A 57,671-nucleotide genomic window follows, 5' to 3' on the forward strand; every position below is an offset into this window, starting at 1 on the left:
GTCGGAAGAGCTGGAGACGGACTGTGAATACCATCAGGACGGAAACCTGCGTCTCGGGAAGACGGAAAAGCACAGAGAGATACTGGAGGGCCTTGCGGACCGGGCCAGAGCCTGCGGCCTGGATGTGCGCATGATTGACGGCGACGAGGTGCGCCGTATCAATCCCCATCTTTCCCATGAAGTAACCGTGGCAAGCTGGTGTCCCACGGACGGCCACGCCAATCCTCTGACCACGACACTTGGCTTCTACAAGATGGCCCGCAGGCTGGGCGCGCGGTTTATCACCGGGGAGCCTGTGACGGAGCTTCGGACAGTAAAAGGAAAAATCAGAAGGGTGATTACGCCGAATAACGTATATGAGGGAGAACAGGTGCTGGTGGCTGCCGGCCTTCACAGCCGGGAGATTCTCGGAACGGTGGGCATCGACGTGCCTATGGATGGCTCTCTTCTGGAGGCCCTTGTGACTGAGGCAGAAGCCCCCATGTTCGATCAGATGCTTGGCACGGCGGACGCGGACTTTTACGGCCACCAGACGAAGCACGGCTCCTTTGTGTTCGGCGGTTCCTCCGGGCTGGAGCCCTTTTATAAGGACAACGGGACGCCGGTCACCAGCAGCAGGACGGCCCCCTGCATCTGCCGTGGCATTATGAAATATTTTCCTGAACTGGCGGACGCCAAGATCGTCCGGACCTGGGCGGGCTGGAGCGACCGGAGCGCGGACGGGGTGCCGGTGCTGGGCGCCGTGGATGAGATTCCCGGCCTTTACGCAGCCTGCGCTTTTACCGGCCATGGCTTTGGCATCTCGCCGGCGGTGGGCGATCAGCTGGCGAAGCTGATCCGGACCGGCAGCACAGATGTGGATTTAAGTCCTCTGCAGTACGACCGGTTTCACGCGAAGATATAGAAGAATACAGGGCTCCGGCCGCGAAAATAAGAGAAAAAGGAGCGGTTTTCATGAATAATTTCAGATTTTATGCTCCCACGGATATCCGCTTTGGAAAGGGGCAGGCAGACTGCCTGCCGGAGGAGCTTGGGAAATACGGAAAAAGAATTCTGATGGTGTACGGAGGAGGAAGCGTCAAAAGGTCCGGCCTCTATGACAGGCTGCAGGAGCTTCTGAAGGAGTTTGAGATCTTTGAGCTTCCGGGCATCGAGCCGAATCCGAAGGTTACTTCTGTGCGGAAGGGCGTGGAGATCTGCAAAAAAGAGCAGATCGATGTCATACTGGCGGTGGGCGGAGGCAGCTGCATCGACGCCTCCAAAAACATTGCCTGCGGAGCGTATTATGAGGGCGATCCCTGGGATCTGGTGCTGGACCGGACCAAAATCACGAAGGCGCTGCCGCTGGCCGTGGTGCTGACGATCTGTGCCACAGGTTCCGAGATGAATAACTGCGCCGTCATCAGCAATGAGGAGACGAATGAGAAGCTGGAGATGGGAGCCGATGTGCTCTATCCAAAGATTTCTATCTGCGATCCCACATATCTTTACACCCTTCCGCCTGCGCAGACGGCAGCTGGAACTGCCGATATCATGTCCCATGTGCTGGAACAGTATTTCCAGCCCTGCGATACAGCCTGGCTGACGGACCGGCTCAGCGAAGAGGTTCTAAAGACCTGCATCCGCTACTGTCCTGTGGCGCTGGAGGAGCCGGAGAATTACGAGGCCAGGGCGAACCTGATGTGGGCCAGCACTCTGGGGCTTAACCATATTCTGACAGCAGGGAAGGGCGGGGCTTGGTCCTGTCATCCCATGGAGCATCAGCTCAGCGCCTTTTATGATATCACTCACGGAGCAGGACTGGCGATTCTGACGCCCGCCTGGATGCGGTACGTGCTCTGTGACCGGACCGCAGGCCGTTTCGCGCTCTATGCGAGACAGGTCTGGGATGTGGAGGCTGAGGACGATTACCAGGCGGCGGAAGAGGGAATCTGCTGCACGGAAAGCTTTTTCCGTAAGATCGGCCTTCCGTCCACCCTGTCTGAAGTGGGAATCGGCCCAGAGCATTTCCGGGAGATGGCAGAGAAGGCTGTGGAGGTCAGCGGAATCGCTGCGCGCTCCTATTATCATCTTGGCGCGGAGGATATTGTAAAAATCTTTGAGAGCTGTCTGGGCTGAAAAGCCGGGCAGCGCCCGAAATATCCGGGCGCTGCCCGGAATGCCCGGACAGGGACAAAGACCAGGAGGAAACAATATGAGAAAGGTGACGGCGGCAGTGACCCAGATGGGCTGTTCCCAAGACCGGGAAGAGAATCTGCAGAAAGCGGAAGACCTGGTCCGGCAGGCGGCGGAGCAGGGAGCTCAGATCATTCTTCTGCAGGAGCTGTTTGAGACGCAGTATTTCTGTCAGACGCAGAACTTTGCATATATGGATCTGGCCCGGCCGCTCTCCGAGAACCCGGCCGTGAAGCGGCTTTCCGTCCTCGCAAAGGAGACGGAGACTGTGATTCCGGTCAGTTTTTTTGAACGCTACGGAAATACAGCGTTCAACAGTGTGGCTGTCCTGGACGCCGACGGAAGCGTCCTGGGCGTTTACCGAAAGACCCATATACCGGACGGCCTGCCCTATGCGGAAAAATTTTATTTTACGCCCGGGGATACGGGTTTTCGTGTCTGGAATACCAGATACGGGCGGATCGGTGTGGGAATCTGCTGGGACCAGTGGTTTCCGGAGGCAGCCCGGAGCATGGCCCTTCTTGGAGCGGAACTGCTCTGCTATCCCACGGCCATCGGCTCGGAGCCCACACTGGGAATTGACTCAAAGGCTCACTGGCAGCGCTGCATGCAGGGACAGGCGGCAGCCAATCTGGTTCCCGTGCTTGCGTCCAACCGGATCGGCACGGAGACAGAGGGAGAAAGCTCCATGACCTTTTACGGCTCTTCCTTTATAGCAGATGAGACAGGAGGGATTGTGGAAGAGGCGGACAGAACTACAGAGGCGGTGCTCGTCCATACCTTTGACCTGGATCAGGCTGCCCTGCGGCGCAGGGAATGGGGCGTATTCCGGGACAGAAGGCCGGAACTGTACGGAATTCTCATGACCCACGGAGAAGGCTGAGCCGGAAAATAGGAATGGTCAATGACAGATAACAGATAACAGATAACAGGGGCGTCCCGGGCACAGGAACTGTGTTCCGGGACGCTTGCGTCAGAGAAAGAGAGGAAGAAAAAATGGCAAATAGAATCTGGAATTCCACACCGAAAAAGGACGGCTACCGGATGCCGGGGGAATACGAGGATCAGGAACGAATCTGGATGATCTGGCCGGAGAGAGGGGACGTCTGGAGAAACGGAGCCCTGCCTGCCCAGAGAGCCTTTGCGGAGGTGGCAGAGGCCATTTCCCGCTTTGAACCGGTCACCATGCTGGCTTCGGACGGGCAGTATGAGAACTGCCGGGCCATGTGCCCGCCGGAGATCACAGTGCTGGAGCTTTCCTCAGACGACGCATGGGCCAGAGACGTCGGCCCGTCTTTTTTAGTTGACGGAAAAGGCGGCCTCAGGGCCTGCGACTGGACCTTCAATGCCTGGGGAGGCCTGGTGGACGGTCTCTATTTCCCCTGGGATAAGGACGACCGGACGGCAGAGAAGATCTGTGAACTGGCAGGGGCAGACTCCTACCGGACGGAAGGCTTTGTGCTGGAGGGCGGCTCCTTTCATGTGGACGGGGAGGGAACGGCGCTGACGACGGAGATGTGCCTTTTAAGCCCCGGACGCAATCCGTCCCTGACGAAAACGGAGATCGAAGAGAAGCTGAAGGAATATCTGAATCTGGAAAAAGTGCTCTGGCTGCCGGACGGGATTGATCCGGAGGAGACGAACGGCCATGTGGATGACGTGGCCTGCTTCGCGCGGCCCGGCGAGGTGGTCTGCATCTGGACGGAGAATCCTTATCATCCCTTTTATGAAGCGGCGCATAAGGCGTACCGGGCTCTGGAAACCATGACAGACGCCAGGGGACGCAGGCTGAAGGTGCATAAGCTCTGCTGTCCGAAGCGGCCGGTACGCATCGGAGAGAATTTTCAGCTCCAGGTATCCGGAACCGCAAAACCCCGGAAGGCTGGCGAACTCTGCATCGCCTCCTACGCCAATTTCCTTCTGGTAAACGGAGGGGTTATCGTGCCTCAGTATGGGGATGAAAATGACGCGCTGGCTCTTTCCCAGCTTCAGGCCATCTTCCCGGAGCGGAAGGTGGTGGGGGTAGATACCCGGGAAATCGTCTATGGAGGCGGCAATATCCATTGCATCACCCAGCAGCAGCCCAGGCGCGCAGGCGGAACGGCCGCGGAAGCTGCAGCCAGTCCGGAAAGCAGTATATAAAACACAGAAAGCTCATAATCCGGACACAGAAAAATCACAGCTTCAACAAAAAACGAACACAATATTTTTTTATAATTAATTTTAACAATAAATGGAAGGACAAAGCCTGGTCCAAGCCGCAACCCGGCATGGATCAGGCTAAAACCTGTAAAAATAAGGGAATTAAGAGGAGCTGTTTGTGAAACTGTGGGAATCCAGGAAAAAGAACCAGGAAGGTGAGGAACTGAAAGAACTGTTTCAGAAAGAAACGCTGCAGGAAGAAGAGAGTTCGGAGGAACCGTATTCAGACAACGGTGCGCCCAAAAAAGAAAATCCCGTTCTCCGGTTTCTGAAAGCTGTAGGAAGAGGGATAAAGGGTGCGGGAAGACGCATCGGGCGTTTTGCGAAAAAGCACAAAATTCTGACCGTGCTGATTGTCCTGATTCTGATAGCGGCCATCGTGGCGCTGGCTGTCTGGCAGAGCAGGAGCCGCAGGCCTCAGATGCAGCAGACCATGACAGTGGAGACAGACACTGTCGAGAGGATGGATTTGACAAATTCCATCGGTGTGACGGGCACGCTTGCCACGGCAGAAGGAAAGTCAGGAACTATGACACTGGAAAATATTGAAGTGACGGCAGTTTATGTAGAGGTGGGAGACGAGGTACAGGAAGGCGATATCATCTGCACCTTTGATTCCTCGGATATCGAGAGCGCCCTTGCAGACGCGCAGAATAATTACGCAGTCAACCAGCAGATAGATGCGCTCGATAATTATGAGACACAGTATACGGAAACCGTGGAAGAAGCGGAGGAATCTCTGCAGGATGCCAGAGATACAAGAGATGCCTACAGAAACGCTTATGAAGACGCAGTAGAAGCGGAGGAAGCCGCCCTGAGCGCGCTGAACGAGGTACAGAGCCAGTACGACACGGAAGCATTGAAAAGCGCGTATGATAACGCGGCGGCCGCGTTGACGGACGCTCTGGAAGAGGCTATGGCTGCGGAATCCTCAGATACAGGGGCAGACAGTTCTACTGGCTCTGAAGAACAGGGAGAGTCAGGAAATTCAGCTTCCTCAGAAGGAAGTCAGATCATTGATCTGGAAGGCTATCTGAATTCCCTTACCACGATTCCGGAAAGCTGCTCGGATGAGAAGGAGGCTTATGATTCCGCGAAATCTGCCTATGAGACAGCGGAGAAAGCCATAAGCGACGCCCAGACGGCCTATGAGCAGGCCCAGGCGAATTCTTCATCCGCTTACAGCGCTTATGAACAGGCGCAGTCTCAGAAAGAGAGCGTGCAGGAGCAGTATGATACGACGGTAGAGCAGGCCCAGGAGACTTATGAGCGGGCTCAGCTGGAAGAGCAGCTTATCACCGAAGATGACGGGCTGAATCAGATAGAGAGCTATGAGGAGCAGCTGGAAGACTGTACGGTATACGCGTCCATGACCGGCACCATTACAGCGCTGAATGTGGAGGAAGGCGGCGTCTTTACCGGCGGCACTATTTACGAAATTCAGGACGTTCACAACTTTATTGTGGAAGCTACGGTAGATGAATATGATGTGGTGGATATCGAGGAAGGACAGACAGCTTACATTGTGACAGATTCCATCGGAGACGAGGAGCTGGAAGGTGAAGTCACCTATGTGTCTCCGGTGGGAACAAGCGGGCAGACGATGGGTTCTGCCAGCGGCACAGCCTCTTACGAGATCCAGATCACCATAAACGAGCCTCAGGATAAGCTGCGCTCCGGCATGACGGCTTCTGTCAGCATAGCGCTGGAGGAAAGCAGGGATACGCTGGCAGTGCCCTATGACTGCGTGCAGACCAATGAAGCGGGAGAGAGCGTCATCTATGTGGATGACAATGGAGAACGGAAGGAAGTCGTGGTGGAGACCGGCATCGAGACGGATTATTACATCGAAGTCAGCAGCGATGAAATTTCGGAAGGAATGACGGTTTATCTGAGCACGCCTCTTGTACAGAGCGGAACGGGCGCGGGTACAGAAGGCGGAACAGAGGAGGAAGGAATGGGAACCTTTGAAGCCGGCGGCGATATGGGCGGCGGAATGCCTTCCGGAGGCGGCGGAGGCATGGGCGGCGGAATGCCTTCCGGAGGCGGCGGTATGGGCGGCTTTTAGGAGGTGAGGGCATGGCAGGCAGAAATATTATTGAACTGAAAGGAATCGTCAAGCGCTTTTACATCGGGCAGCCCAATGAACTGGAAATCCTCCACGGCATAGACTTAAGCGTAAAGGAAGGGGAATTTGTGTCGATTGTGGGAGCCTCCGGATCCGGGAAAACGACGCTGATGAATATCATCGGCGTCCTGGACCGGCCCACAGAAGGAGAATATATTCTGGACGGCGTGGACGTCGCCAAGGCAAAGGATAAGGAGCTCTCCGGCATCCGGAACCAGAAAATCGGCTTCGTGTTTCAGACCTACAACCTGATCAGCCGGACCAGCGCCCTGCGGAACGTGGAGCTTCCGATGATGTATGCGGGAGTGGGAAAGAAGGAGCGGCAGGAGCGGGCAAAGCATTATCTGGAAATGGTAGGGATGCAGGACCGTATGACTCACAAGCCCGACGAGCTCTCCGGCGGCCAGAAGCAGAGAGTCTCCATCGCCCGCGCCATGACCAACAACCCGTCCATCATCCTGGCGGATGAGCCTACAGGAGCCCTGGACTCCAGAACAGGACGGAAGATCATGGATATCTTCCATCAGCTGAACCAGCAGGAGGGAAAGACAATCGTTCTGATTACCCACTCCAATGAGCTGGCGGAAGAGACCCAGCGCATTATTACGCTGAAGGATGGAGAAATCATCGGAGAAAGGAAGGGCAGCGCCGTATGCTGATTGGTGAAAATATTCTTCTGGCTTTAAGCGGCCTTCTGGCAAATAAGATGCGGGCGCTCCTGACAATGCTGGGAATCATCATCGGCATCGCGTCCGTGATCGCGATCATGAGCGTAGGCAATTCCATCAGCACCTCCGTGACCAGCTCTATGGAGGACATGGGGGTCAACAACATTACGCTGGGAGTTTCCCAGAAAAGTACGGAAGATACGGTGACCTCTGATGGGCGTGTATTTGCAGGCGTATCCAGGGGCAGCGAAATGTCGGACGATGATTATATTACAGATGAAATGCTGGATGCCATGCAGGAAGAGTTCTCGGATTCTGCCGCCAGCATTCTGTTAAGCGAATCCGCCGGAAGCGGAACGGCAGAGGATGGCGATCTCACGGCGAATGTAACCATTACCGGCGTAAATTCCGATTATCTGGAGTACGAGGAGCTGACGCTGCTTGCAGGAAGAACGCTGACAGACCGGGATCAGGAAAACGCGAAAAAGGTAGTGCTGGTGTCCGACAGGGTGGCGGATAATCTTTTCGGCGGTGATTATAACGCGGCGATTGGCAGTGAAATCAATATCTATGTCAGCAACCGCTATTATACCTATGCGGTCGTCGGCGTCTATGAGTATGACGATTCCGGTTTTTCCACAGAATCGGAAGAGGATGTGACTACGACCGTATATCTTCCCCTGGAGGCAGCCAGGGAGCAGAATCACTCCAGCACAGGCTATTCCCAGCTTACGATCGTGACTGCTACCGGTGTGGATTCCACAGCACTGTGTGATGAGCTGGAGACCTGGTTTAATAATAACTATTACCGGTCCAACGACAGCTTTGAAGTGACGGCCAGCAGTATGGAAAGCATGGTATCCTCCATGACGGATATGCTTTCCACCGTGTCCATCGCGATCTCGGTAATTGCGGGAATCTCCCTTCTGGTGGGGGGAATCGGCGTCATGAATATCATGCTGGTATCCATTACCGAACGTACCCGGGAGATTGGAACGCGGAAGGCGCTGGGAGCGACGAATGGCTCTATCCGCCTGCAGTTTATCATGGAGTCTATTGTGATCTGTCTGACTGGGGGCTTTATTGGAATCGCCATGGGACTGCTTCTTGCGGCGGCGGCTACAAACCTGTTGGGCTATGCAGCCAGTCCTTCAGTGGGAGGCATTATCTTTTCTGTAACCTTCTCGATTCTGATTGGCGTATTTTTCGGATATTATCCAGCCAACAAGGCGGCAAAGATGAATCCCATAGAAGCGCTGCGGTATGAGTAAAAATATGCGGACAGCCGGCCGGGGAGGCAGGGCGTCCCGGTGAATATTTAAGAAAAGCAGAGGAGTTCCGCTTGTGTGCGGGGCTCCTTTTCGCTATAATAAAAAGAAAACGGCAAAGGAGAATCATTTCTATGCAGGGCTTTGAGTATTACACACCGACAAAGGTGGTTTTTGGAAAAGACACGGAGAACAGGGCAGGAGAGCTCGTGAAGGAGCAGAAGGGAACCAAGGTGCTCGTCCATTACGGAACCGGCAGCGTAAAGCGCAGCGGCCTTCTGGACCGGGTGCTGGCTTCTCTGGACAAGGAGGGAATCCCTCATGTGGAGCTGGGCGGCGCAGTGCCGAATCCCCGTCTCTCTCTTGTGTATCAGGGGATTGAGCTTTGCAAAAAAGAGGGCGTAGACTTCATTCTGGCAGTGGGAGGCGGCAGCGCCATCGACTCTGCGAAGGCGATTGCCTATGGCGTCAGGGATGACGGGGACGTCTGGGACTTCTACGCGAAAATACGGGTTCCGCAGGACGCGCTTCCGGTGGGAGTCGTGCTGACCCTGGCAGCCACGGGAAGCGAGATGAGCAATTCTTCCGTAATTACAAATGAGGATGGCTGGCTGAAGCGGGGCTGCAACTGTGATCTCTCACGTCCGCGCTTTGCCATTATGAATCCGGAGCTGACCTATACGCTTCCGGAGTATCAGACCATGAGCGGCTGTGTGGATATCATGATGCACACGCTGGAGAGGTGGTTCTCCCATGAGAAGGACACGGAGCTGACGGACTATCTGGCAGAGGGCGTGCTGAAGACCGTGATGCACCAGGCTAAGGTCCTTCTGACGGATCCGGAGAACTACGAGGCGCGTTCTGAGGTGTTCTGGGCGGGCAGCCTTTCCCACAACGGCCTGACCGGCTGCGGACGTGCAGGCGACTGGGCCTGCCATCAGCTGGAGCATGAGCTGGGCGGCATGTTTGATGTGACCCACGGAGCCGGACTGGCAGCCGTATGGGGAAGCTGGGCCCGCTATGTCTATAAGTCCGATGTGGCCCGCTTTGCCAAGCTGGCGGTGGACGTGCTGGGCGTTCCCTATGACTATGCAGATCCGGAAAGGACTGTGCTGGAGGGGATCGAAGCTATGGAAGCCTTTTTCCGTTCCATCCATATGCCGGTGAGCATTTCGGAGCTGGGCGTGGAGCTTACAGATGACCAGATCGAAGAGCTGGCTTACAAGTGCAGCCATATGGACAAGCGCACCATCGGCGGCGTACAGCAGCTGGACAGAAACGACATGGCCGAAATCTACCGGATGGCGAGATAAACGAGAGAGAGCTGGCTATTTCAAAAGCCTTAAAGGCTCTAAGTACTCGAAGTTTGAAAATGAGAATGAAGAGACAGACTGCTTTTCAAATAGAAGAGCGGTCTGTTTTTTTGAGGTATTTTTTTGCACAGGGGCAGTGAAATCGAAGATTTGCAGTGAAAAAGGCTATTTTTTATAATGGGATTATCAAAAATAGATCTGTGAAAAATGAAAGGAGAAGGACAATGAAAAATATACTTCTGGCCTGTGGAGCCGGAGCTTCCAGCGGCTTTATTGCTCAGAAAATGAGAAAGGCCGCACAAAAGCAGGGACTGGATATTTCCATAAAGGCAGTAAGCGATACGGAAATTATGGAGAATATCGAGGACGTAGGTGTATTACTGATTGGGCCGCATCTAAAGCATAAGTTTGAAGAGATCCTGAATGAGGTGGAGCCCTATGGGGTGAAGGCATCTATTATAGACCGTAAATATTATGCGACCCTGGATGGAGAGTCTGTATTGAAGCAGGCACTGGAGCTGGTAAACGAGTGAGTTATAATGAGGGAGAATACAAATGGAAAAATTCATGAACTGGATGAGCGATGTGGTCGCTCCGAAAATGGAAAATCTGACAAATAATGCATGGCTGTCTGCCATGCAGAAAGCAATTATCAAAACTCTGCCTATGGTATTGGTGGGCTCTCTGATTACAGTCTATAACGTAATCCGGAATTTTATTCCGTCCCTTCCGGTGCTTAGCAGCATCAGCAGCTATACCTTCGGCCTGATTTCACTGTTTATGGTGTTTCTGATTCCATACTATGTATTGGAACTGAAAAAGAACAATAAGATGAAAATTATTGCGGGATTTACAGGTATTGCGTTATTTATGATCCTTGTAAATCCGGAGATTACAGACGCGGGGTATATTTATCAGTTTTCCGCCTTTGGAGCAGGTGGGATGTTTGTAGCTATCGTAGCTGGTCTTTTTACGGCTTTTATTATGAATTTATATCAGAAATTTACATTCTTTAAAGAAGATTCTGTTATGCCGGATTTCGTAAAAGAATGGTTTGATTCGATGCTGCCGATAGCCACTGTGGTACTGATTGGATGGCTGCTGGTAATTCAGCTTGGCTTCGACATGTATACGGCTATTGTAAATTTCTTCTCACCGCTGAATGCGATTGCTCAGTCTCCAGTGGGAATGATTCTTCTTTATCTGATTCCAACTATTCTGTATTCCATGGGAATCAGCGGCTGGGTATTTCAGCCTATTATTAATCCGATCGTGCTGGTGGCTATTACAGCGAATGCCGAAGCCGTAGCCAGTGGTCTGGCAGCTACGCAGCCTTTTACGAACGAAGCTACTTATGCATGGCTGAGCCTTGGAGGAAGAGGTGCGACCCTTCCGCTTTCTATTATGCTTCTGTTTGCTGCATCTAAGAGATTGAAAGCACTGGGAAAAGCTGCGATTGTGCCAAGTGTTTTAAATATTAATGAGCCAATTGTATTTGGATGCGTTGCGTGGAATCCGATTCTAATGATTCCTATGTGGATTACCGCCATAGTACTGCCGCTGATTACTTATCTGGCTCAGGTTACCGGCCTTGTAGTTATCCCAACAGAAGTGTTTAATATGTGGTATTGTCCGGTATTTATCAGTTCCTGGCTTGTAAATCATAGCGTATCTGGTCTTGTGCTGACGGCCATTAATCTCGCTGTGGCAGCATTAATCTACTTCCCGTTCTTTAAGGCATATGACAAACAGCAGCTCAAGCTGGAAATGGCGGAAAACGAATAAAAAAGCAATATAGATAAAACAACATAACAGAGTGAATAGAGGTGCATGAGAAAATATGGCTGAGACAAACATAGATTATGAAGAGCAAAGAGAGCAGGTCGCGGAGGTGGCCATGCAGATGATTCTCCATGCGGGGGATGCGCGCGAACTGATTATGAAAGCGCTGGATGCAGTTGGGCAAGGGAGGTATGAAGAGGCCCAGAAAGAATTGATTGAGGCTAAGGAGGAGCTCAGGCAGGCTCATGTGTTTCAGACAAGCGTAATACAGTCAGAAGCGGCAGGAACAAAATATGAGTATTCTCTTTTGTTTACGCATGCGCAGGATACAGTTATGACTATCTTTTCAGAAATGAATCTGGCAAAAAAGATCATTGCATTGTATCAGGATATGGACAGGAGAATGCAGGTACTTGAACAGAGAACAGAGGAGAAGCAGAATGTATCATATACGGCATGAATATCCGGAGGATTTTCTGTGGGGAGGCGCTATTGCTGCCAGCCAGGCCGATGGGGGCTTTGGTGAGGGTGGAAAAGGGATGTCTATCGCAGATTTTCATCCTTATCGGAAAGTGCATAACCGTGATGACAGGAAAGAGGATGCAGCGATTCGAAATGATGAGGATGTACTGAGGCTTGACTCTGAACTGTATTATCCAAAACAGAAAGGGATTGATTTTTACCACAGATATGAAGAAGATTTGGCTATGATGGAAGAAATGGGCCTGAAGGCTTTTCGAACCTCTTTCGACTGGAGCCGCATCTATCCAAACGGAGACGATGACGAGCCTAACGAAGAGGGACTGCAGTACTACGATCGTTTGCTGGCTTCTGTCAAAGCTCATGGGATGGAGCCTTTTATGACAATCTCCCATTATGAGATGCCCATTCACTTGGTAAAAAAATACGGGGGATGGATGAACCGAGACCTGACAGTGTTTTTTGAGAGATACTGCAGAACGCTTTTTAAGCGTTACCATAAAATAGTGAAATATTGGATTGTCTTCAATCAGATTAATTTGTTGACATTTAATTCACTGGGCATACTTGGAAATAAGGCCTCCAATTTTGACGAAGCGGTGTATCAGGGAGTTCATCATCAATTTTTGGCCTGTGCTATGGCAAAAAGAGCATCCGAAGAATATGAAGGGCTTCAGGTGGGAACCATGCTCAGTGATAAATTGGCTTATCCGGCTACATGCAGACCTGAGGATATGCTTTTTAATCATTTGAAAAACCAGATGCAGTATTTCTTTCCGGATGTGCAGCTAAGAGGATTCTATCCACCCTATGCATTCAGGTATTTTGAAGAAAATCAGATTCACCTGACTTTTGGACCGGAAGATGAGGAATTGCTTCGGAAGTATCCGATGGATTTTCTGTCAATGAGCTATTATTATACAAAAATCAATGATGCTTCAAAAAACACCTTTGCACCGATGGATAAAAGCAGAAATCCCTATTTAAAGGTGTCTGAATGGGGATGGGAAATTGATCCGGTGGGACTCCGGATTAACTTAAATAAATATGCAGAACGTTATCCGGGAGTGCCGATATACATTACGGAAAATGGATATGGAGCAGTGGATGTACCGGAACAGGATGGGAGTATACATGACGGATATCGGATTGATTATCTGAGAGAGCATATAATTCAGATGAAAAAAGCGATACAGGACGGAGTTCCATTAAAGGGCTATATGCTTTGGACACCAATTGATATTGTGAGCTGTTCGTCGGCTGAGATGAAAAAGCGTTATGGATTGATTTATGTGGATCAGGATGATGAGGGGCAGGGCAGCGGAGCTCGTTCCAGAAAGGACAGCTTTTATTGGTATCAAAAGGTTATAGCTTCAAACGGCAGAGAACTGAACTAGACAGGTAGAGCCAGGGCGCCGCTGTTTAAAAGCGGCGCCCTGGTCCAGTGGCATGGCCTGCTTTAAACAGATCATGCCACTGGACCAGGAATTGTTTTACGGGGGAGCGTAAAAGGTGAGTATGGATGCAGGAAGGAAAAAAGCGGTCCTTTTAGCAGGAGCCTCAGGCTGTATGTGGGGAACCATTGGCTTGTTTGTACATTTTATGAAAAGATATGGGATCGATTCAGTAGAACTGACAGTGGGGAGATTCCTGATAGCGACGCTTTTTACAGGTGTTTACCTGTTGATTACCAGGAGAGAGCTTTTGAAAATACGGCTTAGGGATTTGCCGGGGCTTCTAGCGGCCGGCCTTCTCTGTTTGCTGCTGTTTAATGTGAGCTATGGAATTGCTATCGAAAAATCTTCTATGTCTGCTGCAGCCGTGATGCTCTATACGTCCCCGGCTTTTGTGACTGTGATTTCGTGCGTCTGTTTTCGAGAAAAAATCACATGGAGAAAAGGAATAGCGGTCGTACTTTCTGTGGTTGGCTGTGCTTTTGTATCTGGAATTATGTCAGGATTTTTGACATATCAGGCATCGGCGTATTTTTGGGGGTTTTGCGCTGCCGCCGGATATGCTTCTTACAGTATCGTAGCGGGAATTCTTCTAAAGCGATATCATGCGGCGACAGTATTGTTTTATGCTTTTCTGTTCGCTGCTTGCGGTGGCTGCCTGTTTGCGGATGTTAGGGGAACGGCAGAAATCGTATGCCAGAATCCAGCGGCTGGGATTGGCATGGTAGGAGCGGCTTTAGTCTGCAATGTGATTTCCTATCTATGTTATAATCTAGCGTTGAAATATGCGGAAGCCAGCCGGGTAGCAGTTATAGCATCCATAGAACCTGCGGCGGCATCTGTTTTGGGCGCCATTTTTCTGAAAGAGCATATAGACAGCTTCGGGATGGCTGGAATCATCTGCATTCTAAGCGCAGTAATCATTTTGAATACTTCAGGAAAGGAGAAGGCCGAATGAGGGGAAAACACCTGGCACTCGTGAAGGTGCTTATGAGTCAGAACGAGTGGATGACGGCAAAGCAGCTCGCAAAACAGTTGCAGGTTTCAGACAGGAGCATAAAAAATTATATTGGTGAGATCAATTATCAGGAAGAAAATCTGATTGAGGCATCAAAAAATGGTTACCGTATTCACAGGGAACAGGCAAAAAAGGTTCTGAGCAGGCAAAATAGCCAGTTGCCGGAGACGCCGGGAGAGAGGGTAGGATTTATTCTCACGGAACTCTTGTCCGGAGATACAGAACAGGGAGTGGATCTGTACGAGCTGGGGGAACGGATTTTCGTAAGCTATGAGACTCTTAGGAAGGATGTAGTAAAAGCACGTAAAAAAGCCAAGGAATACGGGCTTTACATAAGCGTGGCTAATTCGGTTATCAGGCTGGAGGGCAGGGAACTAGATAAAAGAAAGCTTTTGAGCGCCATTTTATATGAGGAATTCAATAAAAATATCGTAAGTTTGGAGCTGGTTCAAAGAGCTTTTCCGGATTATGATCTGGAGAAACTGCGAAATATCATTCTGTCAGAATGCAAGAGATACCACTACTATATTAATGATTATGCAATGGTAAACCTGGTTCTTGATATTTCTATCAGTATGGAGAGGATCAGAAAAAACTGTACTTTCCGTACACATATTGCAGAAAACAGACAGTTTGCCGCGAAAGACATGGAACTGGTGAACTCCATTGCCTGGTGTATAGAAGAGACATTTTCCGTATCCATTACGGGTCTGGAACTTCAGGAACTGGCGGCGCTGATCCTGAGCCATCTGCTCAAGGTAGATGTTAATGCGTTGAATCAGAAGAATATAAGGACCTTTGTTCCATTGGAAAGTATGGAAATCGTGGAGCATGTGCTGGAGTATCTGAATGAAAATTATTATATTGATACGACAGACGAAGAGTTTGTAGTAAAATTTGCGATTCACATTCATAATCTGCTTTTGCGTCTGAGAAATCATTATACAACAAAGAATCCGCTGACAGATCATATTAAAAACAGCTGCCCTTTGATCTTTGAATGTGCGGTAGGAGTAGCCTGCTGCCTGAGCCGGATGACAGGCTTTCGCGTGGATGAAGATGAGATTGCGTATATTGCTCTGCATATCGGAGGAAATCTGGAAAATTATCAAAAACAGAAGGAGCGGCTTATCTGCGTACTGGTATGTCCACAGTATTATGATATGTCAGATGTCATGTCAGAAAAAATTAGCAGAGAATTTTCGGATTCACTTTTAATTCGGTCTATTATTACAAATGTATCGGAGCTGGTAGCAGTGAAGACGGCGGATCTTATTATTTCTACTGTAACTCTTCAGCCCGGCAGATGGGAGCATGTAGTGACAGTGAACCCGTTTCTGCGTTCTAATGATTTGGAAAATATTCGAAGGGAAATATTTGAAATTCACAGAGAACGGAAGAGGGAAAGCCTGAAGAGTATGCTGCTTCAGATGACTTCTCCGGAGTTATTCTGCCGTAATGATTCTCACTTTACCCAGGAGGAAATTCTGAGCTTTATGATTGACAGGATGGAAGGGCTGGGGTATGTGGGACCTTCTTTCAGGGAAGAAGTGAAAGAAAGAGAAAAACACTCTACCACAGCGTTTGGACGCCTTGCAGTTCCCCATGCCCTGGCTCTAAACGCGTTTCGAACAGGGATTTATATTTTACTCAGCGAAAAACCAATAGCCTGGGACGAACATCAGGTGAATTTGATTCTGCTTTTTGCGGTAAACAGAGAGGACAGGACAATGTTTCATGAGGTGTTTGATAATCTGATTGTGCTGCTGTTGGAAAATCATAATTTGGAGCAGGCGCTGAGCTGTCAGAGTTATGAAGAGTTTGTGGATACTCTTACGATGCTTTGAAAAAGGTAAAAGATAGTATTGCATTTTGTCCTCCTCTGTGCTACCTTATATAGTATAGCGAGAAAAAGAACGCCACTATATCTTGTAGTACAGGGGAGGGTATTTTTATGGACGGGACAAAGAGGGTGATTTACCCGGAGATTATCAAGAAACGCAACGGCACGCCGGTGCCCTTCGATGCGGAGAAGATCCGCAATGCCATACGCAAGGCCAACGAGGCGGCTCAGATCGAGGCGATTTCTCCCCTGCAGTTTCAGGAGCTGGTGGACGGGATCATAAGCGCGATTCCGAAGGACAGCATCCCGGAGGTGGAGCAGGTACAGGATATTGTGGAGGAAAAGCTGATCGCGGGAGGCTTTGCAAAGACGGCGAAGGCATACATTCTGTACCGGGCGGAGCATACGAAGGTGCGCAAGTCTGAGGCGGATTTGGTGAAAATCTATCAGGAGCTGACCTTCAGCAGCGCGGCAGACGCCGATATGAAGCGGGAGAACGCAAATATTGATGCGGACACCGCGATGGGAACAATGCTGAAATATGGTTCTGAGGGCGCCAATTATTTCGTGGACAACTATATTCTGCCCAAGGATATCGCGGCGGCCCATATCAACGGAGACATCCATATCCATGACAAGGATTTCTATATGCTGACAGAGACCTGCTGCCAGATCGATCTGATCAAGCTTTTCAAGGACGGCTTCTGCACCGGGCACGGCTATATCCGGGAGCCCAATTCCATCAAAAGCTATGCGGCTCTGGCCTGTATCGCGATTCAGGCGAATCAGAATGAGATGCACGGCGGCCAGTCGGTTCCGAATTTTGATTATGCTATGGCAGACGGAGTGGTCCGGACGTTTTGTAAGGAATATTTTAAGGCCATGGAAAAATATATACGCGTCAGGTTTGACGTGGATGCAGAGACGGCTTCTGAGTTCATACAGAAGATGAAAAACGCGCTGGGAACCGGCGTCCGCATGGGTACGGCTGATGAATACGGAAGGAAGCTGGAGGACTGGGTAAACGGAGGAGACATTCTCTGCGGCGAGAGGGTTCTGCTGGCAGAGGATATGCGGAAGGCCCATGCGGTGGTGGTGGATATGGCTCTGAAGGAGACGGAAGGGGAGACCTATCAGTCTATGGAAGCCCTGATCCACAATCTGAACACAATGAATTCCAGGGCGGGAGCCCAGGTGCCCTTCAGCTCTGTAAACTACGGCACGGACTGCTCGCCGGAAGGGCGTATGGTCATCAAAAATCTGCTGCTGGCTACAGACGCCGGCCTTGGAAACGGAGAGACGCCGATCTTTCCGGTACAGATTTTCAAGGTAAAGGAGGGGGTCAATTACAATCCCGGCGACCCGAACTACGATCTGTTCCGGCTGGCGGTGCGGACCTCCGCGAAGCGTCTGTTTCCCAATTTCAGCTTTCTGGATGCCCCCTTCAATCTCCAGTACTATAAGGAAGGGGATTACAATACAGAGGTGGCCTACATGGGCTGCCGGACCCGCGTGATGGGAAATCACCATGACCCGTCGAGAGAGGTCACCTGCGGCCGCGGGAACTTAAGCTTTGTATCCATCAATCTTCCGAGGCTTGGCATCAAGGCCCATGGCGATATTCAGGCCTTCTATGAAAGCCTGGACAAGATGCTTGATTTGGCCTGCCGCCAGCTTCTGCACCGGTTTGCGATCCAGTGCAAAAAGAAGGTGCGAAATTATCCCTTCCTGATGGGACAGGGCATCTGGCTGGATTCGGATAAGCTGGATGTGGATGATTCGGTGGCGGAGGTGCTGAAGCACGGGACCTTAAGCGTGGGCTTCATCGGGCTTGCGGAGACGCTGGTGGCGCTGACCGGAAAGCATCATGGGGAGAGCCCGGAGAGCCAGAGGCTGGGCCTGGAAATCATCGGCCATATGCGGAAGAGGATGGATGAAAAATCCGAGGAAACGGGGCTGAATTTTACATTGCTTGCCACGCCGGCGGAGGGCCTGTCCGGCAGGTTTGTGCGCATCGATAAAAAGCGCTTTGGCGAGCTGCCCGGAATCACAGATCGGGAATATTATACGAATTCCTTCCATATTCCGGTCTATTATCCGATCCGGGCCTTCGACAAGATCCGCCTGGAGGCGCCCTACCATGCGCTGACCAACGCCGGCCACATCAGCTATGTGGAGCTGGACGGCGATACCTCGAAAAACCCGGCAGCCTTCGAGGCGGTGATCCGCTGCATGAAGGAGGCGGGAGTGGGCTACGGCTCTGTGAACCACCCGGTAGACCGGGATCCGGTCTGCGGCTACACCGGCGTCATCGATGAGGTATGCCCCCGCTGCGGACGGCGCGAGGGAGAGGCGGTTCCGGTGGAAAGGCTGAGGGAGCTGCGCAGAAAATACCCGGATACGCCCGTATATGCGGATCCGACACACTGAATGGAGGCGCGGGAGGAGGCTTCCTGCTTCACATACAGACAGAGACATGAACGAACAGGGGAAATAAGGAGGAAAAGACATGATTGGAAGAGTAATGCCAAACAATGGAATGGTAGGAGAAAATGTGAAGTTTGACCGCATCCGCAGGATTACCGGCTATCTGGTAGGAACCACAGACCGGTTCAACGACGCAAAGCGGGCAGAGGAGCGTGACAGGGTAAAGCATGGATTATAATCAGGAATACAGCCCGGCAGAGAGCGGGCATGCAGAAGGAGCCTCGCCGCAGGCGGAATTTCCTCCGCTTCAGCTGGCGGGAACGGTGGAGGACTCCATTGTGGATGGCCCGGGGATCCGCTACACCATCTTTGTGCAGGGCTGCCCCCACCGCTGTCCGGGCTGCCACAATCCTCAGACCCATGAGTTTTCCGGAGGCTATACGGCGGATACGGAGCAGCTGCTGGAGGCGATCAGAAGCAATCCGCTGCTTGGCGGGGTGACGTTCTCGGGCGGGGAGCCCTTCTGCCAGCCGGAGGCGCTGTGCGCCCTGGGGCGTGAGATTAAGGCGATGGGGAAGCATCTGATGGTGTATTCCGGCTATACCTATGAGCGGCTTCTGGAAATCGGGAGGAAGCGGCCGGCGGTTCTGGAGCTTCTGGAGCTGGCGGATCTGCTGGTGGACGGTCCATACCGGGAGGAGGAGCGGGATTTGACCCTTCTGTACCGGGGCAGCGCGAATCAGCGGGTGATAGACTTGAAAAAGACAAGAGAACATGGTACAGTGGTACTGTATCAGGATGACTACTGTCAGGGACTTTGGTAAGTCCCTGATTTTTATGCGGAAAAGAATGCAGATGGAGAGAGAAGTATGGAGACGCGAATCAGAAAGCTGGATTACAGCAGGATAGATGAGAATATCATTCAGGAGGCCGGCCAGATTATCCGGGAGGGCGGTCTTGTGGCCTTTCCCACAGAGACAGTCTACGGGCTGGGCGGCGACGCCCTGAATCCGGAATCCTCCAGGAAAATCTATGCGGCGAAGGGGCGCCCCTCTGACAATCCGCTGATTGTGCATATTGCAGAGAAAAGTGATCTGTACCGGATTGTGAGGGAGGTTCCCCAAAAGGCGGAAAAGCTGATGGAAGCCTTCTGGCCCGGGCCGCTCACGATGATCTTTTTCAAAAATGAGCTTGTGCCGGAGGCCACCACAGGCGGCCTTGGCACGGTCGCTGTGCGTATGCCCAGCGACCGGATAGCCGCGGCCTTTATCAGAGCCGCAGGCGGCTTTGTAGCCGCTCCCAGCGCCAATGTGTCGGGACGGCCCAGCACGACGACGGCGGGCCATGTGGAGGAGGATCTGTCCGGCCGGATCGAGATGATTCTGGACGGCGGCCAGGCCGTTATAGGGCTGGAATCCACGATTGTGGACATGAGCGTCGAGCCTCCGGTGATTCTCCGTCCCGGAGCAGTCACAAGGGAGATGATGGAGGAGCAGATAGGGCCGCTGGAGGTGGATAAGGCCATCATCGCTCCGGATTCCGGGATAAAGCCGAAGGCTCCGGGCATGAAGTACCGGCATTACGCGCCGCGGGCAGATCTGGCCGTCGTGGAGGGACAGACGGAACAGGTGATTGCGGCGATCAACCGTATGACGGAGGAGAAGGAAGCGGAAGGAAAAAGGGTCGGCATCATAGCCACAGACGAGACGGCTTCCCGCTATCCGAAGGGGCTGGTTTTCAGTCTCGGGGCAAGACGGCATGAGGAGGAGATTGCCATGCATCTGTTTGAGGTTCTGAGAGACTTTGACGAGACGGATGTGGACTGCATCTATTCCGAGTCCTTTGAGGAAGCCTCCATCGGCCCGGCGATTATGAACCGTCTTCTGAAGGCGGCAGGGCATAAGGTGATCCATGTGTAGAGGAGCCGGAGATGTCTGAAGATGAGATTTGACGGCGATAGGGATGGATAGAGATAACAGAACGATTCGGGATACAAAAAAGGGATGCAGCGCATCCCTTTTCAGATGCAGGAGATGGGACTTGAACCCACACAGCCTTGCGACTACAGGCACCTGAAGCCTGCGCGTCTGCCATTCCGCCACTCCTGCGAACAGATAGTATTCTACCGAATTTTTGAACGAATGTCAACACTTTTTTTACATTTTTCAGTGTTAAAGAAACAGCAAAAATTTTGAAAAAATTTTTTGCAGAGATTAAAAAAACCGCTTGACTTTTTAATATGTAAATGATATTATATACAAGCGCGCTGAGGAAGCGCGGTGACAGACAGCTGTCATCTGCGGAAGTGTCGGAACTGGCAGACGAGCAAGACTAAGGATCTTGTGGCATTCGTGCCGTGTGGGTTCAAGTCCCATCTTCCGCATTTGGGTTTCTTCCGGAGAACCGGAGAAGCTCTGAGTTACATAGCTGCAGGAGTGGCGGAATGGCAGACGCGCAGGCTTCAGGTGCCTGTAGTCGCAAGGCTGTGTGGGTTCAAGTCCCATCTCCTGCATGTAAAAAGAACCTGTTTGGCAGGAGCCTCCAGTTGAGAGAGGTTTCCGGCGGAACAGGTTTTTTTGTGTTGAACGGAAGACCTTTCCGACTGAAAATGCTGCTGGCGCCGGGCGCTGTAAGGCGGGCAGAAGGAGGCAGATATGGAACAGAATATGGAACGCCAGGGGGATTTTTCGGCGTTGCCGGTTAGAAAGTATGGGAGCCAGAAGAGGATTGACTGGAAACAGACGGCAGGCTGCAGGATTCCCTTTGTGTATGGCAGCATTTCCGGAGAGCTCGAAATTCTTGAATATCACCCAGGGAATTTTATCACTGTCCGGTATGGAAAGCAGACCAGGAAAATGCGTACCGGCAGGCTGCTGCGGCTTCAGATAGAAGCCTTGGTTGATCAGGCAAGGACCTGCCGCTCTTCCAAATGTCTTAAGAGCCATGAGACCTTCGTGCGGGAAGTGCAGGAGATGTATGGAGGAGAGTACACGGTACTTTCTTCTTATATCAACAGCAAGACGCCGGTGCGTATACGGCATAATTCCGCGGCGTGTAACTGGCATGAATATTTTCCTACGCCCAATAATTTTCTGCGGGGCGCCGGCTGTCCGGCCTGCAGCGGAAGCCCGTCTTTTCCAGAGATGTGCCTGCTGCTGGTTTTACGTGATTTTTTTCCTGACGCCCGAAAACAGAGGATACAGGGCCGGGAGTGTGACATTGTATTTTCTGCCGGAGGGAAGAAAATCGGAATCCAGTATGACGGCGCTTTTTTTCATCAGGATCCTGCTAGAGATGATACCTTTAATGGGCTGTTTCTCTCAGAACCGCAGCATGCTCTCATCCGTATCCGGGAGGCTGGCTGCCCGCAGCTTTTGCCGCGGGAACGGCTGTATGAGCTTTCTGCGCCGGGAAATTACAGTCTTGAAAATCTGCAGGAGCTCCTGCTCCGCCTGTTCCTGCTTCTGAACCGCATGCTGGGAACTGATTACAGGCCGGAAATGACGGAGAAGCTCATGCATCAGGCACGGCGCAGCTCCAAAAAATCCTTTCGGTATGTGATGCTGCTGGAAGAGTATATCGCTTATCTCCATAAACACGGAGACGCGCCTCATCGCGGGGAACAGAATCATTTGCAGGACCGGCTTACGACGGCCGTGAGGGAGCAGCGTTTCAGCGAGGAAGAGCTTGAAAGGCTTGCGTCTGTACGCAGGCAGTACGGGCTGCTGGAGGAGGAACGGCCTTTCGGGCAGATTTATGAGGATATGCAGGCTTTTTTTGAGCGGTACGGCATGCTTCCGAGACAGCAGGCTGGCCCGCCGGAGGAGACGAGGCTGTATCGGGAAATTCAAAGGTGTCTGAAGCGGAAGAGCTTTGGCCGGCAGCAGATGGAGGAATATGAGCGGATCCGCGGGAAGGCTTCCAATTATCCGGTTCTGGCAGAGGAGCTGTATGAGCGGTATATAGCATTTGTGGAGGAAAAACAGAGGCTTCCGGGCATGGATGCCGGAGATGAGGAAGAGAAGGCGCTGGCAGGCAGGGTAAGCCACCGGCTTCAGAGGGGGACCTTCTCCCCGGAGCAGCAGGAAAAGATACAGGAGCTGCAGAGAAAATATTCCCATCGGCGCATAAGGGAACGGATTGTGGAGGAATACCGTGTTTTTATCGCGGAGAATGGCCGGCTGCCATTTTACAGGGCGGAGGGCAGGGAAGGAAAGCTGGAAAGCAATATGCTGCGTTACCTGAGGCTGCACAGCTTTAGTCCGGAGGAATGCAGGCAGATTCTGAAGCTCCGCGCGCCGTATCAGCTGCTGTCGCGGCAGCTGCGGGAGCATGTGGATTATCTTGGCGGTGATGCCTGCAGCTTTGTGCAGGAGCAATACGAGACGTTTTGCAGAGAGCAGGGGCGGCCGCCGGTACGGAGGCGGCGCTGCCGCAGGGAGTATGACCTGTGCAGACTGGCAGAGAAGTATCTTGGAGCGGAAATGACTGCACGCATTTCAGAGAAATATGCAGAGCCGGAGAAATCAGAGCAACAAAAAAGAATGGAAGAGGCGGCAGAGAAAAAGAAGGGGCAGCGCCGCAGGACACCGGATGAAACCTTTGAAGAGGCCATGGCATTTTATGCGGAAAACGGCCGTTTTCCCCTTCATGTGCACAAGGGAAAGCTGCCGCAGCGTCCTTATGAAGGCAGGCTGGCTGCCCGGGTGACCAGTCTGTACCGGATGGGCCGCTTCTCTGCCCGGCAGCTTGAGATTCTCGATCAGCTGCGACTGAAGAATGCGGACAAAGCACAGATGATATATGCCGCCTTTTTGTCTTATATCGAGTCGCATGACGGACAGGCTCCAAGACATTGCGCTCATACGCCTGAGAACCGTCTCCTGAACAGTCTGAAGAGCCATATGCGCAGTGGGAAATATACACGGGAGCAGCTGGATGCGATTCTGAAATACCTGCCTGGGAGAAGGAGAGAGTACCCGGCGCTTGACGATTTGCCAGGCCAAAAGGAAAGCTGTGAGCAGCATGTTGTACCTGGAGTCCTTCCGGCCCGATCTTGCGGAAGCGCAGAGGGCGCAGTATAATAAAAAGCAGAATACCCTGTGCTGTACAGTGCAGGAAGCAGGAATTGACAAGGAGGAAAGGTATGGAACAGTTTCTGATATCACATGATCTGGGAACATCGGGGGATAAGGCGACGCTGTTTACGACAGATGGAAAGCTGGTACGCAGCTATACTGCGTCTTATGATGTGCATTTTTTTAACGGAAACTATGCGGAGCAGGATCCGGAGAATTGGTGGGACGCCGTCTGCGAGGCTACGAAGGCGGTACTGGAAGGTGAGGATGCCAGCAAGGTGGCGGCCATGTCCTTCAGCGCACAGATGCAGGGATGCCTTCCGGTGGACAAAAATGGAAGGCCTCTGCGCAGTTCTATGATCTGGGCTGATCAGCGGGCTGTAAAGGAAGCGAAGCACCTGGAAAAGGAACTGGGCGGGGATCGAATCTATAAGATAACAGGACACCGGGTCAGCGCCAGCTACAGCATTGAAAAGCTGATGTGGCTGAAGAAGCACGAGCCGGACGTGTATAAGAAAACTTATAAGATGCTTCAGGCCAAGGATTATATTATTCAGAGGGCTACGGGAAATTTTGTGACAGACTATTCCGATGCGTCAGGAACGCAGGCGCTGGATTTGAGAAAGCTGGAATGGTCTGAGGAGATTCTGAAGGCTGCGGATATCGACAAGGACAAGCTGCCGAAGCTGAAGAAATCGACGGATGTGGCAGGCTATATTCAGGAGCGTGTGGCGGGCGAGATTGGTCTTCCGGCAGGCACGCCTGTAGTCTGCGGAGGCGGCGACGGGCCGGTGTCAGCGGTGGGCGCGGCCTGCATCCGGGATGGGGAATTCTATCTGACCTTCGGCACATCGGCCTGGATTGGAGGAACCACGACGGAACCTTTCATTGACGAGGACAAGACGGTTTTCTGCTTCGCCCATGTGATTCCGGGAAAATACATGCCCTGCGGCACGATGCAGGCGGCAGGCAGCTCCTATTCCTATATCCGGCATGCGCTGTGTGACGATATGCCTTATGATAAGCTGAACGAGATGATAGAAAAATCACCTGCAGGAGCTCAGAATCTGATATTCCTGCCTTATCTTCTTGGGGAGCGCAGCCCCAGATGGAATCCGGACACCAGCGCGGCTTTTCTGGGAATAAAGCCGGAGCATGAGAAGAAGGACTATGTGCGGGCGGTGATAGAAGGCGTCGCCATGAATATGGAGCTGATTCTGCAGGCTTATCGGAAGCAGGCGAAGATTGAGACGATGAATCTGACAGGAGGCGGCGCGAAGGGGCAGATAGTAGCCCAGATTCTTGCGGATGTGCTCGGTGTCCGTTTCCGGATGCCGGACTGCGTGGAATCGGCCACGGCGATTGGCGCGGCTGTGATCGCAGGCGTTGGAGTAGGAGTGTTTGAGAGCTTCGACGAGATTCACCGTTTTATGAAATTTGAAAAGCAGGTAGAGCCGGACAAAGAGAACCAGGAGGTCTATGAAAAGCTGAAACCAGTGTTTGACGAAGCGTATGCCTGCCTGCTGCCGCTTTATGAGAAAATGTCAAAGCTGTAGGGAAAATGTGAAAATTAAGATCGGGGAAAGCCGGTGAAAGGACAAAAGGGCCTGACAGAGACTATGAGTTCTGTCAGGCCTTTTAGACGGAATTTTCTTTAAAATAATTTTTCAAACGCCAGCTTTCCGCTTCCCTGGAAGACAATGATTCCGCACTGCTCGAAACCGTTCTTTTTTAAAATGTGCTGCATGCGTTCGTTCTGAAAATTAGTGTCCACCCTGATGCTGTGAACCTGACGCCTGGCACATAATTCTTCTGTCAATCGGAAGGTGATATCGGACAGGCCCGTCCCCCTGAAATTTTTACTGAATGCCATACGGTGGACTACGGCATAGGGGCCGTCTGATTTCCATTTGCCCTCTATAGCTTCATAGGCCGGTTCTCCCGAAAAATCAATGCACAGATAGCCCGCGATCTGCCCATCTGCCTTAACGATGTACCCTTTGCCGCTTTCTATGTCGCTTTGAATCGTCTCCTTGCTGGGATAATCGTCCGTCCACTGCACGAAGCCCTGCTCCTTCTGAAATTCTCTGCCCTCTTTGATGATTTCACTGCAGACTTCAAGCTCCTGCTGCAGCGCCAGCTCAAGTGTATGCATATTGTGCCACCTCACATAACATTCTTTCGGATATTATAAACAGAATGCGGGCCGCCCGTCAATGGGCGGCCCGCATGCATGCACAGATTTATCTGTGACGTATGTCTCTTATTTCGCCAGCAGCATCATAATCTCATTACTTCTTGAAATAAACTTAGTCATTGCTTCCGGAGCCAGCGGCTGGTGGCTGATCAGGGCCAGATCATAAAGCTGCTCACAGAACAGGTTTACATTCTCGGCGTCTTTGTGATTCAGAATATACTGAACCAGCTTGTTATTCGCGTTCAGTACCAGGGTCTGTCCGCCGAACATTCCCGCATCGAAGCTGCCGCCCATGCTGTACATCTTCATCATATCCTGCATTCTGCGGCTTTCCTCAGAGAGCGTGATCATGGAAGAAATGTTCTCATTCTTCATTTTTTCGACCTTGACCTCCAGCTTATCGTTGTTCAGAGCCTTGCGGAAGATCTCGGTCAGGGAATCTGTGGTTTCCTTCAGGGCTTCCTCGTCGGTGCTTTCCATGAAGTCTTCTGTCAGATCTGCGTCAATGCGCTGGAATTTGAGCTTCTCGTTCTTCATTTCCAGGTGGGAGATGAAGGGAGTGTCAATGTTGTGCTTCAGGATAACGGCGTCCTTGCCCTCCTCCTTGAACAGATTGATATACTGGCTCTGCTGCACCTCGTCAGTTACGTAGAAGATAGTAGTTTTTTCGGGCTCCTTGTCTTCCGCGTTTTCAGCGGTGTCCTCTGCCTTGTCGTCTGCGGCTGTTTCTTCGGCATTTTCCACGATATCCACGTCGTCGGAGGAAGTCTCCTCTTCGGGAACCAGATCTTTCAGGGTCAGATATTTGCCGTCCAGGTCCTTGAACAGGATATAGTCCATCATCTTGTCGCAGAATTTTTCATCCTTCAGGCAGCCAAATTTAATAAAGGGGCTGATGTCATCCCAGTATTTTTCATAGCTTTCCCGATCGGTCTTGCACATGCCGGTGAGCTTATCCGCTACCTTCTTGGAAATGTAGTCGGAGATCTTCTTTACAAAGCCATCGTTCTGCAGAGCGCTTCTGGATACGTTCAGCGGCAGATCCGGGCAGTCAATGACACCCTTTAAGAGCATCAGGAACTCCGGAATCACCTCTTTGATATTGTCTGCGATGAAAACCTGGTTATTGTACAGCTTGATGGTGCCTTCTATGGAATCGTATTCCGTGTTGATTTTCGGGAAATACAGGATTCCTTTCAGGTTGAACGGATAATCCATGTTCAGATGAATCCAGAACAGGGGCTCCTTATAATCCCGGAATACCTTGCGGTAAAAGGCCTTGTACTCCTCGTCAGTGCAGTCGCCCGGGCGCTTGGTCCACAGCGGTGCAGTGTCGCTTAAGGATACAGGACGCTTGTTGATCTTCACACGGTCTCTTGCCGGAGAAATTTCCTTTGTCTCCTTCGTGCCGTCCTCGTTTTCTATTTCCTCTGTCTTTGCTTCCTCATGAATCCGCTCTACGATGACATCGTCGTCTCTTAAATCAGCCTCGTCGATGGTTTCATATTCCTGCGGGGCGTTTGCCTTCTCCAGGAAAATTTCCACAGGCATGAAGGAACAGTATTTCTCGATGACTTCCCTTGCCCGGTATTCATTTGCAAATTCCAGGCTGTCCTCGTTCAGGAACAGGGTAATCTCGGTACCGGTCTCGGTGCGTGTTCCTTCCGACATGGTGTATTCGGTGCCGCCGTCGCATTCCCAGTGTACAGGTGCGGCGCCCTCCTGATAGGAGAGGGTATCAATGTGTACCTCGTCCGCAACCATAAAGGCGGAATAGAAGCCGAGTCCAAAATGACCGATGATCTGGTCGTCGTTGGCCTTGTCCTTGTATTTCTCCAGGAAGGCTGCAGCGCCGGAAAAGGCGATCTGATTGATATATTCTTCTACCTCGCCGGCAGTCATGCCAAGACCGGTATCGATGAATTTCAGGGTTTTCTCTTCCGGATTTACAATGACGCGGATGCTGTCCTTGTGATCCTCCGGGTAGGTGTATTCGCCGATCAGGGCCAGCTTTTTCAGCTTTGTGATTGCGTCGCAGCCGTTTGAAACCAGCTCGCGGAAGAAAATGTCATGATCGGAATACAGCCATTTTTTGATAATAGGAAAAATATTTTCGCTGTTGATGGAAAGGCTTCCATGCTTTTCTGCCATTGTAATTCACTCCTTCATATGAAAAGGCTGTCCGGGCGCTCTGCCTGCCGCGGCAGCCTGTCGTTGATTCTGTCCCATATTTTAATTCACTCCAGATAAAAAGTCAATAGAAAATCAGCACTCTACACGCTCGAGTGCTAACAAAAATTTATTAATTTTATTAAAAATTTATAAACAGAAGACAGAACAAGACGGATTTTACGGAAAATTGAAGATTTTATTAAGTTTTTGAACAGGGATAGAATTCAAAAAATCCTATGCTATAATGACTTCAGTGAAACTAATTGACAGGCTGGCACGTCTACTAAACAGATAGGTGCAGGCTCGTTGCCTGCAGGGCTTGGGAAACCTGAAAGGGGACTGCTTGGGATGAGGAAAAAAAGGATCCGGATAAGACTTTTGATAATGGCTGCTGCTCTTGCGGTGGTGTGTGCCTGCCAGAGCGGCCTGGCGCAGCAGAACAGGCAGGAGGAATTTCCGGCCCTGGCCTGGATTACGGCCCTGGAACAGAAGGACACAGGGACGATAAAGGCAGAGCTGAACGCCAGGGACGAGGCGGAGAGGCAGCAGGAGGCTCAGGAAGCGCAGGAGGCTGAAAGCCAGGACGGCGCGGCCGGACAGGCCGGAGACGGCGGACAGACAGATGGTCCTGAGGAAAAGCCTACAGACAGAGAAGGGCTGAAAAAAAGGTTTGGGCAGGCCGTGATCGTAGGAGATTCTGTGGCAGAGGGCTTTATTGATTATGAAATTCTGGATCCGTCCTCCATCGTGGCGCAGAAGGGGCTGCGGGCGGATTCGGCCGGGCCGGATATTGAAAAGGCTCTTTCTCTTTCGCCGACGCATCTTTTTCTGTCTATCGGCTTAAATGATCTGGAATACTGTCAGGGAGACAGCAGCCGTTTTGTGAGGGAATATGAAGCGAGGCTTCAGGAAATTCGCGACAGGGCTCCGGATCTTCCGGTCTATGTGAATGCGATCATGCCGGTGCTTCCTGCGGCGGAAGAAAAGAAACCGGTGCTGCAGTATGTGGACGAATTCAACGCGGCCTTAAAGGAGCTCTGCGACAGGTGGGGAATTCCCTTCCTGGACAGCGGGGATATTCTGGAAGGCCATGAAGACTGGTATCAGAAGGATTCCGTGCATCTGACGTCAGAGCCTTATACGCTTTGGCTGGCACGGATGGAGGAGGCGGCAGGCTTATGATAGATATGGTGCTGCGTTTGGCAAAAATACTGCTGCTTGCAATGCTGGCTGTGCTGTTTGTGGGGATCCTGAATGGGAGCCCGAGACAGGTGGATTTTTCTGTCCTTCAGGAAGAGCTGCAGGGAGCAATGGATCTGTCAGGGATGAAGCAGGCGGATGCCCAGCTTCTCCGAAGACTGTATGGGCTGAACGGGGGAGAGCTTAAGAGCTGGGTGCTCTGGACGGCAGAGGATAATATGGCGGTGGAGGAGCTGCTCCTGGCAGAGTGCGCTTCCACGGAGCAGGCGGAGCTGGTCCGCCAGGCCGCCGAGAAGCGTGTTGACACTCAGAAACAAAGCTTTGAAGGATATGGACCGGAGCAGGTGCAGCAATTGAATGACAGTGTCATTCAGGTGGAGGATACCTATGTGCTTTTTGCGGTGACAGACCAGGCCCGGGAGGTAAAGGATGTGTTTTTGAAGGCCCTTTATCCGGGCATCCTTCCATGAGCCGGCAAGGCCTGCAGGCCCGGTCTTTGCTTTTACATTTCAGACAGAAAGGACAGACAGCGTGGTTTTCAGCAGCATTGTTTTTATTTTTACATTTCTTCCGATTGTCATACTGGCGTATTATGTGGCGCCGGTCAGGATCCGTAATTTTATTCTGCTTCTGGCCAGCCTTGTTTTCTATGCATGGGGAGAGCCTGTATATCTTTTTCTGATGCTTTACAGCATTCTTTTTAACTATGTCATGGGGCTGGATATCTACAGGCGGCGGGGGAAAAGAAAAAAGGCCAGAGAGAGCCTGATTCTTGGCGTGGCTGTGAACCTGGCTCTGCTTGGATTTTTTAAGTATTACGGGTTTCTGGCAGAAAATCTGGAGCAGATTTTACCTGTGAATCTGCCGGAGGTTTCTGTGGGGCTTCCCATAGGGCTTTCCTTCTACACGTTTCAGTCCATTTCCTATCTGGCTGATGTGTACAGAGGAAAGGCAGAGGGGCAGAGAAATCTCATTTCATTCGGACTTTATATTTCCATGTTTCCGCAGCTGGTAGCCGGACCGATTGTTCAGTATGCAGATATCGACGCCCAGCTAAAGAAGCGCAGCACCTCCTGGGAAAGGTTCGGGGAGGGGACAAGGTACTTTATCGGCGGCCTTGCGAAGAAGGTGCTGCTGGCCAACAATCTGGGGGCGGCCTTCGAAGCAGTGACCGGCCTTTCGTCGCTTTCTGTGCTTTCGGCATGGGTGGGCGTCCTGGCCTATACCTTTCAGATATATTTTGATTTCAGCGGTTATTCGGATATGGCGGTTGGCCTGGGAAAAATGTTTGGCTTCGATTTCAAGGAAAATTTTCATTATCCATATTGTGCCCGGAGCGTCACAGAGTTCTGGCGCAGATGGCATATTTCCCTGGGGGCCTGGTTTCGTGAATATGTGTATATTCCGCTGGGCGGAAACCGTGTCGGCGTTCTGCGCCATATTCGGAATCTTCTGATTGTCTGGACCCTGACCGGGCTGTGGCATGGGGCAAGCTGGAATTTTGTGGTATGGGGCTTCTATTATGGAGTCCTTCTGATCGTGGAAAAATATTTGTTCCGCAGGGTCACAGAACGGCTTCCTGTGATTGGCACCGCCTGTACGATGCTGCTCGTGATGATTGGATGGGTGTTCTTTTTCAGCCCTTCCCTTGCGGCCGCGGCAGAATATCTCCGGGTGATGTTTGGGTTTACGGGCATCCCGCTTACGGATGACGCCGGGATGTATTACCTGCTGACAAACCTGATTTTATTCTGGATCTCCTGGCTGTGTTCTGTGCGCCTGCCCTTCGCAGTCTGCGACGGGCTGTGGAATAAGGACCGCAGAAAGCCTGCGCTGCTGCTCTTTTATCTGGCGCTTTTCCTGCTGTGCGCTGCCTACCTGATTCATGACACTTATAATCCGTTTTTATATTTTCGGTTTTGAGAGGAGAGCAAAATGAGGCTGGATGACAGAAAACCGGAAAAAAGGACAAAAAGAAATTTCGGGAGAAAACAGAAATATGCAGGGCTGGGCTTCACCTTTGTGCTGATTCTATTGATTTTTGGAGCTTTAAACCTGTTTCATGAGGATCGGGAGTTTTCGGATACGGAGAACCGGATGCTGGAACAGCAGCCGGAGATTCAGCTCACGTCGATTCTGGACGGCCGCTTTATGAAAAGCTTTGAGACCTGGCAGACGGATCAGTTTGTATTCCGGGACGGCTTTGTCCGTCTGCGTACCGTGGCAGACCGTCTTATGGGAAGGAAGGAATCTGGCGGGGTGTTTCTGGGAGAGGATGGAAGCCTGTACGAGAAGCCGGCTGCAGTAGGAACACAGACGTGGGAAAATCTGGACTCCATCCGGAGCTTCTGCAGCCGCCACCCGGAAACGGCCTTCTATATGATGCTTGTGCCTGACGCGGCAGGAGTAAATCCGGAGGGGCTTCCGCCCTTTGCGCCCGTGGAATCTCAGGCGGATCAGCTGGCGCAGATAGGAGAGTATCTGGGAGACAGCCTGAAGCAGATACCGGTGTATGATGCTTTGAGGGAACACCGGGAGGAATATATTTATTATAGAACGGATCACCACTGGACGACACTGGGCGCCTGGTATGCGTACCGGGAGGCGGCAGGGGCAATGGGGCTTACGCTCCCAGCGGAAGAGGCGCCCCTCTATCCGGTATCTGATTCTTTTGAGGGAACGCTGGTCTCCCGGAGCGGGTATTCGGCGAAGGCCGATACGATCTCGGTTTACTGGCCGGAAAACCAGCCGGATCTGCTGGTCAGCTATGTGCAGGAGCAGGAGGAGTCTGCATCTCTTTATGCTTCTGAAAAGCTGAAGACCAGAGATCAGTACGGAATGTTTCTGAACGGAAATCATCCGCTGGTGCGGATCCGGACGATGGCAGAAAGTGAAAGGACGCTGCTTCTGGTAAAGGATTCTTACGCAAACTGCTTTGTGCCCTTTCTGACTTCTCAGTTTCGAGAGATTGTGCTGGTGGATCCCAGGTATTATTATGGAAATCTGGAAAGCCTGATGACGGAAGAGACATTTACAGATGTACTGTTTTTCTATAATCTGAACACATTCCTGGAAGATGATGTTCTTCATCTGGCCCTGGAGCAGCCCTCTACAGCAGAGTGAAGGAAATGTTCTGCTTCAGAAAAAATTTCTGCACCATCCGATCCCAGGCCTGGTCAAGAGATTTCTCCATGGTAAAAAGGTTCAGGGATGTGCCGGTAGTACAGGTAAGCTGTCCGTTTTCAAAGCGGATATTCAGTACAAGGCCGTTTACGTCTGCGGAAGAAAAGACGGAGTCTGACTGAAGAAGCAGCTTTTCTGTGTTTTCAGGGGAAAGCTGAAAGGTAAAGCGAAAATGCAGAGGTGTCCGCTTTCCTTTGATAAGCTCGAGGCAAAACGGGCGGATTTCCTGCCAGCGGCAGAAACGGCGCCCGGAAATTCCGGCGGCCTCCTGCTCTTCCTTCGAATAGTAGCCGGGATGGAGACGGCCGTCTATCTGAAAGGCACTGAACGTGGTGACGCTTCCTTCGACGACAAGAAAGGCGTCAAAAGCGGAAGAGAGCAGCAGCCTGCTCATAAAATCCTTGATATCCTGAATCTGAAGGGCGATCATAATAACCTCCTGTGCTTTGAAGTTCTGAAAACAGTATACATGGAATTGAAACAGAAAGCAATTGATTGTATAATGGCGTAAAGGAGGATACGGAAGAAATGAAGAAAATGGAATGTGCGGAAAAGCTGCTTTCCCTGGTGGAGGAGGGGACCTCTCCCTTCCATGTGGCGGGCAGTGTGGAGCGGCAGCTTCTGAAGGCGGGCTTTCAAAAGCTGGAAATGAGAAAGGACTGGAATCTGGAGAATGGAGGAAGGTACTATCTGGTGCACAATGGATCCAGCCTGGCTGCTTTTACAATAGGAAAGCGATTTACGTTTGGAGATGCGTTCCGGATCGCGGCGGCTCATACGGATTTTCCGGGGCTTCGCGTCAAGCCCAGCCCGGAGATAGAAAAGGATGGCTACCGCCAGCTTAACGTGGAGGTATATGGCGGAGCGATTCTGAATACCTGGCTGGATCGTCCGCTGTCGGCTGCCGGAAGGGTGGCGCTCCGGAGCGATGATATTTTCCATCCGGAGCTTCGGTATGTGGATTTTCAGAAGCCGTTTCTGACGATCCCGAATCTTGCCATACATATCAATAAGGAAGTCAATAAGGGTGTCGAGCTGAACCGCCAGAAGGATCTGCTTCCTGTGCTGGGACTTGGAGCAGGAGAGAAGGAAGAAGGCGGAGGAGATTTTTTCCTGGAATATCTGGCCAGACAGCTCAGGGTAGAAAAAGAGGATATTCTCGATTATGAGCTTGGGCTTTACAATGCGGACGCCGGGGATTTTCTGGGAATGGCGGAGGAGTTTATTTCCTCTCCGCGTCTCGACAATCTGACGAGCGTGCAGGCAGTGGTGACAGGCCTCATAGAGGGAGGCAGGGATCGCGGAGTGAATCTGGCGGCGTTCTTTGACCACGAGGAGATAGGCAGCAGGACGAAGCAGGGGGCAGGCTCGGTATTTCTGTCTTCTGTGGCGGAGCGGATTCTGCTGTCGTTTGGACGGGGCCGGGAAAAATTTCTGGAATCCTTTGCGGACGCGATGCTGCTGTCGGTGGACGTAGGCCACGCTCTTCACCCGAACAATGCGGATAAAAATGATCCGACGAATAAAAACGTGCTGGGAAAAGGAATCTGCATAAAGGAGGCCAGCACCCAGTCTTATGCGACGGACAGCGAAGCGGTGGCAGTCATGCAGCAGATCTGTGAGGCAGAGAAAATACCATACCAGAAATTTGTGAACCGCTCTGACGGGACAAGCGGAAGTACGCTGGGGTCGATTGCGTCCTCCTTCTATCCGGTGAAAACGGTAGACATCGGCGTGCCGCTGCTGGCCATGCATTCCAGCCGTGAGCTGATGGGGACGGCGGATCAGGAAAGCCTGACGAGAGCTGTGACAGCGTTCTACAGCCTGTGACTGGTGCCGAAGCAATAAACGCCATGACAGAGAAGCGAAAGCTTTGTTGTGAAATATGGATATAATTTTTTGAAAGCTCTTGAAAAGATCCTGACAGTATGCTACTATTTTATGTGGTATTAAAAACTACATTAAGCAGCAAATTGTTCGGAGGAGAGCTATGAGTTATAAAATTATCGTAGACAGCTGTGGTGAGCTGCCAGACAGATGCAAAAAGGATCCGCATTTCGAAAGCGTGCCTCTGGTACTGGATATAGATGGATATTCTATTGTAGATGATGAGACCTTTGATCAGGGAGATTTTTTGAAAAGAGTGGCTGCAAGCCCCAACTGCCCGAAGTCTTCCTGCCCTTCGCCGGAACGCTATATGCAGGCGTATGACTGCGATGCGGACAATGTCTATGCGGTGACTCTGTCGGCAGAGCTCAGCGGCTCCTACAACAGCGCCGAGCTTGGAAGAAAGCTTTACGAGGAAGAAAAGGGAGAGAAAAATATTTACGTGTTCAATTCCCGTTCCGCATCCATCGGTGAGACTCTGATTGCCCTGAAGGTAGAGGAATGTGAGAAAGCCGGGCTTGGCTTCCGGGAAGTGATAGAGAAGGTAGAGGCGTATATCGAAGCGCAGCATACGTATTTTGTGCTGGAATCCCTGGAGGCTCTGCGCAAGAACGGCCGTCTCAGCAATCTGAAGGCCTTTGTGGCGAACGCGCTGAATATCAAGCCTGTCATGGGCTCCACGCCGAAGGGGACGATCTGCCAGCTGGATCAGGCCCGCGGAATCAACCGGGCATTGAAAAAAATGGTAGATTATATTGTGGACGGGGTGAAAAGCCCGGAGGAGAAAACCCTGGCGATTTCCCACTGTAACTGTCCGGAGCGGGCGCAGATGGTGAAGGAAGAGATTTTAAAGAGGGTCAGCGTCAAGGACGTCATCGTACTGGATACAGCCGGAATCAGCAGCCTGTATGCCAGCGACGGCGGAGTGATTGTAGTGGTATAGCGCCAGAATGTGGATTGTTTGGGATGCAGAAACGCTTTTTTGCATCCCTTTTTTGATCTGCTTCAAATTTTCTGTGGCATTTTTGTGTTTTTATGGTATAATCAAAAAAGCAGAACCGCGGCCCTTTATGCGCAGGCAAAGGAGCAGTGGAAAAGGTAAGAGAGGAATTTGGCATATGAGTCAGGAAAAGGTAAACCGTTATAAAGAGGAAAAGGCAAACCGGAAGCAGCTTCTGGCGAAGGAAAAGCGCCATAAATTTTTTATGAAAATCTGCGGCGGAGTAATTGCGCTGGCATTGGTGTGCTGGCTGGGCTATTCCGTTTATGATATGGCTACCAGGCCGGATACTTCTGACATTGCAATTAATACGACGGCGCTGGATGATTACCTGGGCGGTCTTGAAGAGCAGCAGTAATGATGATTGGAGAAAAGCAGGAGAACAGTATGAAGCGGGTTTTGTTGAAATTAAGCGGAGAAGCCCTGGCGGGAGAAAAGCATACAGGCTTTGATGAGGCTACGGTTCTTGGCGTGGCGGGACAGGTAAAGGCTCTGGCAGATGACGGGATTCAGGTGGGAATTGTCATTGGAGGAGGAAATTTCTGGAGAGGCCGCACCAGTGAGAATATGGACCGCGTGAAAGCGGATCAGATCGGCATGCTGGCTACGGTTATGAACTGTATTTATGTATCAGAGATTTTCCGTTCGGTGGGGCTTGATACCGAGGTATTTACACCCTTTGTGTGCGGCGGCTTTGCGAAGCTGTTTACAAAGGACGAGGCGCTTGCCTGCCTGAACAGAGGCGGCGTTGCGTTTTTTGCGGGAGGAACCGGGCATCCGTATTTTTCTACGGACACGACGACGACTCTGCGGGCGATCGAGATTGAGGCGGATGTGATTCTGCTTGCGAAGGCTGTGGACGGCGTTTACGACAGTGATCCGAAGGTGAATCCGGCGGCAGTAAAATATGATGAGATTTCTATCGCGGGTGTGATTGACAAGCGTCTGGCAGTCATGGATCTGACGGCTTCTATCATGTGTATGGAGAATCAGATGCCGATGCTGGTCTTCGGCCTGGAGGGGGAGAACAGCATTGTGAACGCAGTGAAGGGAAGGTTTACCGGAACGAAGATTACGGTATAATTCTGATATAAAATTAAGAGAGAAATAAAAGCGGAGGACATAAATATGGACGAGAGATTGAAGGTATATGAAGAAAAGATGACGAAGTCATACGATTCGATGATTCGCGATTTTACATCAATTCGCGCAGGACGGGCAAATCCGCATGTTTTGGACAAAATCAAGGTAGACTATTATGGAGCGCCGACGCCGCTGCAGCAGGTGGGAAATATTTCTGTTCCCGAACCGCGGATGCTTCAGATTCAGCCATGGGAAAAGAGCCTTCTGAAGGCCATTGAGAAGGCGATCCTGGCGTCTGATCTGGGAATCACGCCGACCAATGACGGTTCCGTGATTCGCCTGGTATTTCCGGAGCTGACCGAGGAGCGCAGAAAAGAGCTGGTAAAGGATATTAAGAAGAAGGGCGAGGCTGCCAAGGTAGCAGTAAGAAATATCCGCCGGGACGCCAACGAGACCTTTAAGAAGCAGAATAAGGCGAATGAGATCTCAGAGGACGATCAGAAGGATCTGGAGACAAAGGTACAGAAGATGACGGATAAGTACATTGCGGATATTGATAAGGCTGTGGAAGAGAAGTCGAAGGAGATTCTTACTGTGTAAGACCGGAGACGGCAGGATATTGGTGAGTGAACAGACAATGAGAGGGACGGGTACGGTTTTTTCGCTGCCCGTCTCCTTGTATGAAGGAGAATCTATATGAAGATACCGCAGCACGTAGCGATTATTCTGGATGGCAACGGCCGCTGGGCCAAGGCAAAGGGTATGCCGCGCAATTATGGCCATGCCCAGGGAAGCAAGAATGTGGAAACAATCTGCAGAGAAGCCTGGAATCTGGGGATCAAGTACCTGACAGTCTATGCGTTTTCTACAGAAAACTGGAAACGGCCGGACGACGAGGTGGAAGCCCTGATGAAGCTTCTGCGGAATTATATGAAGACCTGCCTGAAAACTGCGGAGAAGAACCACATGAAGGTTCGGGTGATCGGGGATAAGACAGGACTGGACGAGGATATCCGGACCCGGATCGATGAGCTGGAAAGGGCTTCTGCGGGCAACGATGGACTGAATTTCCAGATTGCCATTAACTATGGAAGCCGGGACGAGATGATCCGTGCGATGAAGCGGATGGCTGCGGATCGGGACGCAGGGAAGCTTGAAATTGATGATATTACCGAGGAGACGTTTTCCTCTTATCTGGATACCGCAGGAATTCCGGATCCGGATCTGTTGATTCGGACCAGCGGGGAGCAGCGCCTGTCTAATTACCTGCTCTGGCAGCTGGCCTACACGGAATTCTATTTTGCGGATGTGCACTGGCCGGACTTCACAAAGGAGGAGCTGGTCAAGGCCATAGAGGCATACAACCGCAGAGACAGAAGGTACGGAGGCGTGAGGGAGGAATAAGATGAAGGCGTTTTTTGTCAGGCTGATCAGCGGAATTGTGCTGCTTGCCATTATCATTGCGGCCGGAATACTGGGAGGGGATGTGCTGTATGCGCTGACTCTTGCCATTTCCCTTATTGGGTATGAAGAATTCTTAAAGGTGTTCCAGCTGCAAAGAAAGGCTCCCGGAGTCTGGGGAATGGTTTTCCTGGCCTTTTACTATGTGGGGCTGAGACAGTGGGATCTGGATGAGTTTGCCCTCTTTTTCCTGATTGCGTATCTGCTGATCCTGATGGCGGTCTATGTATTTACATTTCCAAAGTATAAGACGGAGGAGATCGCGGAAGCCTTTCTGGGCTTTGTCTATGTGCCGGTAATGCTTTCTTTTATCTGGCAGACCAGAATGCTTCCCATAGAGGGAGAAAGCACAAGCCTTATCTATTTCCTGATCTTTATCTGCTCCTGGGGCTGCGATACCTGTGCCTACGCGGTGGGCATGCTGATTGGAAAGCATAAGCTGGCCCCTGTGTTAAGCCCGAAGAAATCGATTGAAGGGGCGGTTGGCGGCGTCGCGGGGGCCGCGCTGATCGGCTTTCTCTACGCAGGATTTTTTTCTCTCGACCAGCCGGAATGCGCCCTGCTCTGCGCCATAGGGGCTGTGGTTTCCCAGGTGGGAGATCTGGCGGCTTCGGCGATTAAAAGAAACCATGGCATCAAGGATTACGGCCGCCTGATTCCGGGGCACGGAGGAATCCTGGACCGGTTTGACAGCGTGATTGTCACAGCGCCGATCATCTATATTCTGGCGGTTATATTTTTGAAATAAAAGGAGATACCAATGAAGAAGATAGCGATATTGGGCTCCACAGGTTCTATCGGAACACAGACCCTGGAGGTGGCCCGGAATAACGGAGACCTGGAGATAGTCTCTCTGGCTGCCGGTTCCAACATAGAAAGGCTGGAGGCGCAGATCCGGGAGTTCCGCCCGAAGACAGCAGCTGTCTGGAGCGAGGAGAAGGCCCGTGCGCTGCGCGCGGCGGTTCAGGATCTGGATGTGCGGATTGTCTCCGGAATGGAAGGGCTCATCGAGGTCTGCACGGCTTCTGAAGCAGAGATTGTGGTGACAGCCATCGTGGGCATGATTGGCATTGTTCCCACGATTGCAGCCATGAAGGCCGGAAAGGATATCGCTCTTGCCAATAAGGAAACTTTGGTCACGGCGGGGCATATAATCATACCATTGGCGGAAGAGACCGGCGTGAAGATCCTGCCGGTAGACAGTGAGCACAGCGCAATCTTCCAGTGCCTGAACGGGGAAAACAGAAAAGAGCTGAAAAAGATTCTTCTGACAGCGTCCGGCGGCCCCTTCCGGGGAAGGAAGCGGGAGGAGCTTGTGGATATTCAGGTAGAGGATGCCCTGAAGCATCCAAACTGGGCCATGGGACGCAAAATTACGATCGATTCCTCCACCCTTGTAAATAAGGGCCTGGAAATGATGGAAGCCCGCTGGCTGTTCGGCGTGGAGCCGAAAGACATCCAGATCGTGGTGCAGCCAAAGAGCATCATTCATTCTATGGTGGAATTTGTGGATGGGGCGGTCATTGCCCAGCTGGGAACGCCGGATATGAAGCTCCCGATTCAGTATGCGCTGTATTACCCTGAGCGCCGGTATCTGCCCGGCGAGCGCCTGGATTTTGAGACGCTGACCCAGATTACCTTTGAAAAACCGGATATGGAGACCTTCACAGGCCTGAAGCTGGCTTTTGATGCAGCTGCAGCCGGGGGCTCCATGCCTACGGTATACAATGCGGCTAACGAGAAAGCCGTCGCGCTCTTCCTTGACAGGAAGATTGGATGGCTGGAGATTCCGGAAATCATAGGAAAGAGCATGGAGGCTCATAAGGTGATTCCGAATCCTACGGTGGATGAGATTCTGGAGACGGAAAAGGCCGTGTACGAATTTATCGAAAGCAGGTGGTAGATTGAGCATTGTAAGCATTATACTTGCGTTGTTGATATTCAGCCTGATTGTCATATTCCATGAGCTGGGGCATTTTCTGCTGGCAAAGCGGGGAGGCATCCGGGTCAATGAGTTTTCTCTCGGCATGGGGCCTACGCTCTTAAGCAAGCAGATTGGCGAGACAAGATACTGTCTCAAGCTGCTGCCCTTTGGCGGCTCCTGCATGATGGAGGGCGAGGACGGAGACTACGAGACGGAGGAAGAGGCCGGCGGAGAGGCCCTGCCGCAGGCAGGCGCCGCTTATGGCGCGGAAAACCGCGCTCCCGGAGAGCCTCCTGCCTATTCTTTTGGGGCGAAATCTGTCTGGACACGGATTTCCGTGGTGGCAGCCGGGCCGATTTTCAATTTTATTCTGGCCTTTTTCCTGGCGCTGTTTATCATCGGCAGCATCGGATACGACGAGCCTGTGCTGGTGGATGTGATGGAAGGCTATGCGGCTGAGGAAGCAGGCATGCAGGCAGGCGACCGGATCGTCCGTATGAATGATAAGAATATTCATGTCTACCGGGAGGTGAGCACCTATGTGCAGTTCCACCAGGGTGAGACAGTTACGGTGACCTATGAGCGGGACGGCGAGCAGCACACGGTGGTGCTGGAGCCCAGGCAGGGCGAGGATGGCTCCTGGCTTCTTGGCTTCCGCGGCTCCGGTATACGGACGAAGGGAAATATCCTGCAGACCATTTACTACAGCGCCTATGAAGTGAAGTTCTGGATCTCTACGACGATCCAGAGCCTTGGCATGCTGATTGGCGGACAGGTGGGAGCCGATGATATTTCCGGCCCGGTCGGTATTGTCAATACCATCGGGGAGACCTATGAAGCCAGCAGGCAGGACGGCGCCTTCTATGTATGGCTGAACATGCTGAACATGTCGATTCTGCTGTCGGCAAGCCTGGGCGTCATGAATCTGCTTCCTCTGCCGGCGCTGGACGGAGGCCGTCTGGTATTTCTGTTTCTGGAGGTCATCCGGCGAGGGAAAAAGGTGGATCCGGAAAAGGAAGGCATGGTGCATTTTGTGGGCCTGATGCTTTTGATGGTGCTGATGGTCTTTGTGATGTTTAATGATTTCAGAAATATATTATAGGAGATTCTGGAGGGAAAACTGGAGATGAAACTGGGAATCGTGGGACTTCCCAATGTGGGAAAAAGTACGTTGTTTAATTCACTGACAAAGGCGGGAGCAGAATCGGCGAACTATCCGTTCTGCACCATTGATCCGAATGTGGGCGTGGTAGCGGTGCCGGACGAGCGGCTGGGGCTGCTGGCGGATATGTATCATTCCGCAAAGGTGACGCCGGCAGTGATTGAATTTGTAGATATCGCAGGACTGGTAAAGGGCGCGTCTAAGGGCGAGGGCCTTGGAAACCAGTTCCTGGCCAATATCCGTGAGGTGGATGCTATCGTTCATGTGGTACGCTGCTTCGAGGATCCGAATGTGATTCACGTAGATGGCAGCATCGATCCCCTGCGCGACATTGAGACCATCAATCTGGAGCTGATTTTCTCTGATCTGGAGATTCTGGAGAGAAGAATTTCAAAGACTGTGCGCGGAGCGCGTAATGATAAGGCGCTTGCCAAGGAGCTGGATCTGCTGAACCGCATCAAGGCATGGCTGGAGGATGGCAAGATGGCTATCAGCTTCGCGACTGACGATGAGGACGAGCAGGAGTGGCTGGCAAGCTACAATCTTCTGACCCGCAAGCCGGTGATTTTCGCGGCGAATGTAAAGGAGGGCGATCTGGCGGATGACGGCGCGTCCAACGCCCATGTGCAGGCAGTGCGTGAGTATGCGGCGGAGTACGGCTGTGAGGTTTTTGTCATCTGTGCGGAGATTGAGCAGGAGATTGCAGAGCTGGATGACGATGAGAAGGCCATGTTCCTGGAGGATCTGGGCCTGAAGGAATCAGGACTGGAAAAGCTGATCAAGGCAAGCTACCGCCTCCTGGGACTTATCAGCTACCTGACGGCAGGTGAGACGGAGACGCGCGCCTGGACGATCAAGGATGGAACGAAAGCGCCCCAGGCTGCCGGAAAAATCCACTCTGATTTTGAGAGAGGCTTTATTCGGGCTGAGGTGGTTAATTATCAGGATCTGCTGGACTGCGGCGCCTATGCGGCGGCAAGGGAGAAGGGCCTGGTAAGACTGGAAGGCAAGGATTATGTGGTTAAGGACGGAGATGTGATTTTGTTCCGTTTCAATGTGTAAGAAAGGAGCGGCGTGAAGTTGGCTGCCGTTTTCTGTATCCAGTGTCCGGCCGTCTGTGAGAAGCCGGACACCAGGATAACAGAAAACGGCAGCCAGTGTCAGCGCCGCTCCTTTTTTAGGGAAGCGGACAGCTTATTTTGGAAAAATATAAGGATTTGATAATACTTTTAAGGCCTGGCCTGTTTTGCCAGAAGCTCAATCTTTTCTCTCAGAAGTACAAGATTGAAGCCGGAGGGATTTAAGGCATAGCCCTTGGCGTTTTGGATAATAGCCGGGACGAGCCCCTGGAAGGGAACGGTCATCAGCTGCAGCTTCCGGGTGCTTTTCCCTCTGAATTTTTCAAATTCCCAGAGGTCAGAAAAGACGGGCTGCAGAATGTCGCCGGCGGGATTTTTCAGATACGGCATTTTCAGATCGGGACTGGGCTTTCTTAAGTCCAGCTTTCCTTTTACATCTGTAATGTCCAGGGCCAGAATGAACCGGGAACGAACCAGGTCCGCCATGAGCTCCTGCTCCAGCTCCCGGATTTTCTTCATGCGTTCCGGATCCTGGCTGCTCTCGCCGGGGCGCCGGAGCTCCTGCAGAAAATAGATTCCGGTAAGCTGGAGAGCGGGATTGGAGACAGGAGGCGTTTTGGCATTCTGCTCCGGAAGCTTCAGGGTGACGATGGATTCCAGGGGGAGATAGGTAAAGCCGGTGCCGTTGTGAAAGGCTACGCGGTTGATTCCGGTCAGGTAAAGGCCGGTGTAAAACTTTTGTATCTCTGCCTTTTCTACTTTTGAAACGATAGAAGGATAATTGGCTCCGTTCAGCTTCCCGCAGAATTCCTCGGCGTCCTGCTCCTGGGAGAAGAGAAAGGCCTGATCGTCGAAGGTAGTCTCATCGCACTGAGCGTAGGTGAGATTGGTGGAACGCGAAGTGATTGTGTAAAACTGCTCCAGCTTCTGGAGATTTTTTATCATTAACCGATTGTCTGTACTCATTTTTCAGCACCTCTTTCTAAGTTTGCTGGTATTATTGTAACAAAAGAAGCGCTGTGAGACAACCATATAAAATAGAAGGAAATCAAAGGAGGGTTTGCCATATGCAGAAAACAGAAAAACAGTTTCATCTTCACTGTACCCCTGAGGATATCGGCCGTTACTGCATTCTGCCGGGAGATCCCGGCCGCGTGCCGTCGATAGCTGCCCTGTTCGACGACGCCCGCCCTGTGGCGCAGAACCGGGAATTCAATATCTGGACAGGCACGCTGCTCGGGGAAAAGGTGACAGCCTGTTCTACCGGAATCGGAGGGCCTTCAGCGGCTATCGCCATGGAAGAGCTTCATGACTGCGGAGCGGATACCTTTATCCGGACAGGAACCTGCGGAGGAATCGCCCTGGATGTAAAGTCCGGAGATATCGTGGTGGCTACAGGCTCTATCCGGTATGAACATACAAGCCTGGAGTATGCGCCGATCGAATTTCCGGCCGTGCCGGATTTTGAGGTGACAGGCTGCCTGGCGGAGGCTGTCCGGGCGTTGAATCTGCCGCTTCATCTGGGAGTAGTCCAGTGCAAGGACAGCTTCTATGGGCAGCATTCGCCGGAGAAGTCGCCGGTTTTCTATGAACTCCAGCAGAAGTGGGAGAGCTGGAAGCGCCTTGGGGTCAAGGCAAGCGAGATGGAGTCTGCTGCCCTGTTTGTAGTGGCGTCGGCGCTGGGCTGCCGGTGCGGAGCCTGCTTCCATGTGATCTGGAATCAGGAACGGGAGGCTGCCGGGCTTGACCAGGATATGAGCGAGGATACCTCTCAGTCTGTGCGCGTAGCTGTGGAGGGACTGAAGCGGCTGATCCGGGCGGACAGGAAGGCAGGAAGGTAAAAGCTGAAGTGCTGCGGACGGGAAGGCTTTCCGGATTCTGAAAGGCCTTCCCGCCCGCAGCTTCAGAGGAATGAAAGGAAGGGCTTTTGCATAGATTGTTTCCAGAACGGGAAAATGCAGGTGATGGCTGGCAGCGGAACAAAAGCGGGGCCGGGCATCAGGCATGGGAATGCAGAAGGATGGAAGCGAGGAGAGAGGATTGCAGGAGCTGATAATTTCCCTGATGGAGCAGTATGGGTACCCGGGCATCTTTTTTCTGATTGCCCTGGAAAATATATTTCCACCGATTCCGTCGGAGGTCATTTTGACCTTCGGCGGTTTTTTGACGACTTATACAAGCCTGGGAGTGCCGGGAGTGGTGCTGGCAGCGACACTTGGTTCGCTGGCAGGCGCTGTGGTGCTTTACGGGGTGGGACTGATTTTGAACATGGAAAGACTGAAAAGGCTGGCAGACGGGCCTGTCGGAAGGCTGATAGGCTTAAGGGCCTCGGATGTGGAAAAGGCGGACGGCTGGTTTCAGAGGACAGGGTGTAAGGCTGTATTTTTCTGCCGCTGCGTGCCTGTGGTGCGGAGCCTGATTTCGATTCCGGCGGGTATGAGCAGGATGAGGCTGCCGCAGTTTTTCCTTTATACTACTGCGGGCTCCCTGATCTGGAATATTCTCCTGGTTTCCCTGGGAGCCTTTGTGGGGGAATCCTGGGGGTATATCGCGTATCTGGCCGGAGAATATTCCCATGTGATGCTGATTGTGCTTGGAATCAGTGGGGTGAGCGGCCTGATCTGGATCATGAGAGACAAAAGGCGGGGTAAAATTTAAGAATTTATGAAGACGTGCCGCAGAGTCTGAGAAGCGTATGTGGAAACTTGTGGTAATTATATAGAAGGACAACAATATCTTGTATCCGATGCGAGCGTGAGAACAAGATGTTGTGGTCCTTCTTTTTTGTGCAATTTTCACAGAAAAATCCCTTGATTTTTAAGAAAAATTAAGATATTATTAACCCATAAGTGGTGAATCGTGGGGAAAGGTGGTTTCAAAGTAAAGAAAAGTGGTGAATCAAAGCTTTGAAACGGCGAAAGTGGGGTGAGAGCCATGTTCCGCGGAGAATACAGTCATACAGTAGACGCCAAGGGCAGGCTGATTATTCCATCGAAGTTTCGGGAGCAGCTCGGAGACGAGTGCATCGTTACACGGGGACTGGACGGCTGCCTCTTCGTATTTCCGCTGAACGAGTGGGAGGCCTATGAGGAGAAGCTGAAGAAGCTTCCGACGACGAACAAGAATGCCCGTTCCTTCGTAAGATTCCTGACTGCGGGCGCCACTTCCTGCGAGTTTGACAAGCAGGGGAGAATTTTACTTCCTGCGACCTTACGTAAGTTTGCAGGGATTGAGAAGGATGTTATCCTTGCAGGACTCCTGAACCGGATTGAGATCTGGAGCGAACAGAAGTGGAACGAGAATAACAATTACGAAGAAATCGATATGGACGAGATTGCAGGACAGCTGACAGAGCTTGGACTGGATATCTAAAGAGCCGGGGGAAGTTTATGGAATTTTCTCATGTATCGGTCTTGCTGGACGAGACCATAGAACAGCTGAATATCCGGCCGGACGGTATCTATGTGGACGGGACCCTGGGCGGGGGCGGACATTCCTATGAGATATGCAGGAGGCTTTCGGAAAAGGGAAGACTGATCGGGATCGACCAGGATGCAGACGCCATTGCCGCAGCAGGAAAACGCCTGGAGGAATTTCAGGACCGGGTGACGATAGTGCGCAGCAATTACTGCAATATGCGTTCTGAGCTTCAGAAGCTTGGCGTCGGGCAGGTAGACGGGATTGTGCTGGATTTGGGCGTTTCCTCCTATCAGCTTGACGCGGCGGACAGAGGCTTCACCTACCGGGTGGACGCGCCCCTGGACATGCGTATGGATCAGCGGCAGACCAAGACGGCAAAGGATATCGTAAATCACTATTCAGAGACAGAGCTCTACAGGGTAATCCGGGATCTGGGAGAGGAACGGTTCGCGGGAAATATAGCGAAGCATATTGTAGAAGCAAGAGAGAAGAAACCCATAGAGACGACAGGGGAATTGAACGATATTATTCGAGGCGCGATTCCGGCGAAGCTGCGTGCTGTGGGAGGTCATCCGTCGAAGAGGACCTTTCAGGCGATCCGGATCGAGCTGAACCAGGAGCTGGAGGTTCTGAAAAATTCCCTGGACGATATGATTGATCTGCTGAATCCGGGAGGAAGGATCTGTGTGATCACCTTCCATTCTCTGGAGGATCGGATTGTAAAGACGATTTTTAAGACAAACGAAAACCCCTGTACCTGCCCTTCAAACTTTCCTGTGTGTGTGTGTGGTAAAAAACCGAAGGGCAGGGCAGCTGTTAAAAAGCCGATTCTTCCGGGAAGGGAAGAGCTTGAGAGAAACAAAAGGGCCAAAAGCGCGAAGCTTCGCGTATTTGAGCGGATTTAGGAAAGTCGGGAAATAGATCATGGCAGAGATTAGAAGCATCTATACGGACAAAAGAAAAAATGAAAGCAGAAGGACAGGCTACGTGGAAGGGACCTCTGTCCGTAAGCTTCAGAGCAGCGAAAATCCAAGAGAAAGACGGGAGAGGCGCCGCCAGCCGGAGGCGCGCCGCAGGACAAAGGCGCAGGCACAGGGGCTGGGACTTGGATACGTTCTTTTCCTGACGGCGGCCTGCGGCCTGACTCTGTGGGTATGCATCGGATATCTTCAGCTTCAGGCGGACAATACCGCGAAGGTGAAGAATATCGCCGCGTTGGAATCACAGCTTTCTGATCTGCAGGAAGAGAATGATGATGAATATAACCGGGTAGTTACGTCCGTAGATCTGGAAGAGATCCGGGATATCGCCATCAACGAGCTTGGTATGGTGTATGCCCAGGAGGATCAGGTAGTCATGTATGACAGCGAGGGGAGCGACTATGTAAGGCAGTATGCGGACATCCCTGAGGAAGAGAGCGGACTGAAGGAATTACTGGGCACAATCACAGGTGAGTAATTTGAGCAGTAAGAGAAAGAAAAGAGTGCGCCGCCAGGCGCTGTTGACAAACAGGGTAAAGAATAAGCTGGCACTGTTATTTGCAATAATAGTGCTTGCTTTAATTGGAGTAAACGTGCGTCTGGCCTATATCAATAAGACCAACGGCGACAAATATACGAAGAGAGTGCTGGCGCAGCAGGATACGAACAGCATTCTGCTGCCTTTCCGCCGGGGTGACATCCTCGACCGAAACGGTACGATTCTGGCTACCAGCGAGAAGGTCTACAACCTGGTTCTGGATGCAAAGGTGCTTGCTGAGAGTGCAGAACAGTATCCTGACAGAGATTATGTGGGGACTACGCTTCAGGCCCTGGCCCAATGCTTTGATCTGGATGAGGCAGAGCTGCGGTCTACCTACAACGAGAATATCAGCAGCAGCTATATAGTGCTGTTGAGAAAGCTGACCAAGGATGAGATCTCGGAGTTTGAGGCGCTTCAGGAGGATGAGGAGACCGGAACGCTGATAAAGGGCGTCTGGTTTGAGCCGGGTTATATCCGGCGTTATCCCTATAATACGCTGGCCTGCCATGTGCTTGGCTATACGGTAACCGGCAATAATGTGACAGGAGACGTAGGCCAGACCGGGATTGAGCAGGAATACAACAGTGTCTTAAATGGGACGAGCGGCAGAAGCTATAAATATCTGAACGAGGATCTGGAGCAGTCCACGATGGTGCGCCAGCCGGAGGATGGGCACACGGTAGTGTCTACGATAGACGCGACGCTTCAGGAGATAGTGGAAAAATATATAGACAAATTTATTGAGGACTATACGGATAAGAATGTGGAAGGTCCGGCGGCTAAGAATATCGGCGTCATTATGATGAATCCCCAGAACGGGGAGATTCTGGCCATGGCCAGCGATGTGGATTTTGATTTAAACAACCCTCATGACCTGGTGGAAAATGGATATCTGGCCCAGGAGCAGGCAGACGCTATGACAGAAGACGAGCTTCTGGACGCCAGAAACCAGATGTGGCGGAACTTTTGTATCAGCGACGGCTATGAGCCGGGGTCTACGGTGAAGCCCCTGACTGTGGCAGCGGCGCTGGAGCTGGGTGTAGTGTCGGATTCCAGCACCTTCCTCTGCGATGGAGGCCAGGTGGTTGTGGAGGGACAGCCGAAGATTAAATGCTCCAAGCGTGCGGGACATGGCATCATCACGCTGGAGGGCGCCCTGATGTTCTCCTGCAACGACGCGCTGATGCAGATCGGCGCAAAGCTTGGGTATGAGAATTATCTGAAATATCAGGAAATCTTTAATTTCGGCCTGAAGACGAATATCGATCTTCCCGGCGAGGCCAACAATGCTTCGACGGTATTCAACGAGGACACGCTGGGAGTGACGGAGCTTGCGACCAGTTCCTTTGGCCAGGGCTACAATACCACCATGATTCAGGTGGCATCTGCCTTTTCATCCGTCATCAACGGCGGCTATTATTATCAGCCGCATGTGGTAAAGAAGATTCTGGACGCGGACGGAGGTACTGTGGAGACAATCAATGCGACGCTGGTCCGCCAGACGGTATCGGAAAAGACTTCCTCTCTTGTACGCCAGTATCTGTACCATACCATGTACGGTGAGGCTGATTCCAACGGAAATAATGCCACAGGCCGGAATGCCCGTGTGGCGGGCTATGCCATGGGCGGCAAGACAGGAACGGCCCAGAAGATTCCGCGTTCCGACAGGAAATATCTGGTTTCCTTCATTGGCTTCGCGCCAGTGGATAATCCTCAGGTAGTCTGCTATGTAGTTGTGGACGAGCCGAATGCGGCGTCTCCGGAAGCACAGGCCAGCAGCAGCTTTGCTCAGGAGATTTTTAAGAATATTATGACAGAGGCTATGCCTTACTTAAATATCTATGCGACCGAAGAGATTCCGGCAGATATGCAGGATGAGGTGGATGCCCAGAAGGCGGCGGAAGAGGAAGCAGAGAGTACAGAGGAAGGCAGTGAGGAGGAGACAGAAGAGGAGCTGCCGGAAGGAACTCTGGTAGATCCCAACACAGGTGAGACGGTCACGATGCCTACGGAAGAGGAGCTGGCTGGAGAGGACGGCGGCGATATCATGGGCGGCATTGAGAGCCCGATTCTTCCGGCTGACGGAGAGGAAGAGGGAGATGCCGGAGGCGGAGACAGCACGGCAGAAGAGACAGGCGGCGGTACAGACGCTTCCCAGGAGTGACCAAAGGATAAAAGCATAAAACATCAGGCCCCATAATAGGTTATAACAAACCGTTTATGGGGTTTTTTCATGAATCCGAAATGCAAAACCTATAACCGGAAGAAAATTGTGCTGGTATTTCTGGTCTGCTTCCTGGCGATGGGCGGACTGGCAGCCCGCCTGGTATATCTTATGATTTTTGAGTCGGAATATTATCAGGAGCTTGCCCAGGATCTACACGAGCGCGAGAGAAGCATTAAGGCGGCACGAGGAAGAATCGTGGATTCGACCGGCACCGTGCTGGCTACGAACCGTACGGTCTGCACCATTTCTGTCGTCCACAGCCAGATCGAGGATCCGGAGCGGGTGATCGAGGTTTTAAGCAGCGAGCTGGGAATTCCGGAAGAGACAGTGCGGGAAAAGGTAGAGAAATACAGCTCTATTGAGCGCATCAGGTCGAATGTGGAAAAAGAGGTGGGAGACCGGATCCGCGCCTATGAGCTGGCCGGAGTTAAGGTAGACGAGGACTTTAAGCGCTATTATCCCTATGGAAGCCTGGCTTCCAAGGTTCTGGGCTTTACGGGAAGCGACAATCAGGGAATTATCGGCCTGGAGGTAGTCTATGACGAATATCTTCAGGGAATCGACGGGACGATTCTGACGGAGACAGACGCAAGAGGCGTGGAGATTGCGGACGCGGGCGAGGAACGGGTAGAGCCTGTCTCCGGCAGCGATCTTTATGTCAGCCTGGATTACAATATTCAACTTTATGCTCAGCAGGCGGCCCTGAAGGCGCTGGAGGAAAAGCAGGCGACTTACGTCTCGATTCTGGTTATGAATCCGAAAAATGGGGAAATCTATGCCTGTGTCAATGTGCCGGAATTTGATTTGAACGATCCCTTTACGCTGAATACCGGAGTGGATACCAGCGGAATGACTTCACAGGAAAAGCAGGATCTTCTGAACCAGATGTGGAGAAACCAGAGTGTGAACGATACCTATGAGCCGGGATCCACCTTCAAGACGGTGACTGCGGCCGCAGCGCTGGAAAAGGGGGTCGTATCCCTTACGGACACTTTCAGCTGCCCTGGCTTCCGCATGGTGGAGGATCGGAGAATCCGCTGTCATAAGGTGGGCGGGCATGGAACGGAGACCTTTGTACAGGCAATCATGAATTCCTGCAACCCGGTCTTTATCGACATCGGTCAGAGGATTGGAGTGGAGGATTTTTACCATTATTTTCAGCAGTTTGGCCTGATGTCAAAGACCGGGATCGATATCCCCGGCGAGGCGGGCACTATTATGCACAAGATGGAAAATATCGGAGCAGTAGAGCTGGCGACGATCTCGTTTGGGCAGTCCTTTCAGATTACGCCCATTCAGCTGGCTACGACGATCAGCTCCATCATCAATGGGGGAACCAGGGTGACGCCTCATTTCGGGGTAGAGATTCGGAGCAGCGAGGGAGAGCTGCTGAAACGGTTCCGCTATGAGACAAAGGAAGGGATCGTCTCGGAGGAGACCTCTGAAACCATGCGTTACCTGCTGGAAAAGGTGGTATCTGAGGGCGGCGGCAATAAAGCGTATATCGAAGGCTACCGGATCGGCGGAAAGACAGCGACGTCTCAGACCCTTCCACGCGGTACCAATAAATATATTTCCTCCTTCGTAGGCTTTGCGCCTGCAGATGATCCGGAGGTGCTGGCGATGTGCATCATCCATAATCCTCAGGGCGTTTATTATGGCGGCACGATAGCGGCTCCGGTGATTCGGGACATTTTTGAGAATATTCTCCCGTATCTGGGAATCGAGAAAACCGAGGTGGTTTCCGATCCCGGGGAGCCCGCAGCCTGAAGCGGCGGAGCGGACTGCCGCTTCTGGGAGCAGCCCGCTGCCTCTCCCGGCGCGGCTGCAGCCCAAAGCTTTGGGAAAAAGGTTGCGCGCCGGGGCCAAAAGGCTTATAATGCTGATGTGCCGGCGGGATGCAGACAAGGCGCCGGAGAAAAGAACCTGAGAGGTAAATGATTATGGATTATACGATGATACTGCCGATACTGATTTCCTTTGCTGTCAGCGCAGCTTTGGGGCCAGTGGTGATTCCGCTGCTGCGCAGGCTGAAATTTGGACAGACAGAGCGGGACGACGGGCCAAAGAGCCATCTGAAGAAGACTGGCACGCCTACGATGGGCGGCCTTATGATCCTGGCGGGAATTACGATTACATCCCTGATTTATGTGAAGGATTACCCGCAGATTATCCCTGTTCTGTTTGTGACTGTAGGCTTTGGAATCATCGGCTTTCTGGATGACTATATCAAGATTATGCTGCACCGTTCGGAAGGGCTGACGCCGCCTCAGAAGATGCTGGGCCAGTTCCTTGTGACAGGAATTTTTGTCTTTTATCTGTACAATCTGAAGGGCGGGGATATGGCAATGCTGATCCCCTTCTGGCCGGGCCATTATCTGCATCTTGGCTGGCTTGCGGTCCCTGTGGCCTTTCTGGCAATCATCGGCACGGTAAACGGAGCGAATTTTACAGACGGCCTGGACGGCCTTGCCTCCAGCGTGACGGTACTGATTGCGACCTTTTTTTCTGTCGTCGCCATTGGCACACAGAGCGGACTTCATCCGATCACCTGTGCGGTGGTGGGAAGCCTGATGGGATTTCTGCTGTTCAACGTCTATCCGGCCAGTGTTTTTATGGGCGATACGGGATCGCTGGCGCTGGGCGGCTTTGTGGCGTCTACCGCCTATATGATGGATATGCCGATCTTTATTCTGATCGTAGCGTTTATTTATTGGGCAGAGATTCTTTCTGTCATGATTCAGGTAACCTATTTTAAGCTCAGCGGCGGGAAAAGAATCTTCCGCATGGCGCCGATCCATCATCATTTTGAGCTGGGCGGCTGGTCTGAGACAAGGGTAGTGGCTGTCTTTTCCATTGTGACGGCAATACTCTGCCTTGTGGGAATCATGGCGCTGTAGCGCAAAAAAAGCAGCAGGAGGAATCAGAACATGATAACAGATAAAAAAATTCTGGTGATAGGAAGCGGCGTGAGCGGCGTGGGAGCAGTGGAGCTTCTGGAACAGGCCGGAGCGTCTCCCGTGCTCTACGACAGCAATGGAAAGCTGAGAGAGGAAGAGGTGCGCAGCCGTCTTCCGGAGGGAAGCCGTGCAAGGATTATTCTCGGAGCGCTTCCCGAGGAGGTAGAGAGAGAGACGGAGCTGGCAGTTTTGAGTCCCGGCGTGCCGGTGGATCTTCCGCTTGTGGAGAAGCTGCGTAAGAACGGGGCAAGGATCTGGGGCGAGGTGGAGCTGGCCTGGCATTTTGGAAAGGGCCGCGTGGCTGCTATTACCGGCACGAACGGAAAGACGACCACCACGACTCTGGTGGGTGAGATCCTGAAAAGCTGGTTTCCTGAGGTGTTTGTGGTGGGCAATATTGGGACAGCCTATACCCGGGAGGCTCTCCATATGACGGAAAAAAGCGTTACGGCGGCGGAGATCAGCAGCTTTCAGCTGGAGACCATAGAGGATTTCCATCCGAGGGTCAGCGCGATTCTCAATATTACCCCCGATCATCTGGACCGGCACCACACGATGGACTGCTATATCCGCGCGAAAGAAAATATCGCAAAAAATCAGGATGAGACGGATACCTGCGTTCTGAATTATGACGACGAAGAGACGAGGCGTTTCGGGGAACAGGTAAAGGCTTCTGTTCTGTATTTCAGCCGGGAGCATATATTGGATCAGGGTGTGTTCCTGGACGGAAGCTCGATTGTCTACTGTGACGACGCTGTCCGCACGAAGATTTGCGACATCAGTGAACTGAAGCTTCTGGGAACTCATAACTATGAAAATGTCATGGCGGCTGTCGCCATTGCGGCGGCTATGGGCGTGCCGCTGCCGAATATCCGTGAGACAGTCATCCATTTTACGGCGGTAGAGCACAGGATTGAGTTTGTGGCCGAGAAAAAGGGCGTGGCCTATTACAACGATTCCAAGGGAACGAACACCGACGCTTCTATCAAGGCAGTCCAGGCCATGAACCGGCCTACGGTTCTCATCGGAGGAGGCTACGATAAGCATGTGTCCTTTGATGACTGGATTGAGTGCTTTGGTGACAAGGTGCAGTGGCTGGTACTTCTGGGTCAGACTGCGGAGCAGATTGCAGAGACAGCCAGAAGGCATGGCTTTTCCAATATTGTCTTTGCAGAGAGCCTGGAGGAAGCTGTGAAGCTCTGTGCGGAGAAGGCCAGGCCGGGAGATGCGGTGCTTTTGTCGCCCGCCTGCGCAAGCTGGGGTATGTTTGACAATTACGAGCAGAGGGGAAGATTATTTAAAAAATACGTCCGAGAGCTTTCAGATTAGTCGAAAAAGAAGAGGCAGAGAGCGGCTTCGGAACGGAGGTTATATGGCAGGTCCGGATTCCACCGGGAGAGAGAAAAAGCAGAGGCGGGAGCCTTTTGATTACAGCTTGCTGCTGGTCGTGCTGATTCTGGTGGGATTCGGACTTGCTCAGCTTTACAGCACCAGCTCCTGGAACGGGCAGGTGAAGTTTGCCGACAGCGCCTATTACCTGAAAAAGCAGTTTTTTGCCACGTCTCTGGGATTGGCGGCCATGTATGCGGTTTCCAGGATCGACTATCACAAATGGGAACGGCTGGCGGTTCTGGGCTATCTGGTATCGCTGGCGCTGTCTACGGCAGTTCTGTTTTTCGGCGACGAGTACAACGGTTCAAAGCGCTGGCTGTCCATCGGCCCTTTGTCCTTCCAGCCTTCCGAATTTGCGAAGCTGGCGGTGATTGTGCTTCTGTCCTCTGTCATCAGCCGCCGTGCGAAAAAGATGACCTCGCTGAAGCAGATGTTTTTTGTGATGGTGCTGATTCTTCCCATCGTAGGACTGGTGGGAACCAACAATCTGAGCACTGCGATTATCATTATGGGGATCGCCGTGATTCTGGTCTTTGTGGCGAGCCCGAAGTACCTGCAGTTTATTGCGATGGGCGGGCTTGGCGTGGGCTTTCTGGCTATTTTTCTAAGCGTGGAGTCTTACCGTCTGGAGCGGCTTGCCATCTGGCGCAACCCGGAGGCTTACGAGAAGGGTTACCAGACGCTGCAGGGGCTTTATGCTATCGGCTCGGGAGGCCTTTTCGGCGTAGGCTATGGGAACAGCATGCAGAAGCTGGGCTTTGTGCCGGAGGCCCAGAATGATATGATTTTTTCGATTGTCTGCGAGGAATTCGGTCTTGTGGGCGCCCTGCTTCTCATGCTTTTGTTTCTGCTTCTGGTCTGGAGGCTTCTGATGATTGCAGTGCATGTGCCGGATCTTCTGGGCAGTCTGATCGCGGCTGGAATTATGGGGCATATTTTGATTCAGGTGCTCCTGAATATCGCAGTGGTGACAAATACGATTCCCAATACAGGAATCACACTTCCCTTTGTAAGCTATGGAGGCACCTCCGTGCTTTTCCTCCTCTCGGAGATGGGGCTTGCCCTGAACGTCTCGCGGAGCGTCAGGCAGGAACCATAACACTCCTGCGGCATATCTTAATGGTATAGTGAAAACCGTGGAGGGAAAGATTTTGGATTATCTGGAAATCGAGGGCGGCAGTCCGCTCTGCGGTGAAGTCCGCATACAGGGATCAAAAAACGCTGTGCTTCCGATTCTCTCCGCAGCCCTGCAGGGTACAGGGATTACTGTGATTGATAACTGCCCGGATATCTCGGACGTGAGTGCCATGCTTGAGATTCTCAAAGGCTACGGCTGCAGTACGCGCCGGGAAGGAAAAAGATTAATAATAGATGCGGGGGACCTGCATTCCGGCCGGGCTCCGGAGGATTATGCCGGTGTCATGCGCTCCTCGATTATGCTGCTGGGGAGCCTGCTGGGGCGGCTTGGAGAGGCCTTTCTCCCTTATCCGGGAGGCTGCGTCATCGGGAAGAGGCCTATCGATCTGCACCTTCAGGCGCTGCGGGAGATGGGAGCGGAGCTCACAGAGGAGCCGGAAGGGCTGAGAGCAGTCTGCGCCCACCCGGCTGGAGCGAGGATCCGGCTGCCATTTCCCAGTGTGGGGGCTACGGAAAATGTGGTTCTGCTTGCGGTGCGGGCAGAAGGGGACACGATCCTTCAGAATGCCGCGAGAGAGCCCGAGATCACAGAGCTTTGCCGGTTTTTAAGCTGCATGGGGGCAAAGATCGAGGGAGCGGGCACGGGGACCATCCGGATTCGTGGCGTAAAGGAGCTTCATGGAACAGAATACAGGATTCAGCCTGACCGCATCGTGGCAGGAACCTATATGCTGCTTGCCGCTGCTGCGGGCGGAAAGGTAGCGCTGCGAGATGCGCCGCTGGAGCAGCTTGCGGCGGTTCGAAAAGTTTTAAGCCAGATGGGAGTCCGGCAGGAGAGCAGCGGAAATCATCTTCTTCTCTGGTGTCCCGGGCGGTGCCGGGGCGGAATCCAGATCCGTACGTCGCCTTACCCCGGTTTTCCCACGGATCTGCAGTCCCAGCTCATGGCGGCGCTCTGCCTGGCGGAAGGGGACAGCGTCATCGACGAACGGATTTTTGAGGAGCGCTTCAAGTCCGCAGAGGAGCTTGTCCGGATGGGGGCCAGGATCCATATTCAGGGATCCAGAGCCTTCATTCACGGAGTAGGGAAGCTCCACGGGGAGCGGCTGGAGGCCAGAGAGCTGCGGGGCGGGGCGGCGCTTTGCATCGCCGCCGCGGCAGCGGAAGGAAAGAGCAGGATTCACCAGTACCATTATATTGCCCGCGGCTATGAAAATATAATCAGGGATTTAAAAGCGCTTGGAGTTATGGTACAATGTCGCTAGACATTGTACCGTGCCGGATGGCATCCCCCGGAGGGCCCATGTCTGAAGGACATGAGGCAATGTCGCTAGACATTGTACCTGTGCCGGATGGCATTCTGGCGTGTTTGGATACAAGAAGGAAGCGGTGTATGAGAATTCGCAGAAGGGAAAAGAAGGAAAGACGAGGCAGAGGATTTCTGGTGGCAGCTGTCCTGGTGCTGGCTCTGCTGCTGGCAGGCGTAATCGTGGTAACCCTGTTTCAGATCCGGGAAGTGGAAGTAACGGGAAACAGCTATTACACCGGGCAGGAGATCCAGGATCGGGTGATCACGGACAGATACTGCACGAATTCCCTGTACCTTTATCTGAAATATAAATATTTTGACACAGAGGACATCCCGTTCGTGGACAAGATAGAAGTGAGCCTTCAGGGGCCCGGAAAGGTAAAAATCCGCGTCTATGAGAAGAGCATTGTGGGCTATGTGGCCTATATGGGCTCAAATTTTTATTTCGACCAGGACGGCGTGGTCGTGGAATGCTCTTCAGAGGTGAAGGAAGGGGTTCCCTGCATTTCAGGGCTGAAGTTTCAGTCGCTTGCTTTGTACCAGAAGCTGGCTGTGGAGGACGACTCGATTTTTGACCGGATTTTGACGATTACCCAGCTGGTGAAGAAATATGAGCTGACTCCGGATCGGATTGAATTTGGAAGCGATCTGTCTTTGACTCTCTATTTTGACCAGGTGCGAGTGGCTCTCGGGAACAGCGGTTCTCTGGAAGAAAAGGTAGGAAGGCTGTATGATCTCTACCCGGATCTGGAAGGACGCTCCGGAGTGTTTCACATGGAAAATTATACGGAGGATTCCAAATTTATCAGCTTTGAGCAGGACAAATAAATCTGCGGCCAGGCGCGTATTTCCGCCTTTTTTGACAATTGTGCGCGGGCTTGAATAGGAAAAATATTTTTTGGAAAACTTATAAATAAAGGTTGATTAATTATGGAAAAAAAGTTATCATATATTGTATGAGAAAATTCCGAAGATAAGATTTCCATAGGTTTATGAGAAATATCAGAATAGAGACAGGATAGGGATAGATAGGAGGGCAAAATCTTGCTTGAGATTATGATGAATGATGCGGAAGCGGCGGCGAGAATTATCGTGATTGGAGTCGGCGGCGCCGGAAATAACGCTGTGAACCGCATGATAGATGAACAGATAGGCGGAGTGGAGTTTATCGGTATCAATACGGACAGGCAGGCTCTGCAGCTTTGTAAGGCAGAACGGACAATCCAGATTGGAGAAAAGCTGACAAAGGGCCTCGGAGCAGGAGCAAAGCCCGAGATTGGAGAAAAAGCGGCGGAGGAAAGCATCGAAGAGATCAAGGAAGCCATTCAGGGAGCAGATATGGTGTTTGTCACCTGTGGCATGGGCGGCGGAACCGGCACAGGCGGCGCTCCGGTGGTGGCGAGGCTGGCCAAGGATATGGGAATTCTTACCGTAGGCGTAGTCACGAAGCCGTTTAAATTTGAAGCCAAGACACGTATGAATAATGCCATGGCGGGTATCCAGAAGCTCAAGGAGAGTGTG

Annotated in this window: 51 protein-coding genes and 3 tRNA genes (2 of these 54 cut by a window edge); 49 read left to right on the forward strand and 5 right to left on the reverse strand. The window is 52.0% G+C overall.

What is annotated here, in order from left to right; all coding sequences use genetic code 11:
- The 18 genes from B5E77_RS11690 to B5E77_RS11775 all read left to right on the forward strand — a co-directional run.
- On the forward strand, positions 1 to 904 hold the 3' portion of the coding sequence (locus B5E77_RS11690; protein ID WP_087165599.1) for an NAD(P)/FAD-dependent oxidoreductase. The gene continues 224 nt to the left of window position 1, outside the view; 904 of the gene's 1,128 nt are visible here — the last part of the coding sequence; its start codon lies off the left edge, out of view; it ends in the stop codon at positions 902 to 904.
- Between the two features lie 50 nt (positions 905 to 954).
- Complete coding sequence (locus B5E77_RS11695) at positions 955 to 2,118, forward strand: iron-containing alcohol dehydrogenase (RefSeq protein ID WP_087165543.1); 1,164 nt, start codon at positions 955 to 957, stop codon at positions 2,116 to 2,118.
- A gap of 76 nt (positions 2,119 to 2,194) precedes the next feature.
- Entirely contained in the window at positions 2,195 to 3,058 is an 864-nt protein-coding gene (aguB, locus tag B5E77_RS11700; protein WP_087165600.1) for an N-carbamoylputrescine amidase, read from the forward strand.
- A 113-nt stretch (positions 3,059 to 3,171) separates the two neighbouring features.
- Entirely contained in the window at positions 3,172 to 4,317 is a 1,146-nt protein-coding gene (gene aguA / locus B5E77_RS11705) for an agmatine deiminase (RefSeq protein ID WP_087165544.1), read from the forward strand.
- Positions 4,318 to 4,495: 178 nt separating this feature from the next.
- On the forward strand, positions 4,496 to 6,445 hold the full coding sequence (locus B5E77_RS11710) for an efflux RND transporter periplasmic adaptor subunit (RefSeq protein WP_087165545.1): 1,950 nt from the start codon (positions 4,496 to 4,498) through the stop codon (positions 6,443 to 6,445).
- Between the two features lie 11 nt (positions 6,446 to 6,456).
- Entirely contained in the window at positions 6,457 to 7,164 is a 708-nt protein-coding gene (locus B5E77_RS11715) for an ABC transporter ATP-binding protein (protein ID WP_087165546.1), read from the forward strand.
- Positions 7,158 to 8,444, forward strand: coding sequence for an ABC transporter permease (locus tag B5E77_RS11720; RefSeq protein WP_087165547.1), 1,287 nt, complete (start codon positions 7,158 to 7,160; stop codon positions 8,442 to 8,444). The genes B5E77_RS11715 and B5E77_RS11720 overlap by 7 nt, the downstream gene beginning before the upstream one ends.
- Before the next feature lie 131 nt (positions 8,445 to 8,575).
- Positions 8,576 to 9,754, forward strand: coding sequence for an iron-containing alcohol dehydrogenase (locus tag B5E77_RS11725; RefSeq protein WP_087165548.1), 1,179 nt, complete (start codon positions 8,576 to 8,578; stop codon positions 9,752 to 9,754).
- 224 nt (positions 9,755 to 9,978) lie between these two features.
- Entirely contained in the window at positions 9,979 to 10,287 is a 309-nt protein-coding gene (locus B5E77_RS11730) for a PTS sugar transporter subunit IIB (protein ID WP_087165549.1), read from the forward strand.
- A 22-nt stretch (positions 10,288 to 10,309) separates the two neighbouring features.
- Positions 10,310 to 11,539: a PTS sugar transporter subunit IIC gene (locus B5E77_RS11735; RefSeq protein WP_087165550.1), complete on the forward strand. Its 1,230-nt coding sequence runs from the start codon at positions 10,310 to 10,312 to the stop codon at positions 11,537 to 11,539.
- A gap of 55 nt (positions 11,540 to 11,594) precedes the next feature.
- Positions 11,595 to 11,996 (forward strand): PTS lactose/cellobiose transporter subunit IIA, encoded by a 402-nt coding sequence (locus B5E77_RS11740; protein WP_087165551.1) that lies wholly within the window; start codon positions 11,595 to 11,597, stop codon positions 11,994 to 11,996.
- Positions 11,977 to 13,413, forward strand: coding sequence for a glycoside hydrolase family 1 protein (locus B5E77_RS11745; protein ID WP_087165552.1), 1,437 nt, complete (start codon positions 11,977 to 11,979; stop codon positions 13,411 to 13,413). The genes B5E77_RS11740 and B5E77_RS11745 overlap by 20 nt, the downstream gene beginning before the upstream one ends.
- Positions 13,414 to 13,534: 121 nt before the next feature.
- The gene (locus tag B5E77_RS11750; RefSeq protein WP_087165553.1) at positions 13,535 to 14,428 is read left to right on the forward strand and encodes a DMT family transporter; all 894 of its coding nucleotides are present in this window, start codon (positions 13,535 to 13,537) and stop codon (positions 14,426 to 14,428) included.
- Complete coding sequence (locus B5E77_RS11755) at positions 14,425 to 16,335, forward strand: BglG family transcription antiterminator (RefSeq protein ID WP_087165554.1); 1,911 nt, start codon at positions 14,425 to 14,427, stop codon at positions 16,333 to 16,335. Before B5E77_RS11750 ends, B5E77_RS11755 begins: the two co-directional genes overlap by 4 nt.
- 107 nt (positions 16,336 to 16,442) lie before the next feature.
- A complete protein-coding gene (locus B5E77_RS11760; RefSeq protein ID WP_087165555.1) occupies positions 16,443 to 18,761 on the forward strand; it encodes an anaerobic ribonucleoside triphosphate reductase in 2,319 nt (772 codons plus the stop codon).
- Positions 18,762 to 18,840: 79 nt separating this feature from the next.
- A complete protein-coding gene (gene nrdD / locus B5E77_RS11765) occupies positions 18,841 to 18,996 on the forward strand; it encodes an anaerobic ribonucleoside-triphosphate reductase (protein ID WP_143468627.1) in 156 nt (51 codons plus the stop codon).
- Positions 18,986 to 19,582, forward strand: a complete 597-nt coding sequence (gene nrdG / locus B5E77_RS11770; protein WP_087165556.1) for an anaerobic ribonucleoside-triphosphate reductase activating protein — start codon at positions 18,986 to 18,988, stop codon at positions 19,580 to 19,582. The genes nrdD and nrdG overlap by 11 nt, the downstream gene beginning before the upstream one ends.
- A gap of 45 nt (positions 19,583 to 19,627) precedes the next feature.
- Positions 19,628 to 20,677: an L-threonylcarbamoyladenylate synthase gene (locus B5E77_RS11775; protein WP_087165557.1), complete on the forward strand. Its 1,050-nt coding sequence runs from the start codon at positions 19,628 to 19,630 to the stop codon at positions 20,675 to 20,677.
- A gap of 106 nt (positions 20,678 to 20,783) precedes the next feature.
- Here the strand turns inward: B5E77_RS11775 and B5E77_RS11780 are convergent.
- Positions 20,784 to 20,866 (reverse strand) — tRNA-Leu (locus B5E77_RS11780).
- A 191-nt stretch (positions 20,867 to 21,057) separates the two neighbouring features.
- On the opposite strand from B5E77_RS11780, the gene B5E77_RS11785 reads away from it, so the two are divergent.
- From B5E77_RS11785 to xylB, 4 genes are all read left to right on the forward strand, one after another.
- A tRNA-Leu gene (locus B5E77_RS11785) sits at positions 21,058 to 21,141 on the forward strand.
- Positions 21,142 to 21,187: 46 nt separating this feature from the next.
- Positions 21,188 to 21,270, forward strand: a tRNA-Leu gene (locus B5E77_RS11790).
- Positions 21,271 to 21,412: 142 nt separating this feature from the next.
- Positions 21,413 to 23,842, forward strand: coding sequence for a hypothetical protein (locus B5E77_RS11795; protein WP_087165558.1), 2,430 nt, complete (start codon positions 21,413 to 21,415; stop codon positions 23,840 to 23,842).
- A gap of 62 nt (positions 23,843 to 23,904) precedes the next feature.
- Positions 23,905 to 25,392, forward strand: coding sequence for a xylulokinase (gene xylB / locus B5E77_RS11800; RefSeq protein ID WP_087165559.1), 1,488 nt, complete (start codon positions 23,905 to 23,907; stop codon positions 25,390 to 25,392).
- 98 nt (positions 25,393 to 25,490) lie between these two features.
- On the opposite strand, the gene B5E77_RS11805 is transcribed toward xylB, so the two are convergent.
- Together B5E77_RS11805 and htpG are read right to left on the reverse strand one after the other, a co-directional pair.
- Positions 25,491 to 25,991 (reverse strand): GNAT family N-acetyltransferase, encoded by a 501-nt coding sequence (locus tag B5E77_RS11805; protein WP_087165560.1) that lies wholly within the window; start codon positions 25,989 to 25,991, stop codon positions 25,491 to 25,493.
- A 108-nt stretch (positions 25,992 to 26,099) separates the two neighbouring features.
- Positions 26,100 to 28,184, reverse strand: a complete 2,085-nt coding sequence (htpG, locus tag B5E77_RS11810) for a molecular chaperone HtpG (protein ID WP_087165561.1) — start codon at positions 28,182 to 28,184, stop codon at positions 26,100 to 26,102.
- Between the two features lie 369 nt (positions 28,185 to 28,553).
- Here htpG and B5E77_RS11815 point away from each other — a divergent pair, with 369 nt between their 5' ends.
- From B5E77_RS11815 to B5E77_RS11830, 4 genes are all read left to right on the forward strand, one after another.
- Positions 28,554 to 29,387: a GDSL-type esterase/lipase family protein gene (locus B5E77_RS11815; RefSeq protein WP_087165562.1), complete on the forward strand. Its 834-nt coding sequence runs from the start codon at positions 28,554 to 28,556 to the stop codon at positions 29,385 to 29,387.
- Complete coding sequence (locus B5E77_RS11820; protein ID WP_087165563.1) at positions 29,384 to 29,875, forward strand: DUF4358 domain-containing protein; 492 nt, start codon at positions 29,384 to 29,386, stop codon at positions 29,873 to 29,875. The genes B5E77_RS11815 and B5E77_RS11820 overlap by 4 nt, the downstream gene beginning before the upstream one ends.
- Positions 29,876 to 29,936: 61 nt before the next feature.
- On the forward strand, positions 29,937 to 31,328 hold the full coding sequence (locus B5E77_RS11825; RefSeq protein WP_087165564.1) for an MBOAT family O-acyltransferase: 1,392 nt from the start codon (positions 29,937 to 29,939) through the stop codon (positions 31,326 to 31,328).
- Positions 31,329 to 31,340: 12 nt separating this feature from the next.
- Positions 31,341 to 32,528: a DHHW family protein gene (locus B5E77_RS11830; protein WP_087165565.1), complete on the forward strand. Its 1,188-nt coding sequence runs from the start codon at positions 31,341 to 31,343 to the stop codon at positions 32,526 to 32,528.
- On the opposite strand, the gene B5E77_RS11835 is transcribed toward B5E77_RS11830, so the two are convergent.
- The gene (locus tag B5E77_RS11835; RefSeq protein ID WP_087165566.1) at positions 32,515 to 33,018 is read right to left on the reverse strand and encodes a DUF5721 family protein; all 504 of its coding nucleotides are present in this window, start codon (positions 33,016 to 33,018) and stop codon (positions 32,515 to 32,517) included. The two genes, B5E77_RS11830 and B5E77_RS11835, sit on opposite strands and share 14 nt — an antisense overlap.
- Before the next feature lie 98 nt (positions 33,019 to 33,116).
- On the opposite strand from B5E77_RS11835, the gene B5E77_RS11840 reads away from it, so the two are divergent.
- The 10 genes from B5E77_RS11840 to ychF all read left to right on the forward strand — a co-directional run bounded on the left by B5E77_RS11840 (position 33,117) and on the right by ychF (position 42,167).
- The gene (locus B5E77_RS11840; RefSeq protein WP_087165567.1) at positions 33,117 to 34,418 is read left to right on the forward strand and encodes a M18 family aminopeptidase; all 1,302 of its coding nucleotides are present in this window, start codon (positions 33,117 to 33,119) and stop codon (positions 34,416 to 34,418) included.
- 160 nt (positions 34,419 to 34,578) lie between these two features.
- Complete coding sequence (locus B5E77_RS11845; protein WP_087165568.1) at positions 34,579 to 35,418, forward strand: DegV family protein; 840 nt, start codon at positions 34,579 to 34,581, stop codon at positions 35,416 to 35,418.
- Between the two features lie 175 nt (positions 35,419 to 35,593).
- On the forward strand, positions 35,594 to 35,833 hold the full coding sequence (locus tag B5E77_RS11850; protein WP_087165569.1) for a hypothetical protein: 240 nt from the start codon (positions 35,594 to 35,596) through the stop codon (positions 35,831 to 35,833).
- Between the two features lie 29 nt (positions 35,834 to 35,862).
- A complete protein-coding gene (gene pyrH / locus B5E77_RS11855) occupies positions 35,863 to 36,558 on the forward strand; it encodes a UMP kinase (protein ID WP_087165602.1) in 696 nt (231 codons plus the stop codon).
- A gap of 45 nt (positions 36,559 to 36,603) precedes the next feature.
- Positions 36,604 to 37,158: a ribosome recycling factor gene (frr, locus tag B5E77_RS11860; protein WP_087165570.1), complete on the forward strand. Its 555-nt coding sequence runs from the start codon at positions 36,604 to 36,606 to the stop codon at positions 37,156 to 37,158.
- A gap of 96 nt (positions 37,159 to 37,254) precedes the next feature.
- Positions 37,255 to 37,962, forward strand: a complete 708-nt coding sequence (locus B5E77_RS11865; protein ID WP_087165571.1) for an isoprenyl transferase — start codon at positions 37,255 to 37,257, stop codon at positions 37,960 to 37,962.
- A 1-nt stretch (position 37,963) separates the two neighbouring features.
- Positions 37,964 to 38,767 carry a phosphatidate cytidylyltransferase gene (locus B5E77_RS11870; protein ID WP_087165572.1) on the forward strand — a complete coding sequence of 268 codons (804 nt, stop codon included), beginning with the start codon at positions 37,964 to 37,966 and terminating at the stop codon, positions 38,765 to 38,767.
- Positions 38,768 to 38,779: 12 nt separating this feature from the next.
- Positions 38,780 to 39,922: a 1-deoxy-D-xylulose-5-phosphate reductoisomerase gene (locus tag B5E77_RS11875; RefSeq protein ID WP_087165573.1), complete on the forward strand. Its 1,143-nt coding sequence runs from the start codon at positions 38,780 to 38,782 to the stop codon at positions 39,920 to 39,922.
- A gap of 7 nt (positions 39,923 to 39,929) precedes the next feature.
- Positions 39,930 to 41,045 carry an RIP metalloprotease RseP gene (gene rseP, locus B5E77_RS11880; protein WP_334293267.1) on the forward strand — a complete coding sequence of 372 codons (1,116 nt, stop codon included), beginning with the start codon at positions 39,930 to 39,932 and terminating at the stop codon, positions 41,043 to 41,045.
- 24 nt (positions 41,046 to 41,069) lie between these two features.
- Positions 41,070 to 42,167 (forward strand): redox-regulated ATPase YchF, encoded by a 1,098-nt coding sequence (gene ychF / locus B5E77_RS11885; RefSeq protein ID WP_087165575.1) that lies wholly within the window; start codon positions 41,070 to 41,072, stop codon positions 42,165 to 42,167.
- Between the two features lie 167 nt (positions 42,168 to 42,334).
- On the opposite strand, the gene B5E77_RS11890 is transcribed toward ychF, so the two are convergent.
- Complete coding sequence (locus B5E77_RS11890; protein ID WP_087165576.1) at positions 42,335 to 43,150, reverse strand: SseB family protein; 816 nt, start codon at positions 43,148 to 43,150, stop codon at positions 42,335 to 42,337.
- Between the two features lie 101 nt (positions 43,151 to 43,251).
- Here B5E77_RS11890 and udp point away from each other — a divergent pair, with 101 nt between their 5' ends.
- The 13 genes from udp to ftsZ form a co-directional block, all read left to right on the forward strand.
- Positions 43,252 to 44,025 carry a uridine phosphorylase gene (gene udp, locus B5E77_RS11895; protein WP_087165577.1) on the forward strand — a complete coding sequence of 258 codons (774 nt, stop codon included), beginning with the start codon at positions 43,252 to 43,254 and terminating at the stop codon, positions 44,023 to 44,025.
- 199 nt (positions 44,026 to 44,224) lie between these two features.
- The gene (locus B5E77_RS11900; protein WP_204248049.1) at positions 44,225 to 44,842 is read left to right on the forward strand and encodes a DedA family protein; all 618 of its coding nucleotides are present in this window, start codon (positions 44,225 to 44,227) and stop codon (positions 44,840 to 44,842) included.
- Between the two features lie 276 nt (positions 44,843 to 45,118).
- The gene (gene mraZ / locus B5E77_RS11905; protein WP_087165579.1) at positions 45,119 to 45,556 is read left to right on the forward strand and encodes a division/cell wall cluster transcriptional repressor MraZ; all 438 of its coding nucleotides are present in this window, start codon (positions 45,119 to 45,121) and stop codon (positions 45,554 to 45,556) included.
- A 17-nt stretch (positions 45,557 to 45,573) separates the two neighbouring features.
- Positions 45,574 to 46,509, forward strand: a complete 936-nt coding sequence (rsmH, locus tag B5E77_RS11910; RefSeq protein WP_087165580.1) for a 16S rRNA (cytosine(1402)-N(4))-methyltransferase RsmH — start codon at positions 45,574 to 45,576, stop codon at positions 46,507 to 46,509.
- 19 nt (positions 46,510 to 46,528) lie between these two features.
- Entirely contained in the window at positions 46,529 to 47,062 is a 534-nt protein-coding gene (locus B5E77_RS11915; RefSeq protein WP_087165581.1) for a hypothetical protein, read from the forward strand.
- Between the two features lies 1 nt (position 47,063).
- Entirely contained in the window at positions 47,064 to 49,289 is a 2,226-nt protein-coding gene (locus tag B5E77_RS11920; protein WP_242963715.1) for a peptidoglycan D,D-transpeptidase FtsI family protein, read from the forward strand.
- A gap of 69 nt (positions 49,290 to 49,358) precedes the next feature.
- On the forward strand, positions 49,359 to 51,122 hold the full coding sequence (locus B5E77_RS11925) for a peptidoglycan D,D-transpeptidase FtsI family protein (RefSeq protein WP_087165582.1): 1,764 nt from the start codon (positions 49,359 to 49,361) through the stop codon (positions 51,120 to 51,122).
- 173 nt (positions 51,123 to 51,295) lie between these two features.
- Positions 51,296 to 52,252: a phospho-N-acetylmuramoyl-pentapeptide-transferase gene (mraY, locus tag B5E77_RS11930; RefSeq protein WP_087165604.1), complete on the forward strand. Its 957-nt coding sequence runs from the start codon at positions 51,296 to 51,298 to the stop codon at positions 52,250 to 52,252.
- A 30-nt stretch (positions 52,253 to 52,282) separates the two neighbouring features.
- On the forward strand, positions 52,283 to 53,641 hold the full coding sequence (murD, locus tag B5E77_RS11935; RefSeq protein WP_087165583.1) for a UDP-N-acetylmuramoyl-L-alanine--D-glutamate ligase: 1,359 nt from the start codon (positions 52,283 to 52,285) through the stop codon (positions 53,639 to 53,641).
- Positions 53,642 to 53,684: 43 nt separating this feature from the next.
- Positions 53,685 to 54,803: an FtsW/RodA/SpoVE family cell cycle protein gene (locus B5E77_RS11940; RefSeq protein WP_087165584.1), complete on the forward strand. Its 1,119-nt coding sequence runs from the start codon at positions 53,685 to 53,687 to the stop codon at positions 54,801 to 54,803.
- A gap of 52 nt (positions 54,804 to 54,855) precedes the next feature.
- Positions 54,856 to 56,106, forward strand: a complete 1,251-nt coding sequence (gene murA / locus B5E77_RS11945; protein WP_087165585.1) for a UDP-N-acetylglucosamine 1-carboxyvinyltransferase — start codon at positions 54,856 to 54,858, stop codon at positions 56,104 to 56,106.
- A gap of 128 nt (positions 56,107 to 56,234) precedes the next feature.
- Complete coding sequence (locus B5E77_RS11950) at positions 56,235 to 56,978, forward strand: cell division protein FtsQ/DivIB (RefSeq protein ID WP_162609691.1); 744 nt, start codon at positions 56,235 to 56,237, stop codon at positions 56,976 to 56,978.
- Positions 56,979 to 57,194: 216 nt separating this feature from the next.
- Positions 57,195 to 57,671, forward strand: partial view of a cell division protein FtsZ gene (gene ftsZ / locus B5E77_RS11955; RefSeq protein ID WP_242963717.1) — the beginning only. The gene runs 690 nt beyond the window's last position; the window shows 477 of its 1,167 coding nt (coding positions 1-477); the start codon lies at positions 57,195 to 57,197; its stop codon lies beyond the right edge, outside the window.

The organism is Lachnoclostridium sp. An131 (assembly GCF_002160825.1).
Taxonomy (GTDB): Bacteria; Bacillota; Clostridia; order Lachnospirales; family Lachnospiraceae; genus Laedolimicola.

Bases quoted from the DNA above. Each gene is read 5' to 3' on its own strand.
- B5E77_RS11915 (WP_087165581.1), top strand. From the start codon at position 46,529: ATGGCAGAGATTAGAAGCATCTATACGGACAAAAGAAAAAATGAAAGC.
- B5E77_RS11745 (WP_087165552.1), top strand. From the start codon at position 11,977: ATGTATCATATACGGCATGAATATCCGGAGGATTTTCTGTGGGGAGGC.
- B5E77_RS11820 (WP_087165563.1), top strand. From the start codon at position 29,384: ATGATAGATATGGTGCTGCGTTTGGCAAAAATACTGCTGCTTGCAATG.
- B5E77_RS11840 (WP_087165567.1), top strand. From the start codon at position 33,117: ATGAAGAAAATGGAATGTGCGGAAAAGCTGCTTTCCCTGGTGGAGGAG.
- B5E77_RS11760 (WP_087165555.1), top strand. From the start codon at position 16,443: ATGGACGGGACAAAGAGGGTGATTTACCCGGAGATTATCAAGAAACGC.
- B5E77_RS11830 (WP_087165565.1), top strand. From the start codon at position 31,341: ATGAGGCTGGATGACAGAAAACCGGAAAAAAGGACAAAAAGAAATTTC.
- B5E77_RS11695 (WP_087165543.1), top strand. From the start codon at position 955: ATGAATAATTTCAGATTTTATGCTCCCACGGATATCCGCTTTGGAAAG.
- B5E77_RS11890 (WP_087165576.1), bottom strand. From the start codon at position 43,150: ATGAGTACAGACAATCGGTTAATGATAAAAAATCTCCAGAAGCTGGAG.
- aguB (WP_087165600.1), top strand. From the start codon at position 2,195: ATGAGAAAGGTGACGGCGGCAGTGACCCAGATGGGCTGTTCCCAAGAC.
- B5E77_RS11950 (WP_162609691.1), top strand. From the start codon at position 56,235: ATGAGAATTCGCAGAAGGGAAAAGAAGGAAAGACGAGGCAGAGGATTT.
- B5E77_RS11750 (WP_087165553.1), top strand. From the start codon at position 13,535: ATGGATGCAGGAAGGAAAAAAGCGGTCCTTTTAGCAGGAGCCTCAGGC.
- B5E77_RS11720 (WP_087165547.1), top strand. From the start codon at position 7,158: ATGCTGATTGGTGAAAATATTCTTCTGGCTTTAAGCGGCCTTCTGGCA.
- B5E77_RS11815 (WP_087165562.1), top strand. From the start codon at position 28,554: ATGAGGAAAAAAAGGATCCGGATAAGACTTTTGATAATGGCTGCTGCT.
- B5E77_RS11845 (WP_087165568.1), top strand. From the start codon at position 34,579: ATGAGTTATAAAATTATCGTAGACAGCTGTGGTGAGCTGCCAGACAGA.
- nrdD (WP_143468627.1), top strand. From the start codon at position 18,841: ATGATTGGAAGAGTAATGCCAAACAATGGAATGGTAGGAGAAAATGTG.
- murD (WP_087165583.1), top strand. From the start codon at position 52,283: ATGATAACAGATAAAAAAATTCTGGTGATAGGAAGCGGCGTGAGCGGC.
- ychF (WP_087165575.1), top strand. From the start codon at position 41,070: ATGAAACTGGGAATCGTGGGACTTCCCAATGTGGGAAAAAGTACGTTG.
- B5E77_RS11735 (WP_087165550.1), top strand. From the start codon at position 10,310: ATGGAAAAATTCATGAACTGGATGAGCGATGTGGTCGCTCCGAAAATG.
- B5E77_RS11725 (WP_087165548.1), top strand. From the start codon at position 8,576: ATGCAGGGCTTTGAGTATTACACACCGACAAAGGTGGTTTTTGGAAAA.
- aguA (WP_087165544.1), top strand. From the start codon at position 3,172: ATGGCAAATAGAATCTGGAATTCCACACCGAAAAAGGACGGCTACCGG.
- mraZ (WP_087165579.1), top strand. From the start codon at position 45,119: ATGTTCCGCGGAGAATACAGTCATACAGTAGACGCCAAGGGCAGGCTG.
- htpG (WP_087165561.1), bottom strand. From the start codon at position 28,184: ATGGCAGAAAAGCATGGAAGCCTTTCCATCAACAGCGAAAATATTTTT.
- frr (WP_087165570.1), top strand. From the start codon at position 36,604: ATGGACGAGAGATTGAAGGTATATGAAGAAAAGATGACGAAGTCATAC.
- B5E77_RS11740 (WP_087165551.1), top strand. From the start codon at position 11,595: ATGGCTGAGACAAACATAGATTATGAAGAGCAAAGAGAGCAGGTCGCG.
- B5E77_RS11835 (WP_087165566.1), bottom strand. From the start codon at position 33,018: ATGATCGCCCTTCAGATTCAGGATATCAAGGATTTTATGAGCAGGCTG.
- udp (WP_087165577.1), top strand. From the start codon at position 43,252: ATGCAGAAAACAGAAAAACAGTTTCATCTTCACTGTACCCCTGAGGAT.
- B5E77_RS11870 (WP_087165572.1), top strand. From the start codon at position 37,964: ATGAAGGCGTTTTTTGTCAGGCTGATCAGCGGAATTGTGCTGCTTGCC.
- pyrH (WP_087165602.1), top strand. From the start codon at position 35,863: ATGAAGCGGGTTTTGTTGAAATTAAGCGGAGAAGCCCTGGCGGGAGAA.
- xylB (WP_087165559.1), top strand. From the start codon at position 23,905: ATGGAACAGTTTCTGATATCACATGATCTGGGAACATCGGGGGATAAG.
- B5E77_RS11775 (WP_087165557.1), top strand. From the start codon at position 19,628: ATGGAGACGCGAATCAGAAAGCTGGATTACAGCAGGATAGATGAGAAT.
- B5E77_RS11850 (WP_087165569.1), top strand. From the start codon at position 35,594: ATGAGTCAGGAAAAGGTAAACCGTTATAAAGAGGAAAAGGCAAACCGG.
- mraY (WP_087165604.1), top strand. From the start codon at position 51,296: ATGGATTATACGATGATACTGCCGATACTGATTTCCTTTGCTGTCAGC.
- nrdG (WP_087165556.1), top strand. From the start codon at position 18,986: ATGGATTATAATCAGGAATACAGCCCGGCAGAGAGCGGGCATGCAGAA.
- B5E77_RS11730 (WP_087165549.1), top strand. From the start codon at position 9,979: ATGAAAAATATACTTCTGGCCTGTGGAGCCGGAGCTTCCAGCGGCTTT.
- B5E77_RS11715 (WP_087165546.1), top strand. From the start codon at position 6,457: ATGGCAGGCAGAAATATTATTGAACTGAAAGGAATCGTCAAGCGCTTT.
- B5E77_RS11940 (WP_087165584.1), top strand. From the start codon at position 53,685: ATGGCAGGTCCGGATTCCACCGGGAGAGAGAAAAAGCAGAGGCGGGAG.
- B5E77_RS11875 (WP_087165573.1), top strand. From the start codon at position 38,780: ATGAAGAAGATAGCGATATTGGGCTCCACAGGTTCTATCGGAACACAG.
- B5E77_RS11865 (WP_087165571.1), top strand. From the start codon at position 37,255: ATGAAGATACCGCAGCACGTAGCGATTATTCTGGATGGCAACGGCCGC.
- B5E77_RS11805 (WP_087165560.1), bottom strand. From the start codon at position 25,991: ATGCATACACTTGAGCTGGCGCTGCAGCAGGAGCTTGAAGTCTGCAGT.
- B5E77_RS11925 (WP_087165582.1), top strand. From the start codon at position 49,359: ATGAATCCGAAATGCAAAACCTATAACCGGAAGAAAATTGTGCTGGTA.
- rsmH (WP_087165580.1), top strand. From the start codon at position 45,574: ATGGAATTTTCTCATGTATCGGTCTTGCTGGACGAGACCATAGAACAG.
- B5E77_RS11795 (WP_087165558.1), top strand. From the start codon at position 21,413: ATGGAACAGAATATGGAACGCCAGGGGGATTTTTCGGCGTTGCCGGTT.
- B5E77_RS11755 (WP_087165554.1), top strand. From the start codon at position 14,425: ATGAGGGGAAAACACCTGGCACTCGTGAAGGTGCTTATGAGTCAGAAC.